Below are 55280 nucleotides of genomic sequence, written 5' to 3'. Positions count from 1 at the left end.
AGACCCGGGGCCCGCAGCCCCCGCCGCCGTACCCGCCCGCACGCCGCCTATGCGGGGGCGCGACCACTGGTCGCGCCGCCTCTTCTTCACTTGCTTTTGGCTGTGCATCCCGAAGCTGTACAGAGCTGTACACCCCAAATGCGCGGTCCGGTATCCGAAGTCTTTGCTCCAGCACCTGGGGACCGGCTCGTGGGGGAGCGGACCTTCGGGTCGGGCGCAGGGGTCGCTGAGAACACCTGTGCCCACTGGATATGGAGATTGCGGTAACGGTCGGGAGGGCCCGCCTGGTCGGCTCGCCGGAGCCGTCCGGCTAACTGCTTCTTAGGCGGGAGCCAGTCATCTTCACGGAGTTCTTCTTCGTCTCCGTCGTACCGATCGTCGGCGTAAGCGGCGTAAGGGTCCGGTTCCTTTTCAGGAGGCTCAATGTCCACCTCGTCCTGACGACCGCCCCCGAGTTCGCGCTCCAGCGCTCGGATGTCGGTGTTAGGCGTGTGGTACTTGAGCTTGCGGGCCACTTTGGTCTGCTTCGCCTTAGCTCGGCCTCGCCCCATGTTGGCTCGACCCCCTCGCACAGAAATCATCGGGGCAGCCAATAAGGTGCCCCGGAATGCTTGCAATCTCTTCGTGGCTCCTACGGTACAACCTTGGAGCGCAGGACTGCATCCCGGCCCATGAGTTGGGTGCCACAGATTACCGGCGATGACCACCAGACCGGGACGAACAACCGCCCGAATCGTGAGACTCGTTTTCGCTTTGCGAAGGCGTTCGGCGACACCCCGTGACTGCTGATCCCCCGGTGCGCACTGCCGCGCACCGGGGAATCACCGGCTCGTCGGGACCGGCCCGGCGAGGAGGCTCCCGCTAGCGGAAGAGCCGCACGCGCTGGAGGCGGCCGACGGCGGCCATGCGCTCCTCTGCGAGGGCGTCCGCGGCGGCGACCGGGGTGGTGCCCTCGCCCTTGGCCCGCTCCAGGATGCGCGAGGTGGTCCCGAAGATCCCGGCGGTGCGCCGCTCGGCCCGCTTGAAGTCGAACGCGCCGTCGTACTCGTCGGCGACCTGGATGACCCCGCCGGAGTTGACCACGTAGTCGGGGCAGTAGAGGATGCCGGCCTGGTCGAGCTCGGCCGCGATGCCGGCCTCGGCCAGCTGGTTGTTCGCCGCGCCGCACACGATCTCGGCGTCCAGGGTCTTCAGCGACTGCTCGTTGAGGACCCCGCCGAGGGCGCACGGGGCGTACACGTGGATGCCGGAGGCGATCAGCTCGTCGGCGTCCGCGACGATCCGCACCTGCGGGTGGTGGCTCTTCGTCCAGTCGATCGCGGCCTGGTTCACGTCGCAGGCGACGACCTCGGCCCCGGCCTCGAGCAGGTGCGGGATGAGGTGGCGCCCGACCTTGCCGAGCCCGGCCACGCCCACGGTGCGACCGGCCAGGTCCACCGCGCCCCACCGGTGCTGGGCCGCGGCCCGCATCCCCTGGAACACGCCGAACGCGGTGAGGATCGAGGAGTCCCCGGCCCCGCCGGCCTCCGGGCTGCGCCCGCTCACGTGGCGCGTCTCGCGGGCGATGTGGTCCATGTCCTCAACGTAGGTGCCGACGTCGCAGGCGGTCACGTAGCGGCCGTGCAGCGACTCCACGAAGCGGCCGTAGGCGCGCAGCAGCGCCTCGCTCTTGTCGGCGACCGGGTCGCCCCAGATGACGGCCTTGCCGCCGCCGTGGTCGAGCCCCGCGATCGCGTTCTTGTAGGCCATGCCCTCTGAGAGGTGCAGCACGTCCTGGAGGGCCTCCTCCTCGGAGGCGTAGGGGTAGAAGCGGGTGCCGCCGAGGGCCGGGCCGAGGGCGGTGGAGTAGATCGCGATGATCGCGCGCAGACCCGAATCGGGGTCGTGGCAGAACACGACCTGCTCGTGGCCGCTGCCGTCGAAGATGCTCATGGCTTGCTCTCCAGTTCGTTCTCGCGGGGGTGTCCCTGCGCCGCCGTCGCTGCGGGCACCACCCAGGGGGGCGGCCGGGTCTCGGCCGACACTCTTGTCGTAGCGCGGGTATGCCTACGCCCCCAGCATATGACTATGGAAGTATTCGCTTCGTGTACGCACCGAACGCGTCCTATCTGCGCGTCTATGAGCCGGCGGGGGCGTTCGTCGACGCCGACTACTGGCGTGCGTACGCCGCGTCCGGGCGCGCGGTCGACCCCCTCGAGGGGCCGCGGCTGCGCCGCGAGGCGCTGTACGAGCGCATCGGGTGGCCCTGGCGCGGCGTGCCCTCGTTCCCGCGCGACGCGTACGTCATCGACCGCGGCCGCGACGGCGATCCCCTCATCTGCCCCTGGAACCTCCGCTACCGGATCGCCGCCTCCGCCCTGGAGGTGCGGCGGCTGACCCCCGAGGCCGTCGCCGACGCCCTGTTCCCGCCCGAGTTCCTCTCCTCCGCGGCCGAAGTCGTGGAACTGGACGACGGCGCCGACCGCCACGACGCGCCCGCGGACTCACACGAGCACGTCGCGTCCTGGTCCGTGCCGCTGCGCTGGTTCGCGGCCGTGCGGGCCGAGGACCGCGAGCTGGTGATCCAGCGCGGCGTCGCCCAACTGCGCTACCGCACCCCGATCGCCAAGGCCCGCACGGGGCTCGTGGTCGCCCGAAACCTGGTGCGGGCCGAGTTCGGCGAAGGCGCCGAACTGGCCGAGGCCCTCGCCGAGACCGGCGACTGGCTCGACGGCTTCCACCGCGACTCGGTCGTGGAGCTCGACTACGGCGGGCTCGCCGCCCGCATGGACCCCGAGGAGCTGCGGGCCGAGGACTCGGTGGACCTCACCTGGCAGGCCCTGGACCATCTCGGTGCTTCTGAGCCGGAAGAGGCGCAGGACTGCTATGCCCGCCTTGTTGACCGATGGCGTGATCGTCGTCTCGCGGAGCGTTTGAACTTACCTCGGACACTGCGGCACGGCGAGCCCGCTGCCAGGGCATTCGCATGTGGAGTGATCACTCGGATGAGGGCACCGAGCGGAAAGTCCAAGCAAAATCGGCCGTTCGGCCTATGTCGGACATCTACGACAGGCCGGACGATTGCAGAAGGAACGAATCAAGGCTCGGCGCCGGTGATTCGCAGCCCGTCTGTGGAGGAGAAGAACGATGACGACAGAGCTGAACCTTCCGGTGGAATCCGAGGCCCTGCTTACCCCGTCCGAAGTCGCCGCGATGTTCCGCGTCGACCCCAAGACGGTCACCCGTTGGGCGAAGGCCGGCAAGATCTCGGCGATCCGGACCCTCGGTGGCCACCGCCGCTACCGCGAGTCCGAGATCCGCGCCCTGATCAACGGTGACATCCCCACTCAGCGCGTCGCCGCTGAGTAAAAGAGCAGCGGAGGTGCCACCGACCAGGCACCACCACTGGCAAGCAGCAAGTAGCGCCGTGACCACACGGCGAAGGAACCAAGGCCGGACCACCCTTCCGGCCACCCACGGCGAAGCCGGTGAGCCGCCCCTGCGGCGCAGCATGCGAACCGTGAACGCAATGCCCCATCGAAGCCGCGGACGTCGGCGCCGCGGATTCTGACGATCGAGGTCGCGGGCCCTCCCTCAGGGCCCGCCTCCTCACCGCGAACCGGCCGCGCCTGCGCGCACGGATCGCCCCGCAGCCGTAAAGCACTGCGCCCCAAGCGACCAGCCTTGCTGCGCACACGCACCGAAACCCCGCCCCGCGCAGCCGGACCCGGCCCCGCCCTCGCGCCCCGGTGGCCGCAAACCCCCCGATCCCCTCCCGCACGCGGGCATTCCCGATGCGCCGCCGGAGAGCACGTGCCACGCTTGAAGCGTGACTCGCACGAAGAGCCTCGCCATCGCCACCGCCGTCGCCGCGGTGGTCCTCACGTTCGCGCTCGGGGTGCCCCTTTTGAACAAGGCCGTCTCCCCCACGGTCGACGTGGGCGGCGAGACGTTCACCCTCGCCGGCGTCACCCTCACCGCCCCCGACGAGGTCCGGATGCGCCCCGGCTACTACCAGCCCGGCTCCGGCCGCGTCGAATTCCTTGTGGGCGAAGCGGAAGTGGACATCGCCGTCGCCGGACCCTACGACTTCGACGCCGAGTACCTGGCCGACGAGATGACGCGCCTCCTCGAGGTCCAGCCCGGCGTCCAGCTCACCGAACCGCGCGACTGCGCCGCCGACGGCGTCGAGGGCGCCGGGCGCAGCTTCGTGACCGAGACCGGCGCGGGCTTCGCGTGCGCCTTCGTCCACGACACGATCCGCGCTGAGGTCACGGCCACGGGGTCCTCGCTAGACTCAGCCACTGTGGACAGAATCGACGCGCTCATCGGCCAGCTGTCCTTCGGGACCGCCTGACATGCGGATCGACCCCGCCTCCCCCGTGCAGTGGACGGCCCTGCTGCTCATCGGCGCCTCGGGCATCCTGCTCCTGTACAACACCCTCCCGGTCGCCCTCGCCTACCCGCGCGCCGGCACGACCGCCCTGGTCCTGTTCTCGCTCTTCGCGATCCCGTTCTGGTGGCTGCGCGGACGCGTCGCCGACCGGCTCGCCCTCCCGGCCGCCGCGCTCGCGATCGGCCTCGTCTGGGGCGCGACCGTGGCGGTCATGACGTCCCTGTTCGGCTCGCGCGCGCTGCACGGGCTCCTCGCCACCGCGAACGGCCCGGCGTGGGCCGAGCGGTGGTCGCCGGTGCTGGCCGCGCCGGTGGTGGAGGAGGTCGTGAAGGCCGCGGGCGTGGTCCTGGTGGTCGCGATCGCGTGGGGGCGGGTGCACGGCGTGCTCGACGGGATCGTGCTGGGCGCGTTCTGCGGGGTGGGGTTCCAGATCGTGGAGGGGTACGCGTTCGCGATGTCGAGCACGGTCCTGAACCGGGCCGGGGACGTGGTCGAGCCGGTGGTCGCGGTGTTCATCGTGCGCGGGGTGCTCGCGGGGCTGTGGAGCCATGCGGTGTTCACGGCGATCGTGGGCGCGGGGGTGGCGTATGCGGCGACGCGGCGGACGATGCGGTCGGTATGGGTGGCGGCAGGGGCGCTGGCGGGGGTGATCGTGCTGCACGCGCTGTGGAACTCGCCGCTGCTGCGGGACGGGCTCGGGCTGGGCGCGCTCGGCGTGCTGGCCGGGGTGATGCTCAAGGGCCTGCCGGCGGTGCTCATCGTGTGGTGGCTGGTCCGCTGGGCGAAGCGCGCGGAGGCGCCGGTGGCGAGGGAGCCGGAGGCGGCTTGAGGTGTTTGCGCAGGTCGTAGCGGTCATACGGGTGGCCCCGGGTACCCGCCCAGTCCCACCTTCACCACTACCAGTGAAAAGGACACCCTCCCATAGGGGTCCGACATTTTTTGAGATGCGAGGAAGTCTCGGGGTTCTGGAGGTAACGATGCCGCCCCGGTCTGAGCGCGCGGTACCGGAACGGCATTGCCGGTCTCGGCGAAGCTTGCGAGCCGTCAATGTGCTCGGCAACGTAACAATGCCGCCCCGGTCTGAGCGCGCGGTACCGGAACGGCGTTGCCGGTCTCGGCGAAGCTTGCGAGCCGTCAATGTACTCGGCAACGTAACAATGCCGCCCCGGTCTGAGCGCGCGGTACCGGAACGGCATTGCCGTTGCTCGGTCGCGTCCGTCGCTCAAGGCGTCCGCTCCCACATGGCCCGCATTTCGTGCGTCCGGTCCGCGGTCGACGCGACGGTTCTTGGCGCGAGCCGCGTCGTCGTGTTCCTGGCCGGCCGCTCGGGGACGGGCCTACGGTAGGCGATTCGGCCCTGGCACCGGCGGTGAGTGGACCTGGTGGTCCTTCCGGCGCCTCACTTGGTGACGAGTGAGGTTCGACCCAGGGCCGCCGATATGAGAATCGGCGCCGACCGAGCATCGTGAAGTTCTCTCAGTTCCGACGCTACCAGTACCCGGGGCCTTTGTCACCGACTCGGGAGTTCGAATCGTCCCGATTCGTCGGTGCCGATCAGGCCCTCGGTGATGAGCTGCGCGACGGCCTCGTCGAGCATCCTCCGATCCGGCCACACGGCGTCGATCCGCGCCCGCTCCACCGGCCCCTCGGCCTCCCTGAGCAGGGCCATCACCTCACCGCGCACATGCCGGTTGGTGCCCTTGTACTTCTGGCGCTTGCGGCTCGGCCCCGCCGGGACCTCCTGGCCGGAGAACCCGCACACGTCGCTCACCGGGCACGCGCCGCACTCGGGCGCGCGCGCCTTGCACACCAGCGCGCCCAGCTCCATGAGCGCCACCGAGACCCGGGCCGCGGTCGGCGCGTCATCGGGCAGCAGCGCCTCGGCGGCCGTCAGGTCCGCGCGGGTGGTGGCGGTGCCGGCGTCGCTCTGCCCGCCGAGGCGGGCGACGACGCGGCGCACGTTGGTGTCCACGACCGCGTGCCGGCGGCCGTAGTGGAAGACCGCGACCGCGGCGGCGGTGTAGACGCCGATGCCGGGCAGCTTCACGAGCTCGACCGGGTCGGCGGGCACGACGCCGCCGTGCTCGGTGGCGACGATCCGCGCGCACTCCTGCAGGCGCAGGGCCCGGCGCGGGTAGCCCATGCGGCCCCATTCGCGCAGGACGTCCGCAGTCGGGGCGGCGGCGAGGTCGGCCGGAGTCGGCCAGCGGGCCATCCAGGACTCCCACACGGGGGCGGCGCGGGCGACCTGCGTCTGCTGGCTCATGACCTCGGAGACGAGCACGCCCCACGCGGTGGTCCCCGGTCGGCGCCAGGGCAGTTCGGTGCGGTTGTGGGCGTCGAACCAGGGGAGGAGCCGGCCGCTCACGGTGTCGGGGGCGGGCAGGGTCGGCAGGGTGTCGGCGGCTCGCATGCCTCCCATTGTGGGCGCGGGGTCCGACATGCGCTCGGGAGGGTCGTCCGCAGCGGGGCCGCGGCGTTTCGGCTCGGCCGGACTCGCGTGTATTTCCGCTCGCATGCCGCTTCGCTGCGTTAGCGTCCCGGCGTGCAGGGTTTCAAGGGCAAGTTCGTGAAGGGCTCGCAGCCGGAGTCGGTCTACTGGAAGCGGCGGGCGATCGTGGCCGGGGCGGTGCTCGCGCTGGTGGTCCTGGTCGTGCTCGGGCTCAGTGCGCTCGGCGGCGGTGAAGAGGGGCCTGAGGCGAAGGGCGACTCGGCCCAGAACGAGTGGCAGCCGCCGTCCGTTTCGTCGACCGTGAACCGGCCGTACGTGCGGGAGACGCCGACCGCGGCCGAGCCGAGCGACTCGCCGTCCCCGACCGAGCCGGCGGTGGTGGCGTGCTCGCCCGACGACCTCATGCTGCAGGTGGTGGCCGCGTTCGACGAGGTGCGGTCGGGTTCGGAGGTGCCGGTGAGCGTCCTGGTCGCCAGCGGCGCGGACACGGCGTGCACGGCGAACCTGCGGGAGGTCGCCGTCGAGTTGACCGCCGGTGCGGACATCGTCTATTCGACCGCGCACTGTGAGACCCCGCAGGGCGAGGAGGTCCAGTTGAGCGACGGCGCGGGCCAGACCGTGGAGTTCACGGTGGACGGTCTGGCGTCGGAGGAGGCGTGCTCGGGCGCCCGCCGGGAGCTGCCCGCGGGCGAGTACGAGCTGCGGGCGCGGCTGGGCGAGGCGGTCTCGGCGCCGACGAACCTGCGCCTGACCTAGCGGCCGGCCCGCTGCGCCGGGCGGTCCTAGAGGTACCGGTCGAGGATCGAGACCTCGGCGAGGCGGGTCAGCGACTCGCGGATGCTCTGCGCCCGTCCGGGGCCGATGCCGTCGACGTCCTGCAGTTCCTCGACGGTGACGCCCAGGAGTTCGGGGAGCGCCCCGAAGTGGCCGACGACCCGTTCGATCACGGCTTCGGGCAGGCGCGGGACCTTGGCGAGCATGCGGTAGCCGCGGGGGCTCACGCGCCGGTCGAGCACGTCGGGCGAGTTCGGGTAGCCGAGTGAGCGGGCGACCGCGATGAGGTCGAGCAGTTCGGGGGAGCCCATGCGGTCGACGTTGCGCAGGGCCTTGCGGTGGTCGGCGCCGTCGGGGAGGTAGTCGCGGACGATGAGTTCGCGGTCGGTGTCGACGCCGGCCATGAGCTCGTCGAGCTGGAGGGCGAGGAGCCGCCCGTCGGTGCCGAGTTCGATGACGTGGCCTTCGACCTCGTCGGCGATGTGGCGGGCCATTTCGAGGCGCTGGAGGACGGTGACGGCGTCGCGCACCGTCACGAGGTCTTCGATCTCGAGGCTGGAGAGGCTGCCGGCGACCTCGTCGAGGCGCAGCTTGTACCGCTCGAGGGTGGCGAGGGCCTGGTTGGCGCGGGAGAGGATCTGCGTGGACGGTTCGAGCAGGTGGTGGATCGCGCCCATGTACAGGCCGATGGTGTGCATCGACTGGCTGACGGAGATGACGGGGAAGCCGGTCTGGATGGCGACGCGTTCGGCGGTGCGGTGCCGGGTGCCCGACTCGTTCGAGTGGATCGAGGGGTCGGGCATGAGGTGGACGCCGGCGCGCACGATGCGCGAGCCGTCGGTGGTGATGACGATCGCGCCGTCCATCTTGCACAGTTCGCGCAGGCGGGTGGCGGAGAACTCGATGTCGAGCTCGAAGCCGCCGGTGCAGATCTCCTCGACCTGGCTGTCGCAGCCGACGACGATGAGGGCGCCGGTGCGGCCCCTCAGGATGCGCTCCAGGCCGTCGCGCAGCGCGGTGCCGGGCGCCATGGTGGCCAGGGTCGCGCGCAGGCCCTCGTCCGGGATCGACGCCACGGGTACCCCCAAATGCTGGACGGTCCGCCGGCGAGAGTGGCCGGGCGGTTGAGGCGACCTTCGGTCCAGGGGCGTGGGACGTCAGGTCGCCTCCAGTGTACGGATCACCAGCACGGGTCAGGGAGCGGCATTTGGGGCGAGCCGCGCATCCCGGGCCCGGCCCCCGGATGGCCAGGGCCGCGACGTGCGGGCGCGCAGCATTTCGCTCAGGGCGAACAAACCGGCGCGTCGCGCCTCAGAGCCGGTCGACGACCTGCACGTGCCCCGGCGCGAACGAGGCCAGCCGCGCCAGCAGCTGCTGCGGTTCGAGGGCGAAGTCCTTGCAGCGCACCGCGAGATCGAACCCCGCGACCAGTCCCTCGGTGGCCCGGTTCGCCTCGCGCAGCACTGAGCGCCCGAGGAACCCGGGCCGGTCGGAGCCGCCGCGCCCGAGGTAGTTGTCGGCCGCGAACAAGAGGTACGAGGTGCCGCGCCGCTTCGACCCGACGTGGATCGCGGCCAGCTCCTCGATGTTGCTCCACGGGATGAGCAGGCTCTTGCCGAACCCGGCCCGCACCCGCAGCCCGAAGTGGTTGACCATGAGTTTCGGCGGCCGCACCAGCGGCACGAGGAAGCTGGTCGCCCCGAGCACGGCCATCACGGTGAAGAACCCGGGCAGTCCCGCCACCGGGTTCGGCTCACCGGAGTCGAGCGTGGCCGGCTCGGTGCGCACGAGCAGGTACAGGCCGGTGATGAACGCGGCGCACGCGAGCGAGTAGAGCACCAGCGTGGAGATCCGGCGGGTCGGCGAACTGCGCTCGATGGCCACCCATTCCGAGCTCCTGCGCACGGCTCACCTCCTCGGCGGCAACTCTAGCGAGACGAGGCGACACACGCCACGGACGTGAGACCGTCCACCGCGGTGGACGACGGCTCCTAGGCTGGCCCACCATGTACCCCGCACCGGCTTCGACGCCGTCACCGGACGCGACGCCCGTCCCCATCGGCCGCCGCATCGCCTGCAGATGGGCGTGCTTCGGCGCCGCCTCCGCCGCGCTCGCCGTGCTCGGCGCGGTCCTCACGGTGCTCGCGGCCGTGGACATGGCCCGGCCGGGCAGGGGCCCGTTCATGTCGTTCGGGAGGAGCGCCTTCCTGCTGCTCTTCTGCGGCACGCTCGCCTTCGTCTGCCTGCGCATGGCCGAACGCCACCGCCACCTCGCGATCAGCACGGACTTCGCGGGCCTGTGGATCACCGAACGCGACGCCGGCGCCGTCATCGCCTGGAACGACGTGGCCGCGATCGGCCTCCACGAGTACGCCCTCACCGGCTCCTCGTCGCGCTTCTTCAAGTCGTGGTCCATCGAACTGCGACTCCACGAACCGCTCGAGCCGGGCGACCCGCTCCTCGACAGCTTCGTCCTGCCCGCCGACCCTCCGCGGTACATGATCCGGCTCCCGCACGGCACCCGCATCGACGCGATGGCCGCCGTCCGGGCGCGCGTGCCCGAACTCTGGCAGGAAGCGCCCGACGCCGACTGAACGTGCTCAGCCGGCGCGCAGCCACACCGCCGCGTCGGCCGGGAGCCGCTTTCCTTGCGTCCCTTCGAGTGGCGCGCTGGCGAGGAGCGGTTCGCCCGCCGGGACGTCGATCTCGTGGTCCGTCAGGTTCACCACGCACGTGAAGCCGGGGTCGCGCTCGAACGCGAGTACGCCCGGTTCGCTCTCCAGCCAGCGCATCTCGCCGTCGCCCAGCGCCGGGTCGCTGCTGCGAAGGCGCAGCGCGAGGCGGTAGAGCGACAGCATCGAGTCGGGGTCGCCGAGCTGCCGGGCGGCCGTCATGTCGCGCCACTCCAGCGGCTGCGGGAGCCATGCGCCGCCCGTGCCGAACTCGAACGGCGGGGTGTCCCCGCCCCAGGGCAGTGGCACGCGGCAGCCGTCGCGGCCGAGGTCGCGTCCGCCGGTGCGGGCGAACACGGGGTCTTCGCGCAGTTCGTCGGGGATGTCGAACACTTCGGGCAGGCCGAGTTCGTCGCCTTGGTAGACGTAGACGCCGCCGGGCAGTGCCATGGTCAGCAGTGCCGCGGCCCGGGCCCGGCGGGTGCCTGCGGCGAGGTCGGTGGGGACGCCGTGCTCGCGTTTGAGGAACATGCTCTTGGTGCGGCCGTAGCGGGTGACGTGCCGGGTGACGTCGTGGTTCGCGAGCACCCAGGTGGGCGGGGCGCCGACAGTGGCGTGGGTCGCGATGGTCTGGTCGATGACCGCTCGCAGGGCCCCGGCGTCCCACGCGCACTTGAGGAACTCGAAGTTGAAGGCGGTGTGCAGTTCGTCGGGGCGGAGGTATTGCGCGAACCGTTCGGGGTCGCGGACCCAGATCTCGCCCACGAAGACCCGGTCGGGCCCGTACTCGCCGAGCACGCGCCGCCAGTCCCGGTAGATGTCGTGCACTTCCGGCCGGTCCTTGTCGGGTTCCTCGTATGGGCCGCTGACCCCTGCGCCGCCCATCCCTGCACCACCGGCACCGGTGTCGGTGGACGTCGGCGCGCTTTCGAGTCGGCCGCGCTTGTCCGGCAGTCCGGCCTGCTTGACGAGCCGCGCGGCGACGTCGATGCGGAAGCCGTCCACGCCCCGGTCGAGCCAGAACCGCAGGATCGACGGGAACTCGGCCCGCACTTCGGGGTGCTCCCAGTTGAGGTCGGGCTGGGACGAGTCGAAGAGGTGGAGGTACCACTGGCCGTCCTCCACTTGCGACCATGCGGGGCCGCCGAAGCGGGACTGCCAGTTGTTCGTCTCGTCGCGGAAGTGGAACCGCTCGCGCGCAGGCGAACCGGGGCCGTCGCGCAGCGCCTGCCGAAACCAGGGGTGGAGGTCGGAGGTGTGGTTCGGGACGATGTCGACGATGATCCGCAGCCCGAACCGGTGCGCCGCTTCGATGAGCCGCTCGGCGTCCGCGAGGGTGCCGAAGGACGGGTCGATGTCCCGGTAGTCGGCCACGTCGTAGCCGCCGTCGTTCATCGGGGAGACGTACCACGGGTTGATCCACAGTGCGTCCACGCCGAGCTCGCTCAGGTATCCGAGCCGCGATTCGAGGCCGGCGATGTCGCCGATCCCGTCCCCGTCGCCGTCCGCGAAACTGCGCAGGTACACCTGGTAGATCGCCGCGCCCCGCCACCAGCTCATGTTGCCTCCCAATGGATCGTACGCCGTTCGAGCCGTCTTTTCCCCGCGCCGGAGGTGCGTCCTGGCGGGCAGCCGCTGCGCCGGGAAGCATCCGGCGGCGACGGACACGGTGCCGGCGATCGACCCGGCCATGAGCACGGTGCCGGGCGCGTCTTGCGAGGGCGCCGCAGTGTCGCAGGCGGGTCCTAGGCTGTCGCAGTGATCGTCTGGCTCGCCTCGTTCCCCCGCTCCGGCAACACCTTCTTCCGCATCGCGCTCCACCGCCTCTACCGCGTACCGACCTATGTGGTCTACGACGTCGACGGCGTCGCCGCCCGGATCGGCCCCGAGCTGATGGACGCCCGCGCCCGGCCCAGCACCTTCGACGAGATGCGGGCCTCCGACGACGTGCACTTCGTCAAGACCCACCGCCGCCGCGACGACCCGGTGATCGCCGCCGAGGACCGGGCCGTCCACCTGGTGCGGGACGGCCGCGACGCCGTGGTCTCCTGGGCCCGCCTGAACACCGCCCACCTCGCGGGCGCAACGGATCACAAGGAGCGGTTCGCCGCGGAAGCCCGCTCGATCATCACCCGCCGGACCGGCGGCACGGGCGGTTGGGGCCAGAACGTGCTGTCCTGGCACCGCTCGGCGAGCCCGGACCCGATCCGGGTCCGCTTCGAGGACCTCATCGCCGACCCGCGAGCCGCGGTCGTGGCCGCCGTCGCCCAGGCCGCCCCGGGCCTGGCGCCCGACGAGCACGCCTCGATCCCCACCTTCGGCGAACTCCACGACAGCGAGCCCGGCTTCTTCCGCTCCGGCACGACCGGAACCCACCGGAGCGAGCTGCCGCCAGACCTGCACGACCTGTTCTGGGAGACACCGGACAACGCGACCGCCATGCGGCTCACCGGCTACCGGTGAGGGCCGGCGTTCACCACCCTGCGGCTTCGCGGGCGGTCGTCTCGAGCCGCCCGCGGTACGCGGCCCACCAGGCCTCGCCCTCCTCGGGCACGAACTTGAAGTCGTGGCGCAGCCCGGTCGACCCGTCGATGAGCTCGCGCACGATGTCGGCGTGGCCGGCGTGGCGGTTGGTCTCGCCGATCATGAGCACGATCATCTGATGGAGGGTGACCTCGGCCTGCTCGGCGGGCCACCACGGGACGCGGCCCGGGGCCTCGAGCCCGAGCGCGTCGATCGTCGCGTCCGAATGCGCCCAGACGCGCCGGTAGAACGCGGTGATCTCCTCACTGGTCTCTTCGGCGCGCGCCCACAGGTCGCCGTTCGGTTCGTCCACGTCGTGCTCGAACCACCACGGGGGATCGTCCACCGGCCGGCCGAAGGCCTCGCCGAGGTAGCCCGATTCGATGCCCGCGACATGCTTGACCAGGCCGAGCAGGTTGGTGCCGGTCGGAGTCATCGGGCGGCGCAGCTGGTACTCCCCCAGGCCCTCGAGCTTCCAGAGCAGGCCCTCGCGGCAGTCCCGGAGGGCGCGGTGCAGTCGTGCTTTCGCGTCGGTCATGCCCCCGATCGTGGCACGCGGGTGCGACGCCGCCCTTGCGAACGGGACCGCGCGTCCTAAGCTCGGCCCATGTTCAACACCGCTGACCGAGAACGACTCCGCGACACCCTCATCGCCGCCGCCGAGCACGACGGCGGGGTCGTCGGCGCCGCGCTCGTCGGCTCCGCCGCCACCGGCCGCGAGGACGCCTGGTCCGACATCGACCTCATGCTCCAGATCGAAGGCGACCCCGACGCGGTCGCCGAACGCTGGACCGCCCGGTTCTACGCGGAGCACGGGGCGGTGCACCACCTCGACGTCATCGCCGACGGCGTCCTCTACCGGGTGTTCCTGCTCGACTCCTCGCTGCAGGTCGACGTCTCCTTCTGGCCCCGCGACCGCTTCCGCGCCACCGAGCCGGGCTTCAAGCTCCTGTTCGGCACCCCCAACCCGCCCACGGAGCCCAGGGCGCCCGACCGGACGCACATGACCGGCATGGGCTGGCTCTACGCCCTGCACGCCCGCTCGGCGATCAAGCGCGACCGCCACTGGCAGGCCGCCATGATGCTTGACCACCTGCGCGACACCGTCCTCGCCCTCGCCTGCGCGCGCTTCGGCCTCAACCCCCACCACGGGCGCGAAGCCCACAAGCTCCCGCCCGAGATCCTCGCCGCCCTCGCCGCGGCCCGGGCCGCCTCCGTGGACCGCGAGGAGCTCACGCGGTCGAACACGGCCCTGCTGGAGTGCTTCGCCGCCGAGGTCGCCGCACACGACCCGGCACTGGCCCGAAGGCTCCAGCCCGCCCTCGGCAACCTCAGGCTCTGACCCGCGGCGGCGGTGTCAGCGGCGGTGTCAGGCCGGTGTCAGCGGCGTGCAAGACCGGACGCCCATAGTTGGCGCATCAACGAGGAACACCTCACCGAAGCGCTTGAAGGAGCACCGAAATGACCACCAGCCTCTCCACCCAGGACCAGGTCACCATCCGCACCGCCGCCTACGGCACCGTCTCCCTGCTGTCGGCCGCCGGCATCGCCGGGTCCGCGCACAAGATCGGCACCGACGCCTCCCTGGCCCTGGTCGCCGCCACCGGCACCGTCGGCCACATCGTCGCGGACGCCAAGGGCGTCAAGCTCAAGGGCAAGTCCACCGCCGACCTGGCCGACCAGGTGTTCCCTGCGATCACCGAGTCGGTGCGGGTCCTGGAAGCCCACGACCCGGCCGAGGCCGAGAACTTCCGGACCACCATCGCGATCGTCATCGACGCCGCCAACCGCGCCCACAAGGGCGAGCCGAGCCCCGTCATGGCCGGGATGGTCCGCAAGATCGAGCAGGCCCTCAACGCCTAGCCCCGCCCGACGCCGCCGCGCCACCAGATCCGCCCGGACCTGGTGGCGCGGCGGCGTTCCCGGCCAAGGGGCACGGCGAAGGGCGCCGGCCAGAGGCCGACGCCCTTCGCTTCGCTTGCGCGCCTTAGATCATCGGGTGGCGGATGATGTTCTCTTCGCGGCCCGGCCCGACGCCGACGACGCTCACCTGGGCGCCGCACAGCTCTTCGAGCCGCTCGATGTAGCTCTGGGCGTTCGCCGGGAGCTCGTCGAACTTGCGGCAGTGGGAGATGTCCTCGAACCAGCCGTCGTGGTACTCGTAGATCGGCTTCGCGTGGTGCACATCGGTCTGCGTCATCGGCATCTCCTCGACGCGCTCGCCGTCCACCTCGTACGCGACGCAGATCGGGACGCGCTGCAGTTCCGAGAGCACGTCGAGCTTCGTCACGAACAGGTCCGTGATGCCGTTGACCCGCACCGCGTACCGGCCGAGGACCGCGTCGAACCAGCCGCAGCGGCGGCGGCGGCCCGTGGTGACGCCGTACTCGCCGCCCTTCTTGAGCAGGAACTCGCCGAACTCGTCGAACAGCTCCGTCGGGAACGGGCCCGAGCCCACGCGGGTCGTGTACGCCTTGATGATGCCGATCGCGGTCGTGATCTTGTTCGGCGCGATGCCGGTGCCGACGCAGGCGCCGCCGGTCGTCGGGTTCGAGGAGGTCACGAACGGGTAGGTGCCGTGGTCCACGTCGAGCATGGTCGCCTGCGCGCCTTCGAGGAGCACGTTCTTGCCCGCGTCCAGGGCCTGGTTGAGCAGCAGGCGCGTGTCCGCGATGTACGGCTTGAGCCGCTCGGCGTAGCCGAGGTACTCCTCGACCACGGCCTGCGGGTCGATCGCCTTGCGGTTGTAGACCTTCACGAGGATCTGGTTCTTCTCGCGGAGGATCTGCTCGAGCTTGATCGAGAGGATCTTCGGGTCGAGGAGGTCCTGCACGCGGATGCCCTGGCGCGCGACCTTGTCGGCGTACGCCGGGCCGATGCCGCGGCCGGTGGTGCCGATGCGCGCCCCGCCGAGGTACCGCTCGACCACGCGGTCGAGGGCCCGGTGGTGCGGCATGATGAGGTGCGCGTCCGATGAGAGCTTCAGGTTGGAGACGTCGACGCCGCCCCCGATGAGCTCGTCGAGCTCGGAGATGAGGAACTTCGGGTCGACCACCACGCCGTTGCCGATGACCGGGACGACGCCCGGGGTCAGGATGCCCACGGGCACCAGGTGGATGGCGTACTTCGTGCCGTCAGGGGTCACGACGGTGTGCCCGGCGTTGTTGCCGCCCTGGTAGCGCACGACGTAGTCCATCTCGGCGCCGAGCAGGTCGGTGACCTTGCCCTTGCCCTCGTCGCCCCACTGCGTTCCGACGACCGCGATCGCTGGCATCTGCCCATCCTCCCGGGAAGTTGATCACCCGATTACTTGGTAAGCCTACTTGCATGCATTTATGCGGGGTCTCACCAGGCCTAAGCACTATGAATCGGGTCCCCGTCACACCGTAAGGTGGCGGTTGTGAACGTCGTCGTGTTGACACTCGTGGAAGCCAATTGCGCGAACCCCGGACCGCGCACTCAGGCGCTGCATCTGGTGGACGAGCTCAAGGCGCGGGGCGCCGTCGTGCGCACCGCCGAGGCCGCCAAACCCGAGGAAGTCGACGTCGCATTCGCCGACCCGGACGAGCGGTTCGTGCTCGCCGCGGAGACGGACGAGCAGGTCAACGCGGTCATGGCGCGCCTTGTGCGCCAAGCCGTCCCGGCCCCGAGCCGGCGTCCCGAGGGGCTGCCGGACGGCCGCACGATCCCCGACCTCCCCGCGATCGCGATCCTTCCGCTGGCGACGGCGCCCGGGATCGTGGCGCGGCTCGGCCTGCCCGCGACGCCCGCGGACGTCGCCGCGGCGGTCGCCGAGGGAGTGGTGAAACGCACTGATCTGCTTCGCCACGACGGCGGCGGCGTCGCCGTCGACGGCGTGCGGCTGGGCGGCGGGGACCGGCCCTGGCGCGGGGTCGTGAACCTGGACGACGTGGTGCTGGCCGACGGCTCCGAGCAGATCCTGGCGTGCGTGGTCGCGAACGCGGACGGGTACGCGGCGACCGACGACATGGTGCTGGCCGAACCGGACCCGGCCGACGGGAAGATCGACGTCGCGGTCGCGGTGCCCGTGACGGTGGGGCGGTTCCGCAAGCGCCTGCGCATCGAGGTGCGCCGGGCGCGGGGGCGGGCTGTGGCGGTGCACCCGGAGGACTCCGTGACGTTCATTCAGGACGGCCTCGTGGGCGAGCTCGGCCGCAAGCGCACGTGGTGGATCGAGCCGGGCGCGGCGGGCTGGTACGCCGCGGAGGCGTAAGGGGTCCGAGGCGCCGGCGGTCTCGGGCACTGGCGGATTGAAACGTTTCGAGACCTTTGCCACCGCCCTGTCCCACTTAGTAAAACGGGGCGAAAAAGCTGGTCAGTGGGGTTGATGCGTCCTGCGGCTTCCCGTAGCCTGGAGTGCGCACCCGTACCTCCCCCAGTGAAGGAGCACCCCTGCATGGCGATCGTCTACGGCGGTGACTACAACCCCGAACAGTGGCCCCGCGAGACCTGGGCCGAGGACATGCGCCTCATGCGCGAGGCGGGCGTCAACCGCGTCAGTGTCGGCATCTTCTCCTGGGCCCTCTTCGAACCCGAAGAAGGCCGCTACGAGTTCGCGTGGTTCGACGAGGTGCTCGACCTCCTCGCCGCCAACGGCATCGAAGCCTGCCTCGCCACCCCCACCGCGTCCCCGCCGCCGTGGTTCGCCGCGACCTACCCCGAGGCGGTCATGGTCGACGCGGAGGGCCGCCAGCTCACGCACGGCTCCCGCCAGGGCTTCGACCCGTCCTCTGACGTCTACCTCGCCAAGGCCCTCGCCATCACCGAGAAGATCGCCGAGCGGTACGCGAACCACCCCGCGCTCGCCCTGTGGCATGTCCACAACGAGTACGGCTGCCACAACGCCCGCTCGTACACGAAGGCCGCGACCGCGAAGTTCCGCGTGTGGCTGCGCGAGCGCTACGGCGACCTCGACGGCCTGAACGCCGCGTGGGGCACCGCGTTCTGGTCGCAGGCCTACTCGTCTTGGGACCAGGTCTACGCGCCGCTCCCGACGCCGACGATCGCGAACCCGGGCCAGGTGCTGGACTGGAAGCGCTACTCGTCCTGGCGGCTCAAGCAGAACTACCTCGCCGAGGCCGCGGTCATCGGCAAGTACTCCGACAAGCCGATGACCACGAACTTCATGGCCGGCGGGCACCCCGACATCGACCTGTGGGAGTTCAGCGACGTCGTCGACGTCGTCACCACCGACCACTACCTCGTCGGCGAGAACGCCCACGTCAAGCTCGGCTTCGGCGCCGACTACGCGCGCTCGCTCGGCAACGGCAGGCCGTGGATCCTCATGGAGCACTCGACCTCCGCCGTCAACTGGCAGGGCCGCAACCGCGCCAAGGCGCCCCGCGAGATGCTCCGCAACTCCTTCCAGCACTTCGCGCGCGGCGCGGACGGCATCATGTTCTTCCAGTGGCGCGCCTCCAAGCAGGGCGCCGAGAAGTGGCACTCGGGCATGGTCCCGCACGCGGGCACCGACTCCAAGATCTGGCGCGAGGTCTGCGAACTGGGCGCGCGCCTGGGCGACCTCGCCGAGGTCGAGGGCTCGACCGTGAGCGCGGACACCGCGATCCTGTGGGACTTCCCGAACTCGTGGGCGCAGGAGCACGAGGCGCGCCCGACGAACGAGCTGACCGCCCAGGGCGTCTTCGACGTCTACTACGCGGCCCTGTGGCGGGCGGGCATCACCGCCGACGTCGCCGAGCCCGAAGGGGACCTGTCGAAGTACCGGTTCGTGGTCGTCCCCGCGGTCTACCTGCTCTCGCGCAAGGGCGCGGAGAACCTGCGGCAGTTCGTGAACGGCGGCGGCACCGTGCTCGTGACCCCGTACTCGGGGATCGCGGACGAGACCGACACGGTCTACCTCGGCGGCTACCCGGGCGCGATCCGCGACGTGCTCGGCGTGCGCAGCGAGGAGTTCTACCCGCTGATCGGCGGGAAGGTCGAGCTCGCCTCGGGCGGGCACGGCACGATCTGGAGCGAGGCGGCGGCATCGACGGGGGCCGAGGTCCGCGACACGTACGCGGACGGGTCCCCGGCGTGGCTGGTCAACCGCTTCGGCGAGGGCACCGCGCACTACCTGACGACGTTCCCGGACGACGCCACGCTCGACCGCATCGTCGCCGCCGCGGCCCAGGACGCGGGCGTGGAGCCGCCGGCCGAGGCCCCGGTCGGCGTCGAGGTCGTGCGCCGCGCCCACGACGACGGCCGCAGCTGGCTCTTCTGCATCAACCACACGGACGCCGACGCGCAGGTCAAGGCGGCCGACGCGGTGGTCGACGTCCCCGCGGGCGAGGTCGTGGTGCACCGAGAGCACGCGTGACTTCGGCGCACGCGAGCGCGCCCGGCCTGACCGGGCGAAACGCCGCGGCGGGAAGCCCTCGGCCGGTCTCGGTGCCGGAGGCTTCCCGCCGCTTTCGTTGTCACGGGCGACCCCGCGAAGCCGCGCAGCCGGCTCTGGTCGGCCGGGCATGTCGGACCTGTTGCGTAGTGTTGAAACGGGGGGTCCCAGGGTGTCCGATTCGCCCGGACCCTCCGTTCACATTCGTTCGCGAGACCCCAAGGGGCCGAACGGCACTCGCCCCCGAACGGCGCCGCCCCCGCCCTCCTCGTAGACGGCTGTGGCCGTGCTCGCCACCTGATCGAAATCCGATCGTTATCTAGGTGAGGCATGCTGGTCAGCGCCCGCGCCGTCACCGCGGCTGGGCGGTGTTCAGCGGAACGGCTCAGACGGAGGTGGGGTGCAATGGCAGCGGAGTACTCGAGTTTCGTGGCCATCGGCGACAGTTTCACCGAAGGCGTCGGCGACCCCGATCCGAACGGCGGCGACCGCGACCGCGGCTGGGCCGACCTGTTCGCCCACCGCGCCGCCGAGCAGTGGCCCGGCCTCGCCTACGCCAACCTCGCGATCCGCGGGCGGCTCTTCGACCGCATCGTCGACGAGCAGGTCGTCCCCGCGATCAAGCAGAGCCCCGACCTCGTCTCGTTCGCCGCCGGCGGCAACGACGCCCTCCGCCCCGGCTTCAACCCCGTGCAGCTCTCCACCCGCGCGCACGAAGTGGTCCGCCTCCTCAAGGCCTCCGGCGCCGAGGTCGTGCTCTTCACCTGCGCCGACATCACCCCGCACATCCCCGGCATCGCGGTCCTGCGCAAGCGCTTCGTCGCCACCAACGACGCCTACAAGCGCGTCGCCAAGCGCCACAACGCGGTGCTCGTCGACCTCTGGAACGACAAGGCGTTCGAGGACCCGCGCCTGTGGGCGGCGGACCGGCTCCACCTCAACACGTACGGGCACCAGCGCGTCGCCTACGACGTGTGCGAGGCCCTCGGCGTCGACCCCGACCCGTCATGGTCCGAGCCGCTCCCGCACCTGCCCCGGCCGCGCCGGGAGATGAACGGCGTCCAGTGGGCGGGCAAGCACTTCGCCCCCTGGGTGAAGCGCCGGCTCACCGGCAAGTCGAGCGGCGACGCCGTCGACCCCAAGCGCCCTGAACTCACCAAGGTGAAATGATGCGACGCCCGAACCGAACCGAGGAACGCTGATGGGCCTGCTCTTCAAACTCCTGGCGGTCATGGTCATCATCATGACCTGCGCCTTCTTCTTCGGGATCCTGTTCCGGAAGGGCCGCGGCAAGTAGCCGTCCCCGATCGTTCCTCGCGTTCTTCCTCGGCCGCTTCGGGGGTGGGCGTGGCGCTCCGGTCCGCGACAGGGCATCATGGAGAACTGTGGGACTCCTCCAGCGTCTGTTGGGGCGCCGGGACACACCAGATTCAGTGCCAGATCCCGCCGCCCAACCTGAACCTGCCTCCGAGCCCGAGGCCGCGCCCGAACCGGTCGCCTCCTCTGGCGCGCTAGACGATGCCGCCCCCGAGAGCAGCCCGGACCCTTTGCCGGACGCTGCGGAGGAGGACAGCATTCCTACCCAGGCGCCGGTCACCGGCCTGCGGCTCGTACCCGCGCTCGAGCCCGAGTACGAGCCCGAACCCGAGCCCGCGGGCCCGGTCCTCACGGCCGTGCCGGACCTCGAGCCCGACGAGGAACTGAAGCTCGTCCAGGACTTCGAACCTGATGAGGAACCCGAGCCCGTCGAGGAGTTCGAGCCGGACACCGCGCCGGAGCTCGAACCGGACGAGGCACCCGCGGACGCCACAGCGTCCGAACCGGAACCAGAGGCGGCGATCTTCGTGCCCGAGCGGCCCCGCCGCGAACTGCTCACATTGGACAAGCCGGTCCCGCCGCGCGGGCCGACCACCGGCCGCGACGAGATGATGCCGCGCATCGAGGACGACGAGTCCCTCGACATCGTCGGCTCCCCCCGCGGGGAGCTGCGCGCCGCCGGGCTCGCCGTGCCGAAGATGCACCAGCTGGTGCGGCGCGGCGACACGGCCATGTGGGCCTTCGTCGTCCGGCCCTCCGAAGCCCTGGGCTGGTGGCTCGACATCCGCCAGTCCGCCGAGCAGACGGGCTGGATGCCGGTCCTCCTCGGCGCGGCCGAGGAGTGGCGCGACAACGGCGAGGCGATCATCCACGAGGGCGACGACGAACTCACCCGCGCCGACGAGATCGACCCCGCCGAACTCCTGCACGACAAGGCCGCCGAGGCCGGCGAGCCCGCCCGCGGCGTCCCGATCCTGCCGCGCCGCGGCGACACCGACTTCGCCACTCCGCATGAGGCCCATGGTCTTCTCGGCCTGGTCAGGACCGACGCGGGCTGGAAGATCCCGGCGATGTTCCCGTGGAAGGGCTCCACGAACTGGGAGCTGTACGGCGCCGAGCACGCCGCGGTGCTGCACAGCTGGCACCGCCGCTTCGAGGCGGAGCTGGTCGCCATGACCTACGACGTGATCGAGTTGTACGTGCCGCATCCGCCGCGTGCCGAAGAGGCCCTTGCGGTCGCGGGCGAGGTCTACGCGTACTGCCCCGACCTGCTCGACAGCGGCGTGCCGACCCTCGAAGACCTCGCCGAGCACATGATCAGGTCGAAGGCCTGGTACTTCCACTGGTCGTAGCCGAGGTGGCGCACACGCGGGTGTGCGCCGCCTCAGCGCCGTGAGCTTTCCCGGTCGCCGCCCAGCGATGCGGACTTGCCGGGCCGGAGCGGCAGCGTGACCTCCAAGACCCACCGGTCCTCGGCATCCCGGCCCGCTTCGACCGTGCCGCCGAGGAGGCGCACGCGCTCGGCCATGCCTTCGAGCCCGCGGCCGTAGCCGGATCCGCCGCCGCCCGTCACCGGATTGGCGACGCGCAGGCCCAGCCGGTCCTCGCCGACGTCCACCGCCACCTCGACGGCGGCACCCGGTGCGTGCCGGAGGGCGTTCGTGATGCCTTCCTGCGCAATGCGGTACGCCTCGCGCGAGACCGCCGGGGCGACCGACTCGGGCTCGCCATCGACCTGCACCGCGATCGCCGCACCCGCCGCCGCGGCCCGTTCGCACAGCGGCGCCAGGTCGGCGAGTGTGGGCGCGGCGGTCACCGGCGCGGGCTCCTCCCGGAGCGCGCCGAGCGCGCGGTCGAGGTCGTCCAGGGCGGACCGCGACGACTCCTCGATCGCGGTGAGCGCGAGCCGGGCCGATGCGGGGTCGGATTCGAGCACCTGCCGGGCGACGGCCGCCTGGATGGTCGAGGTAGTGAGGGTGTGCCCGATGGCGTCGTGCAGCTCCCGCGCGAGCCGGTTGCGCGACGCGACCCGGCGGGCCTCCTCCTCGGCCGCGGCGAGGCGTTCGGCGAGTCCGGGCCCCAGGAGGCGCGCGGCGAGTCGGCGCATGAACGCCGCATACGCTGCGGCGCAATAGATCAGCGCGATGAGCAGCCCGGCCGCGACCGCAGCGGTCCAGGCCCCGGCCGCACCGGGACGGACTTCGACGGGGACCAGGATGGTGACCGTCTCGCCGCCGTCGAGCCAGACCGCCGGGAGGGCCATACCGACGAAGGCGATGGCGGTGGCGAGCATGAGGACCGCGCCCGAGAAGGCCCACAACAGGAACCAGGCGGCGGTCGACAACCGCCGCGGAGCAAGGGGTTCGGGCAGGCCGGCGCGCAGCAGGCGGTTCGCGGTGCGCACCGCGGCGCGACGCGAGGCCTTGGGCAGTCCGGCGGCTGCGACGGCGGCGCACCCGACCACTGCGAGCACCGGACCGGGGACCGGGCCGGGCCACGCCAACGCGAGCACGGCCGCAACAGGGACGCCGACGAGGGACGCCGCCGCCGCGGCGAGGAACGCGTGCGTCCACCCCAGCGGGGCGGCCGGGCCGCGGAAAGGGCGCAAGAGCTGTCGCATGCAGCGAGTCTGGCATTCGACGCGCGCAGGTGACTCCCTCCAGTGGGGGAGACGGGGCCGCGCCGCACGGGTGGCGTGGTCCAGGGTCGGCTCGGGAGGCGCGGGGCGCGGGCGGCTTCTCTTGAGATGGCTCGGTTTTCGGAGGGCGTGGGGTGCGGGCGGCGAGCTCCGCGGCCTGCGGCTACGACCCCATCGGCGCGCGGGCTCGTCGGTGCCGGCGGCGTCGAGCGACGGGGTGAGGTTGGCGGACACCGATTCCACATCGGAGGACTCGCCGATCATCTCTGGGGATGGCCCGGTTTTCGGAGGGTGCGGGGCGCGGCCGGCTCCGCTCGGGATCGCCCGGCTTTCGGAGACGCGGGCGGCCCTTCCCGGGGCCCCGGTCCTCGGAGGCGCGCCCCACCCCGGCTCCGAAGTCGCGTCGCACCACGGCTCCCTCCTACGAGGGAGACCGGATTCCCCACTGCTCGGGAGGCAACGCCGCACCCCGGCGGCGAGCGTTGGGGGACATCGTTTCGAGAGAGGACCTCCCCGTGGAGTCGAGAACCAAGGGCGTCATCGCCTTCATCGCCCTATCGTTCGGCCTTGCCTGGGCCGGCATGTTCGCCGCGGTGCTGCTGTTCGACCTGTCGCTGGTCAACCCGCTCGTGCAGCTCGCAGGCATCGCGTTCACTCCGGCGATCGCCGCGTTCATCTGCCGCAAATGGGTCACCCGAGAGGGCTTCGCCGACGCAGGGATGCGGCCGCGCCTGCGCGAGCAGTGGCGGCTGTATCTGGCCGCCTGGCTCGGCCCACTCGGTTTCGCCGCCGCCGCACTGGCCGTCGCGGTCGCACTGGGCCTGTGGGACTTCGACCCTGCCGCGTTCGAGCTGCTGCCCGGCCTGCCCGCGTGGGCGTCGATCGCGATCCTCCTGGTCGTCGTCATCGTGCTGACGCCGATCTACTGGGGCGAGGAGTTCGGCTGGACGAGCTACCTGCGGCTGCGGCTCGTCCCCGAACGACCGCTCCTGTCCACGCTGCTCACCGGCCTGATCTGGGCCGTCTGGCACTACCCGCTCGCGTTCCTCGGCTACATCGAGTTCGAGAACGTGACACTCGGCCTCGCGATCTGGACCGTCTCGTTCCTCTTCCAGGAGGTCATCCTCAGCTGGCTGCGCATCGCCAGCGGCTCGGTCTGGACCGCCAGCCTCGCCCACGCGGGCAACAACATGGTGCTCGCCCTGCTCGTCGGCATCGCGGTCGGCGAGGACCGGGTGAACACCGGCGCGCTCCTCGGCCTCGTGCCGATGGTCGCGGTCGCCGCCTGGCTCCTGCTCAGCGGGCGCCTCACCGCGGACCGGCCCGCCGACGTCCCGCTGGAGCGCGAACCGGTCGCCGCCGTGCGCTGATCTCGCTCTCGCGAGGGAGGCGGGCCCGGGGGCGGGGTGGCATCATCGACCGGTGACCACCCCGCCCGTGACCGTGCTCATCGCCGACGACGACCCTCTCGTCCGCACCGGCCTCCGCACCCTCCTCGCCGCCCAGCCCGGCATCGAGCCGGTCGCCGAGGCCTCCGGCGGCGCCCAAGTGCTCCCGCTGGTGCGGCAGTTCCGGCCCGACGTGGTGCTCATGGACGTGCGCATGCCCGACCTCGACGGGATCGCCGCGACCAGGCTCTTGCGCGAATCGCTCGCCGACCCGCCGCACGTCCTGGTCATCACCACCTTCGAGAACGACGACTACGTCTACGAGGCATTGCGAAGCGGGGCAGGCGGTTTCGTGCTCAAGCGGGCGGACATCGGCCAGATCGCGCTGGCGGTCCGGGTGGTCGCGAGCGGCGCGCTCCTGTTCCCGGAGGCGATCCGGGCGCTGGCGGCCGCGCACGCCCCGCCGCCGGGGAACGCGCACGGCCCGGTCGCGCTGACCCCGCGCGAGGCGGAGGTGCTGCGGCTGGTCGCCGAGGGACTGTCGAACCAGGCGATCGCCTCGCGCCTGTTCCTGGGCCTGGAGACGGTGAAGACCCATGTGGGTAGCGTGCTCACGAAGCTGGGGGCGCGCAACCGCACTGAGGCGGTCATCATGGCGTACGAGTCGGGTTTCGTGCGCCCCGGCGAACGACGGTTACCCGGGCGAACGACGGTTACCGTTCGATCCGCGTTGTCACAGTGGCACAACAGAACACGCTGCTCCGTTCTTGCCCCCACTGTCTACTCTCCTTACAGCTTCACGTTCCGTGGGGCTATGCCTACCCTTCGCAAGACAGGAAAACAGAATGGTGAAGAGAATTCTGGCGCTGCTCGCCACCGGAATGGCGGCGGCGACGCTCGTGCTGGTCACTGCCGCCCCGGCCCAGGCAGAGGACTTCAGCGAGTACAACCTCGCGGTCGCCGCGAGGCCGGGCACGGCCACGCGGGTGTGCGACGACTTCGGCGGCCAGGTCATCGGCTGCATGCAGCACTACGGTGACGTCATCTGGGTGGCCGACACCGCGGCGGACGGCCATTCGGTCGGCGTCGTCTGGCACGACCTCGACAGCGGCCGGTCCGGGATCTGCATGGACCGGCGCGGCAAGGCCGCCGGCTGGACTAAGTGCGACAAGGACTTCGTCGAGGGCCACGAGGTCCGCTGGGGAGTCTTCTCGGAGCAGTACCTCACCCAGGAGGTGCTCTACGAGGTGGTCAACAGCAACTACACGGTGATGTAGTTCTGCGGGCCCGCGCCGTCGGTCGACGGCGGTGCGGGTCCGCCGTTCTCCGGCCCCTGGCGGCGGGGTCTACTCCTCCTTGAGGCTCGCCTCCATGCGCGGCGCGAGGCCGTCGAGGAAGCGGTCGACGCCGTACCGCATCGCGTCGTGGCCGGTGAGGTCCCAGGCCTGGTCGTCGGTGAACCGCAGGATGTGCTTGTACCGCCCTGAGGTGATCGCGCGCTCGAGATAAGTGGCCTGGTGGGCCCACCATTCGGCTTCGCCGGTCTCGGGTCCTTCGTCGTCGCTGTCGCGGAGCAGGTACTGGCGCGCCGTGCCCGTCACGATGTTCATCAGGGCCGTGATGATCAGGTTGATCTCGCGGTCGGGCAGGTCGTGCCCTTCGAAGGCGCCGAGCACGAAGTCGTAGCCGTGGAGCGAGTCCGGGCCGAGCACCGGCCGCTTCTGGTTGATCTCCAGCAGCCACGGGTGCTGGACGTAGACCTGCCATGTGCCTTCGGCGAAGAGGTTCAGGGCCTCGCGCCAGTGGATCTGGGCGAGTTCGGGCGCGTCGTCGCCGATCCTCGAGAGCCGGTCGACCATGAGGTCGATGAGTTCGCGCTTGCCGGGGACGTACCGGTAGATCGTCATGGCGCCCACGTCGAGCTCCGCGGCGACGCTGCGCATCCCGAAGCAGCTGCCTTCGCGGTCGGCGACCGCGATGGCGGCCTCGATGATCCGGTCGACGGTGAGCTTCGGCTTCGGCCCGGGCTTGCTGTGCTGCGGGCCGAATTCGCGCCAGAGCAGCTCCAGGCTTCGTTGGGGGTCGCCCGCCCCCGTCTGTGGTGTCGCCATAGGGGCCTCATGATATCGCGCTTGCTAATCGGGTACGTTGTATGCTATTACTGGGTACAGCGTACCCGATTGAAGGGGAACTATCAATGCCTACCACCACCGTCGAGGCGACCAACCTCGGCAAACGATTCAAGGACACCGCCGCGCTCGAAGGCTTCGACCTCACCGCCGAAGCCGGAACCGTCCTGGGTCTGCTCGGCCCCAATGGCGCGGGCAAGACCACCACCGTCCGCATCCTCAGCACCCTGCTGCGCTTCGACACCGGCAGCGCCACCGTCGCCGGCTTCGACGTCTCGCGCGAGGCCCGCCAGGTGCGCCGCCGCATCGGCCTCACCGGCCAGCAGACCGCCGTCGACGAACTCCTCACCGCCCGCCAGAACCTCGTCCTCTTCGGCAAGCTCTTCCGGCTCAACAAGACCCGCGCCGGCGAGCGCGCCGACCAGCTCCTCGCCCAGTTCGGCCTCGCCGACGCCGCGGACCGCCAGGCCAAGGGCTTCTCCGGCGGCATGAAGCGCCGCCTCGACCTCGCCGCGAGCATGATCCTCGCCCCGCAGGTGCTCTTCCTCGACGAGCCCACCACGGGCCTGGACCCGGCCGGGCGCCGCGAGGTCTGGGACGCCGTCGAGGGCCTGGCCGCGGACGGCACCACCGTCGTCCTCACCACCCACTACCTCGACGAGGCCGACCGCCTCTGCGACCGCATCGCCGTCATCGACCACGGCCGCAACCTCATCGACGACACCCCCGCCGGGCTCAAGCGCCGCATGGGCGCCGACCGGCTCGAGATCATCGCCGCCGACCCGGCCGACCTCCCCGCGCTCCGGGAGATCATCGCCTCGGTCGCGGACGGCGAGACCGTCGTCGACGAGGGCGCCTCCAGCGTCGCCGCGCCCGTCAAGGACCCCGTCCCCGCCCTTACCGCCGCCGCCACGGCGGTGCAGGACAAGCGCCTCACCGTCGCCGACATCGGTCTGCGCCGCCCCACCCTCGACGAGGCCTTCCTCGAACTGATCGCCAAGGAGGACCAGTGACCACACTCGCCCCGCTCCCCGACGAGACCCTCGCCGGGCGGCTCAAATGGACGCTCCACGACTACCGCGCCATCGTCGGCCAGGAGTTCACGCACCTGGTGCGCCAGCCGGTGAACTTCGCCTGGCAGCTCGGCTTCCCGATCGTGATGGTGCTGCTGTTCGTCTACGTCTTCGGCTCCGCCATGGACGTCACGGGTGAGGGCGCCGGCGTCGACTACGTCGCGTACGCCATGCCCGGCATGTTCGCCATGACCATGGCCTTCGGCTTCACCAACACGGCCTGGGCCGTGGCCGAGGCCAAGCAGAAGGGGTTCATCGACCGGGTGCGCTCGATGCCGATGGCCTCCTCCGCGGTGGTCGTCGGGCGCAACATCGCGGACACGATCCACGCCGCCGTCGACCTCCTCGTGCTCTTCATAATCGCCCTGGTCATCGGCTGGCGCTCGAACGGCACCTTCTGGGAGACCGTGGGCGCCTTCGCGATCCTGCTCTGGCTGCGCTTCGCCCTCATCTGGGTCGGCGTTTGGCTCGGGCTCCTGGTCAAGAGCGTCGAGCAGGCCGGGAACCTCTTCGCGATCGCGTTCCCGTTCGGCATGATCTCCTCGGTGTTCACCCCGCCCGAGCTCATGCCCGGCTGGCTGGGCGCCATCGCCGCGTGGAACCCGGTGTCCGCCACGGCGACCGCGATCCGCGAGCTCTTCGGCAACCCGAGCGCGGTCGGCGACTCCTGGCCCGAGCAGCACGCGCTGACGGCCGCGATCATCTGGCCGGTGATCATCACGGCGATCTTCCTGCCGCTCGCGGTCCGGAAGTTCCAGAACCTCGGCCGCTAGGCCGGATCGAGGCCGCAGACCTGAGGGAAACAGGAAGGGGCCCGCGCCGCACCCGGCGTGGGCCCCGCTCCCATTCTCAGGCTTCGGCGCGGGCGACCTCTCATTCGGACGGTCCGGTGCATTCTCCGCGAAACAGCGAACATCGATAGTGTCCCCTGTCTCAATTTCATATCGAAGTGGCGTGACGTGGGGGAGCGATTCCACCGCTCTGCCCATTATCTGCCTTTTGCTTGGGCGCCTTGTTCGGTCATGCCGGATTTCGGTGTTCTGTATCCCCTGGCTACCTGCGATAGCTTGAAAGCAGCGCAAGGCCGCGCCCCCGGTGCGGCGACCCCGCACGTGCTCGCGACCTCGCGCACCGGCATCCGGAGCGTTCTCGCTGGGAAGGCTCCTCACGGTCTGTGGTCGGAACCCGACACACGCGGATCGGTCCAGAAATGACCGCGCATCCTTGGCGTCGCTGATCGGACGCGAATGCCGTCCCTCCCGGTGTTCAATACCCGCTCCAGTCTTCGACGAGGCGCGTCATCCCTCGAATCGAAAGCAGCACAGAAAAATGACCAAGAGGCGACACCTACCCGCACTCTTCGCCACGGCAGCCCTGGCCACCGCCGCGGGCTGCACCGACGACGAGAGCCCGGCGGACGACGGGGACGGCGAGTTCCCGCGCAGCAAGACCCTCTACTCGACCGGCACGGCCTGGGGCCCACCCGGCGACTTCAACCCCATCTCGGCCGGCGGCGTCACCGGCCTCAACGGCCTCGGCTACGAGTACCTCTTCGTGTTCGACACCGTCGAGCAGCGGCTCAGCCCCTGGCTCGCCGAATCCGGCGAATGGACCTCCGAGCGCGAGTTCGAGCTGCGCCTGCGCAGCGGTGTCAAATGGAGCGACGGCAAGCCGCTCACGGCCGACGACGTGGCGTTCACCTTCGAGCTCGGCAAGATCGAGGGCGTGCCGTACGGCGGCGTCTGGGACTGGCTGGACGAGGCCCAGGTCGTCGACGAGCACACCGTGAAGTTCCGCTTCTCCGATGCGCGCCAGCAGGAGTGGGACAACTTCCTGTACACCCACGTGATCGTCCCCAAGCACGTCTTCGAGGCGTACACCGCCGAGGAACTGCTGACCGGCCCGCTCGACCCGAACCCGGTGGTCACCGGGCCGTACGGGGTGCACAGCTTCGACGACACGCGGATCGTCTGGGTCAAGCGCGAGAGCTGGTGGGCCGCCGAGGCGCTCGGCCTCGAAGTCAAGCCGCAGTACATTGTGGATCTTGTGACGCTCGGCAACGAGGACATCCTCAACATGCTCATCGAAGGCCGCCTCGACCTCGCCAACAACTTCATGGCGGGCATCGCGGACTTTCTCCAGGGCGATCCCGAGCTCACCACCTACTACGACAAGCCGCCGTTCATGTCGCCGGTCAACACCGCCATGCTCGTGCCGAACACCACCCGCAAGCCGCTGGACGACCCGAAGTTCCGCCGGGCCATGGCCCACGCGATCAGTCCGGGCGAGATCGTGGACGCCGTCTACGGCGGCATGGTGAGCGAAGCGCACCCCACTGGGCTCCTCCCGATCTGGGAGCGCTACTACGATCAGGCGGCGGTGAGCGAGCACGGTTTCGTGTTCGAGCCCTCCAGCGCGGTTGAGATGCTGGAGGCGGCCGGGTACAAGGACGAGGACGGCGACGGCTTCGTGGAGACCCTCGACGGCGAGAAGATCGAGCTGCAGCTGGTCGTCCCGGCAGGCTGGACCGACTGGGAGGACGCGGCCGTCTCCCTCGCTCGCGACCTCAGCGATGTGGGCATCAGGGTTCAGGCCGTCTTCATCGACGCCGCCGAGGTCGACGCCACCCGCGAAAGCGGTGACTTCGACCTGCAGATCAACAACCGCAGCGGGCTCACCAACTCGCCGTGGAGCCACTTCCGGCACCTGTTCGAGCTGCCGATCCGCGACACCCAAGCCCTCTCGAACTTCTCTCGCTGGGAGGACGAGACCGCTTGGGAGCTCACGCAGGAGCTCGCGACCCTCGCCGCCGACGATCCGCACTACGCCGAGTTGATCGCCGAACTCCAGGCGATCGTGATGCGTGATCTTCCGGCGATTCCGATCTGGTACAACGGCGCCTGGTCGCAGGCGTGCAACGCGGTATGGACGGGCTGGCCGACGGGGAACGAGGGCGAGGCCGGGGTCTACGCGAGCTTCTGGAACGAGATGTGGGGCCTCGGCGGGGTTCGCATGCTCACCGAGATCCGGAGAGTGGAGTAGCGGCTGGAGGTCGAAGGGCGCGGCGACGCGGCGACGACACTGCGGCGGGGCGCGGCCATCGGCTGCGGCCCGCCGACCCCCGCCGCGCGCCGCGGCCCGGGTTCAGGGTGCGGCGGACGCGTAGCGCGGATCCCACGGTCAGCGGGCCGTCACGACGAGGGTGCGGCGGACGCCGGGTCCGAACGCATGGGCCAGCGGGCCGTCACGACGTCCGAGCCGCTGCGTGCCGTCGCTGCTGTCGATGAAAGGGCTCAGGTGTCCGCTGCTCAGTTGGATTCGTCCGGGTTGATGACACCGATGCCGAGGGCGAACCAAGGGTCCTCGCCGTCGTCTTCATCGTCGTCCTCGTACAGGTCGTCGGGCTCGGGCGAGTCGAGACCTGCGGACCAGGCGAGTAGCGGCGGACCCTCATCCCCTGGCGGGATGACGAATGCGGCACGACCAGGTGTCCCCCGCCTCACTGCGGGCCCAGGGCTACATTCCGCGGCGGTACAGGAACATCCGCGACAAGTGACGGATCACCGGCGGCGGGGCTCCGGCTCCGCTGCCGGTCACGTGCCGCAGGCGCGGCGGGTGCCGGGCCCGTACGCCGACCGCACACGGGCGAAGGGGCCCGCACCGCTACCCGAATGAGCGGTGCGGGCCCTGTTTTCCTCCCGGCTCCGGAGGAAAGCCTTGCTACCAGCCGACCCAGGCGGTGCGCTCGTAGGCGCCGCCGAGCTGGTTGGCCTGGAGGCCGGCGTTGGAGAGGGTCCAGAGCTGATCGCCGATCACGATGGTGCGCATGATCTGCGTGTTGTACGGGTCGACATCGCCCTCGCTGTGGTCGATCCAGGTCTCCTCGGTGAGGGAATCCGCGCCGATCCCGAGCACCAGCACCCCGGCTTGGTACTCCATGTCCCAGTCCTGCACCGGAATCACCGCGATCGAGGCCTCCTCCCAGTACAGGAATGCGTGGGGGTCGTACAGCACGGTCGAGTCCGCGCCCTCGCGGAGGTACTGGTCCAGCACGGCGGCTTCGTCTGCGGCCGTGTCGAACAGGCTCACCTGGAGGCCCATGGTCTGGCCCTCGGGCGTGGCCTCCTGGCCGACGCCGAGCAGGCGGTCCGGGCCGACCGGGTGCAGGTAGCCGGAGTAACCGGTGATCTTGAGTTCGCCGGTGACGACCGGGTTCGACGGGTCGGAGAGGTCGAGCGTGTACAGCGGGTCGGTCTGGCGGAAGGTCACCACGTAACCGGTGTCGCCGAGGAAGCGGACCGCGTAGATCTGCTCGTCCACACCGAGATCGGTCACCGAACCGGTCTCCTCGAGCGCGTCGTCGCCGACCGCGAAGACCGTCACCGTCGACTTCGACGTCTCGCCCTCCTCGGCTTCGGCCTGGCCGCCCCAGACGCAGTCCATCCACGGGCCGCAGCCGCTGCCGGTCGGCATCTCGGTCGTCGCCACCCGCAGGTGGCCGTCGTACTCGCTCAGCGAGTACTGGTTGAGCAGCGTTCCCGGCACGGCCGCCTCGCCGGCCAGGCGGGCCTGGCCGTCCGCGAACGTGAACCGGTAGATCTCGCTCTCGGCCTTCGCCTCCTCATCGCCCCACGCATAGTCGTAGTGGGCCAGGTAGAGGCTTTCGTCGGTGCCGTGCACCATCGAGCCGTCGACCATCACCGTGTGGGGCGCGGCCTCGGTCCAGGCGCCGTCGGCGGGCAGCGCGAGCACGCTCACCGAGGAGCCGGTGAACCGGTCGGGGTGCGCGATCTCCGCGCAGTCGACCTCGTGCGCCGTGCCGTTGACCTCATAGGACGGCAGCCAGTCCGTGAGCTCGGTGTCGCGCACGGCTTCGGCGACGGCCTCGTCCGAGGAGTCGGAGCCGTACAGCTCCTCCCATACGGGCTGGATCTGCGGTTCGGTGCCGATCGCCAGGCGCACTTCGCCGTCCACCAGGCGGGCGTCCACCATGGAGCCTTCCATGGTGAAGGTGTCGAGTACGTCCAGCGAGGTCGGGTCCAGACGCTCCAGCCGGAACTCGCTCAAGTACGCGCCGTCCACCTCGGTGCTCAACGCGGACATCAGGAGCAGCTCGTCGTCGCCGAGGAACAGCTGGTGGCCCCAGGCTTCGCTCTCGGTCGGGCGCTCGGCCACGACCTCGCCCGAGCGGGTGTCGGTCACGCGCACTGCGTCGTAGTCGGTGACGGAGTAGATGAACGTGCCGTCGGTCTTCACGATGTCCGGTTCGTCAACGCCCGCAACGGCATTGTTGGTGCCGGAGTGGGAGTCGTCCCTCGCGCCCTGGGTGGGCGACTCGGCGGTCGTGCCCGCCGCGGAGTCGCCGGCGGCGAACTCCTCTTCGAGGGGGATCGACTCGTTGAAATCGAAGTTCTCGAACGCGGTGATCGCCGCGTCCTGGATGCCTTCGAGCGCGTCGTCGCACGAGTCGAACGCAGTGAGCTGGGCGGAGACGGGAACCCAAGGGATCGATTCGACCGAGAGCTCGCCGTCGGGGGACTGAGAGGTGCACGCGCTCGCGGCGGCGACGACCGCCGCCGAGGCGCATGCGATGAGGAGTCTGGGCTTCATGCTCTTCGGACGCCGCGCCCCGCGAAACGGTTCCCGCCGGAAACGACGAGGGCCCGCAGGGGACTCGAACACCTCGAGCTCACCAGAACGACCACGGGTCCGCAGGGGTCTCGAACACCCCGGGCCCACCAGAACGGCCACGGGTCCGCAGGGTCTCGAACACGCCGGGCCCACCGGAAACGACGACGGGCCCGCGGGTGCTCTGCGCACCCCGGGCCCGTCCGGAACCGATCAGGTCACCCCTTGGTGCCGCCCGCGGTCAGACCGCTGATCAGATGCCGCTCGGCGAACGCGTAGAAGATCAGCGCCGGCAGCATCGCCAGCATGACGAACGCCAGCACCTTCGCAGTGTCCGAAGCGAACTGCCCGCTGAACTGGGTCACACCCAGCGGCAGCGTCCACCACGTCGACTTCTGGAGCACCACCAGCGGCAGCAGGAACGAGTTCCAGGAACCGACCAGCGCGAGCACCGACACCGTCGCCAGCACCGGCCGCGACATCGGCAGCAGAATCCGGGTGAAGAACAGCCAAGGACCCGCGCCGTCGATCGTCGCCGCCTCCTCGACCTCGGCCGGAATCTGCCGGAAGAACGTGCGCAGAATGATGATCGTCAGCGGCAGACCGAACGCCGCCTGCGGCAGGATCACTCCGAACGGGCTGTTGAGCAGCTCGAACGTCCGCAAGATGATGAACAGCGGCAGCACCGCCACCGCGAACGGGAACATCATGCCCGCCGCGAACAGCGTGAACAGGCCCTCCCGGCCCCGGAACGCGAAGCGCGCGAACACGAACGCGATCATCGCCGAGCAGATGACCACGATGAACGTCGTCACCAGCGCGATGAACACCGAGCTGAAGAGCTGCTGCCAGAACGTGCCCGAAGCGAGCACGTCCGTGTAGTTCGCGGTGTTCCACGGAGCCGGCAGGCCCAGCGCGTTCTCGCGCAGCTGCTGGTTGTCCTTGAAACCGCCCAAGAGCGCGAACAGGATCGGCGTCGCCACGAACGCCGTCGTCACGAACGCCGCGATGTAGAAACCGGTGTGGCGCAGGATCCGCGCGCTGCGCATGGTGACCGTCATGAGCGTGTCCCCCCGGAGGTGGTGATCGACCCCTGGAGGTCGCGGTTCAGGACGAAACGCTGGTACAGCAGCGCGAACACGAGGCTGATCAGGAACATCGCGATCGACAGCGCCGAGGCGTACCCGATCTGGTTGCGCTGGAAGCCCTGCTCGTACATGGTGATCGCGAGCGTCTCGGAGGCGTGGAACGGCCCGCCGCCCGTGAGCACGTACACCAGGTCGAACAACTGCACCGCGCCGATGACGGAGAGGAACACGATCATCCGCGCGGTCGGGCCCATGAGCGGCAGCGTGATGTTCCGGAACGCCTGGCCCCTGGTGGCGCCGTCGATGGCCGCGGCCTCGTACAGCTCGTCAGGGATGTTCTGGCGCCCGGCCAGGAACAGGATCATGTGGAAGCCGAAGAACTTCCAGGTGAGGATGCCGAACACCACGAACATGATGATGTCGCGGTCCGACAGCCAGCCGATCTGGGCGTCGATGCCGAGGCTCCCCAGCAGCGAGTCCGCGAAACCGCGCCGCGGCGAGAACACCAGCCGGAACAGCACGGCCGTGACCGCCTCGGTGAGGACGTACGGCACGAAGAACAGCAGCCGGAACGCCGTGCGCCCTGGGAACCGCTGGTGCAGCAGCATCGCCAGGCCGAACGAGATCGGAAGCTGGACCACCAGGGACAGCACCACGATCAGGCCCAGGCGCCACAGGTCGCCCAGGAAGACCTCGTCCTTGAGCAGGGCCTGGAAGTTCTCCAGCCCCACGAACTCGGTCGGGACGCCGCCGAGGCCGTTCCAGCGGAAGAACGAGACGTACGCGGCGAACAGCACCGGCAGGATCACGAACAGCAGGAACAGCATCAGGCCGGGCACGATGAACGACGAGAGCGTCCCCGCTACCGGGGAGTCCCGAAGGGGCTCCTTGAGTGTCACCCCTCGGCCGCCCAGGCCTCGTTGACCATCGCCACGAAGTCCTCGGGCGTCAGCTGGCCCAGGAGCAGGCCCTCAGTGGCGTCGTTGATGACGCCGCCGATGGCCGGCGGGTACGCCTGGTCGAGGTACAGCTGCGTGCCGGTGGCGCTGGCGAGCGCGTCCACGACCTTCTGGGTGTCCTCGTTCATCTCCGGTGCGACCGACGCGGGGTCGGCGGCGACCGGGGTCAGGTTGCCCTCGGTGATGGCGCGGGAGTAGTTCTCGGGCTCCATGAAGTTGCACAGGAAGTCCAGGGCCGCGTCGGGCGCGTCAGCGGCGACCGCGTAGCCGTTGCCGCCGCCGAGGAACTCGGTGGCGGTGCCGACGCCGCCCTCGACCGTCGGGAACGGGAAGAACCCGAGGTTCTCGGGGCCTTCGGTGCCGGAGTTGTCGCGCTGGGCCTGCGGGGCCCACTGGCCCATGAGCTCCATGGCGGCGAGGCCCTCGCCCATGATGGCGGACTGGCCGTCGGCCTCGCCGTAGACGGCGGATTCGAAGCCGGGCTGGAAGGGCTCGAGGGCGGCGAGGTCGGCGACCATCTGGCCGGCCTGGACGAAGCCCTCGTCGGAGAAGTCCCCGGCTTCGGCTGCGGCGGCGAGGCCGTCGAGGCCGACGTTGCGCATCGCCAGGTAGGTCCAGTAGTAGTGGCCGGGCCACTTGTCGGCGCCGGCGAGGGCGATCGGCGTGATGTCGGCGGCCTTCAGGGCCTCGACGGCGGCCAGGAACTCGTCCCACGTGGCCGGGGGCGCACTGATGCCGGCCTGCTCGAAGAGGTCCATGTTGTACCAGAATCCGACGACCCCGGCGTCGAACGGCATGCCGTAGAGCTTGCCGTCGATCGTGTAGGGCTCCAAGGCGATCGGGTTGATCTGGTCGATGCAGTCGAGCTTGCCGGTGAGGTCCTGCACGAGGCCGGCCTCGACCTGTTCGGCGAGGACGCCGCCGCCCCAGGTGTGGAAGATGTCCGGCACGTCGCCGGACTGCGCGGCAGTGCCCATGCGGTCTTTGAACGCCTGGTTCTCGATGGGCTGGACGTCGATGGTGAGGTCGTTCGCGGCCTCGAAGTCGTCGGCGAACTCCTGCCAGGTCGACATGAGCGGGTCCTGGTTCTGGATGTGCCACCAGGTGAGATCGGCGTCGCTCTCGCCGCTGTCGCCGCACGCGGCGGCACTCAGCGCGAGCACTGCGGCCGTACCGGCCGCCATCAGCGCTCGTGGCCTGAGTAGGGGATTTCGCATCGTTGCTCGTCCTCTCGATGGAACTGAAGGGTGCCCGAAACTTTCGGAGAAAGTATCGGAAATTATCGATGCGGCCATACTACCCGCGAGCATTGCGAATGTGAAGAGGGTCTCTGTTATCGTGCGCCGTGCTGCATCAGACAGCATCGATGCAGGTCAATGGGAGGTTTTGTCGGGAAGGAAGGCGAAACGCCGAACGGCCGCCCCGGTGAACCGGGACGGCCGTCGAAAATCGGAGCGGGTGACGAGAATCGAACTCGCCTCTCAACCTTGGGAAGGTCGCATTCTACCAATGAACTACACCCGCGAACTCTGGCGAACAGAGCCGATCGAAGTATACAAGGCCGCCGCAGAAGGGCCCGAAGACCCCGCGGCGGCGCCGCCCGCGCGGCGCGGAGGCCGAGGTGGCGGGGCGGCGAAGCGAAGGGCCGGGCGGCCGCGACTCGCGTGGGCCGCCCGGCCCCTGTTGCGTGATCGGACCGCCTGCCGTGCGGCCCGAAGGTGATCAGGCCGCCTGCCGTGCGGCCCTAAGGTGATCGGGCCGCCTGCCATGCGGCCCTGAGGGTGTGCGGCGGGTGCTACTCCCAGCCCGCCAGGACCGCTTCGATGGTCTCGTCGAACTCCGCGACCTCGCCGTACACGCCCGGGTTGCCCGCCTCGGCGCAGCCGTAGCCCCAGCTGACGATGCCCACGAGGACCTGGTCCTCACCGGCCGGGCTCATGATCGGACCGCCCGAGTCGCCCTGGCACGAGTCCACGCCGCCGTTCTCGAGGTCGCCGGCGCACAGCATCGAGGCCGCGTCGACCTCGTCCGGGTAGGCCGCCTCGCAGTCGGCGTCGCTCACGAACGGCACCTCGACCCACTGCGCGGTGGTCGGGAAGCCCTCGCCGGTGTCGCCCCAGCCCGCGGTCTCGAGGGCGTCGAACTCCTCGACCTCGGTGCCCAGCGCGATCGGCTCGACGTCGACCGGCTCGGCGAGCTTGAGCAGCGCCCAGTCGTTCGCCATCGCGATGGGGTCGTTGTAGTCCTCGGCGACGTGAAGGTCCGCGACCGCGGTCTCCACGACGTCCTCGGACTCGAGGTCGATCGCGCCGGAGAAGACGACGAGGTCCGCGGCGGCGGACTCCTCGACGCAGTGCGCGGCGGTGAGGACCACGTCTTCGGCGATCACCGTGCCGCCGCAGAACTGGCGCTCGTAGGCCGTGCCCTCGCCGGGGGAGCCGAGGCCGACCAGCCAGGGGTACTGGCCCTCGGCGACGTCGCCGCCGCCGATGATCTGGGCTTCGAAGTCGCCCTTGGTGTCGACGGGCTCCGCGTTGGCCGCGATGCCCGTCCACGCGATGGCGGCGGCGCCGAGACCTGCGGCGACGCCCGCGCCGAGACGGATCAGATGCTTCCTCTTTCTGTCCACTGTGAATCCTTTCGGGGTGGATGTGAGGGTTGGGCCGTTTGGCCGTCCTAGACCGAAAGACGCAGTGAGAGAGTTTCACGGTTGCTTGCGGCTTAAAGAAGTTATTTCAGTGAATAGTGGCATTCGTTCACGGCAACGGAAACGGCCGGACAGGCGAACGCCTGTCCGGCCGTGAGCCGAGGAACCGGTCTACTCCCGCTCGGAGCGGAGCTCCTTGCCGAGGTGGATCGAGCCGTCCGTGCACGCGTAGAACCCGAACGGGGTCACCGGCGCGTACCCGAGCACGCCGTACATCGCGACGGCCTCGGGCTGGCGCGGCCCGGTCTCGAGGATGACCCGCTTGCGGCCCGCCGCCGCGGCGGACGCCTCGACCGCGGCCACGATGAGGCTCGCGAGCCCCTGGCGCCGGGCGCTCTCGCGCACGTAGACCCGCTTCATCTCCGCATCCTCCTCATGGGAGCGCCAGCCGCCGCAGCCGGCGGGCTCGCCGGACTCGTCGAAGGCCACGATGAAGTCGCCGTTCGGCGGATGGAAGTCGTCCTCGCCCAGCTGCGTCTCGTCGCCGCCGCCGTAGCGGCGCACGTACTCCTGCTGGATCTCGGCGCACAGCAACTGCGCCACCGGGCTGTCGAACCGGGTCCTCGAAAGCGTGAATTGCACGCGTTCAACTTTGACATGGCGCACTTGCCGGTGCCAGAGCCGTGCATCACGCGAAGTCCCGCCCAAAGCGGGCGGAAACCGGCCGATCGGCCGAGGTGCGAACCGGCCGTTCGGCGGCTGCGGCCGACCGAACGCACAGACTTCGCGCTCACCGCTCCGGCAGCGTCCTCCAAGGCCGGTATCGCGCTCGCGACCATTACGATCTTCACATCGGCGATGTGAAAATCGGGTCCGGCGTCCCGGGCGCCCCGTCGCCTTCGAACGCACGCGTGCGCGCGATCCCTCCGGCCCCGGCCGGGCGCGCCCGGGGTTCGGGCCCGCCCGCGCCCGCATCAGTGCGGGAGCTTCTGCGAACGCGCGGGCGACCCGGCCGCGATCCGGTAGGAAGGAGGCATTCACCCATATGCGCACTATGCAGCGACGGAGGCCCCAGATGGCCCGCGCTGACCGCTGGAACGGCTGGTCGGCGCCCTCGGTGCGAACGGCGTTCACCGCCGCGTTCGCGGTCGTGGTGGTCCTGGTCGGGCTGCGCCTGACCGTGCGCGACGAGTCCCACGCGGTCTCGTGGCTGGCACTGCCTCCGCTGGCGGCCTCGGCGTTCCTGCCGTGGCGCTGGGTGGCCGGGGTCGGGCTCGCGAGCATGGCGGCGGCCTTCGCCTACCTCTGGATCCTGTACGACTTCGCGATGGACGGCGTGGCCTCGCACGGCGTGGACTTCCTGGTCGTGGCCGTGGCCGTGGTGATCTCGGCGGCGGTCGCGATCGTGCGCGAACGCGACGACGAGCGGATGAAGCGGCTGACGCAGCTCGCCTCGGTCGTGCAGCAGGCGATCCTGCGGCCGATCGGGGAGCGCTTGGGGCCCTTCGACATCGCGGCCCGGTACGTCTCGGCGCGCTCGGGCGCGGAGATCGGCGGGGACCTCTACGAGGCCCTGAACACCGACTACGGGGTGCGGATCATCATCGGGGACGTGCGCGGGAAGGGCCTGGACGCGGTGCGGCTCTCCTCCACGGTGCTCGGCTCGTACCGGCACGTGGCGTTCGAACGCTCCGACCAGCGGTGCATGGTCAACGACCTGGACCACGCGGTGGCGCGCAACGCCGGCGACGAGGACTTCGTGACCGCGATCCTGCTGCAGGAGCGCGGCGGGACCCTGGAGATCATGAACTGCGGGCACCCGCCGCCGATGCTGGTGCGCGACGGGGTGGCCACCTACCTGGAGCCCGAATCGATGGCGCCGCCGCTGGGATTGAGCCCTTCGGCGCGGGAGCTGACGGTGCGGCTGCAGCCGGGGGACCGGATCTTCCTGTACACGGACGGCCTGGCGGAGGCGCGCAAGGACGGGGAGTTCTTCCCGATCAAGGAGCGGGCCTGGAGCCTCATCGGGCACGGCAACGTGGGCGACGGCCTGGCGTCCCTGGAGTCGGCGCTGCGCCGCTGGGTGGGCGGCCCGCTGACCGACGACATCGCGCTGCTGCTGCTGGACTACCGGCCCGACACGGGCTGAGCGCGCCCTAGTCGGGCTTGGCGAGGCGGCACCGGCGCAGGTGCCGCATCCGCGAGATCGCCTTGCGGCGCTTGGTGAACCGGACCGGGAGGCGGGGATGGGAGTTCACTGCGCCCCTTCCTCGGCCATCGCGGGGACGGGCACGGCGACGCGGAAGACCCGGTGCAGGACGGGGCGGACGCGGCGGTGGCGTCCGATATAGGAGGGTCGCGCGCGGGTGGCGATGCGATCGGCGACGGCTCGGATCATGGGGTGCTCCCGGTGGTTCGCACAGGCGGTCGGTCATACGGTTCAACGAGGCACGGGTGCGCAGGTTACGGCAGCGGACCCCAAGTCTCGGAACGCTCACCCGATCGATGGAGTCAGCGGTGTCGGAGCAGTCGGAAATCGGACTCGATTTTTCCTGGAAAGACACTTTCCCCGGACATCGCGGCGCGGCATACTTGAGCTTGCTACTGACGGGTAATATGATGAGGGTTACCACCGAGTAATGGAGGACCCGCAATGACGCACTTCCGCCACAACCTTCGAGACCTGGAGTTCAACCTCTTCGAGGTCTTCGGAGCGGACAAGATTCTCGACGACCCCGCCTTCGCCGACCTCGACGTGGCGACCGCCCGCGAGATCCTGACCGAACTGGCGCGCCTGTCCCAGGACGAGCTCGCCGGCGGCTGGGTAGAGGGCGACCGCAACCCGCCCGTGTTCGACCCCTCGAACCACTCGGTGACGCTCCCCGAGTCGTTCAAGAAGTCCTACAAGGCGTTCATCGACGCCGAGTACTGGCGCCTCGACCTCCCCGAGGTCCTCGGCGGCACCATGGCCCCCCGCACGCTCTGGTGGTCGCTGGCCGAACTCGTGCTCGGCGCCAACCCGGCGCTGTGGATGTACGCCGCGGGCTCCTCCTTCGCGCACACCGCGTACATCGAGGGCACCCCCGAGCAGCAGGAATGGGCCAAGTTCTTCGTCGAGAAGGGCTGGGGCGCCACGATGGTCCTCACCGAGCCCGACGCGGGCTCCGACGTGGGCGCCGGTACCACCAAGGCCTACAAGCAGCCCGACGGCTCCTGGCACATCGAGGGCGTCAAGCGCTTCATCACCTCGGGCGACCAGGACATGACCGAGAACATCATCCACTACGTCCTCGCCCGCCCCGTGGGCGAAGAGGGCGTCGGCGGACCCGGCACCAAGGGCCTCAGCCTGTTCATGGTGCCCAAGTACCTGTTCGACTCGGCCACCGGCGAGCTCGGCGAGCGCAACGGCGTCAACGTCACCAACCTCGAGCACAAGATGGGCCTCAAGGTCTCGGCCACCGCCGAACTCACCTTCGGCGAGAAGGCCCCCGCGAAGGGCTGGCTCCTCGGCGAGAAGCACGAGGGCATCCGCCAGATGTTCCTCATCATCGAGTACGCGCGGATGATGGTGGGCACCAAGGCTATCGCCACGCTCTCCACCGGCTACCTCAACGCGCTCGACTACGCGAAGAGCCGCATCCAGGGCCCGGACATGCTCAAGATGTCGGACAAGGCCTCGCCCCGCGTGCCGATCATCAAGCACCCGGACGTGCGCCGCTCGCTGCTCATGCAGAAGAGCTACGCCGAGGGCCTGCGCGCGCTCGTCGCGTACACCGCCTCCTGGCAGGACAAGTCCCGCCTGGCCGAGCTCGGCGGCGACGAGGAGGCGGCCGAGACCGCGAAGAAGGTCAACGACCTCCTCCTCCCGGTCGTCAAGGGCTGCGGCTCCGAGCGGGCGTACCAGCTGCTCAGTGACGAAGCGCTGCAGACGTTCGGCGGCTCCGGCTACCTCCAGGACTACCCGCTCGAGCAGTACGTGCGCGACGCCAAGATCGACACGCTGTACGAGGGCACCACCGCGATCCAGAGCCTCGACTTCCTGTTCCGCAAGATCATCAAGGACAACGGCGAGTCGCTCATGGTCGTCGCGGGCGAGATCATGGAATCCACGCAGGACGGCCACGCGGAGCTCGAGGACGTGCGCGGCCGGGTGCTGCGCGCGCTCGGCGACGTGCAGGGCATCCTCGAGGCGCTCCAGCCGGCGCTGATGGCCGCGATGGGCGACGAGCCCCGCGAGCTGTACAAGACCGGGCTGCACTCGCGCCGCCTGCTCCTGGCCGTGGGCGACCTCCTGGTCGGCTGGCTCCTGCTGCGGCAGGCCGAGATCGCCCAGAACAAGCTGGACGAGGGCGCCGACGACGACTTCTACCGCGGCAAGGTCGCGGCGGCCAAGTTCTTCTCCAAGGAGGTCCTCCCGCGCCTCACCGCCGACCGCAAGGTCGTCGAGGCCGCGGACCTGACCCCCATGGACCTGCCGGACGAGGCCTTCTAGACGGGCCCCGCTCAACGGTCACAGCTCGACGTCCGCCCGCGCTTTTCGGCGCGGGCGGACGTCGTTCCGAGCCGGCTCTCTCGTACCGCTCGGACGCCGGTGGGCGACCCGCGCCGCACGCACACCGCCGGCGCTCGGCCGGTGCCGCACCCGCAATGCCGCCACTTTCGGGTGACATTCCGGCTCGGAGGCCCGATCGCGCGGATGTTCTGTCAGACCCGGATGCGACGCTGGCCGCAGTCCCCTCTTGGGTGGGCGGGGGATAGGGACGGTCCGTAACGGTCCGGGCCACAAGCTGGCGCACACCACCCCTCACCAGGCAAGACGCGTCTACATCGTCGGGTCGAAGGTCCCGATGTCGAAGAAGACCGCCGCCTCGTCGTCGCCGCTCGTCATCTCCGCGAGCGCCGCGTCCAGGCCGTACAGGGTCCCGCGCAGGTACTGCAGGTTCCGCCACATCGCCGCGTGGAACTCCAGGTACTGCCCGGTCGCGTTCGCCGCCGCGCCCGGCGCGGTGCCGAACGCCGGCGCCCGGCTCAGCGTCCCGGTCGCCATCACCGGCAGCAGCTCGCTCTCCAGCTCGTCGATCAGCTCCACCAGGAACTGCCGGTACTCGCCGATCGCCTCAGGGTCGAACACCCGATCCGCCATGGCCCTGCCTCCGCTCGCCTAGTTGTAGGGGTCTTCTCGCGGCGGGACCCAGCCCCACGCGTTGTCGGTCTCGCGCCGCGCCAGGTGCTGCGGCGTCTCCTTCTCGTCGTCGGTCTTCTTGTCCCCGTCCGAACGCTCCGAAGGCTTCCCGCCCTTGCCCGGCGCGCCGCCCGTGTGCTGCGTCTGGAACAGGCCGGGGCCTCTTCCGCCGCCCGACGAACTCGTCGTCGTGGCGGCGGTCGTCGGCTGGGCCAGCGCCGGGCCGAACAGGCCCTGCGGCACACCGCCCGTCGCGCCCGGCAGCACGGCACCGCCCACGCGGCCGCCGCTGCCGAACGAGCCGCCGCCGGTGCCCCCGGGCCCGCCTCCGAAACCGCTGCCGCCGCTCGCGAGGCCGCCGGAGACCTCCTCGTCCTCGTCCGCGTCCGCTTCCTCGGTCTCCCAAGGCGTCTCCTCCGCCTTCACCGACCCGTCCCCGCCCGGGGGGACCGGGCTCGGGTCCTGCGTCGCCTGCGGCGGGACCGGCGCGGCGGGCTGCTCCGCCTCCGGCACCGCCAGATCCATATAGGACTCCTCGGCGCTGACCGGGTACGGGCGGTCCGCTCCGGTGGTCCGCACCGCCTCCAGCTCCGCGCTCTGCCCGTCACGCTTCTGCGCGATCGCCTCGTCGATCGCCGCCTGCCGCTCCACGTACGCCGCCAGCTCGGCCGCCACCCGCTCCGAGAAGACCTCCTTCGCCTCCTCGCCCACGACCGCCCGCACATCGGCCACCAGCGCCCCCAGGCCCGAGAGCTGCTGCCCCACACGCTCTTCGATGAACTCCCGCACCTCGGTCGCCAGCCCCGGGTCGGCCCCCGCCAGCTCCAGGGCCTTCTCGGCCTCCTCGCAGGTCATGGTGATGCAGTCCCCGTGCCAGAAGGCCGGGCGCACATGCAGCGCCACCAGGGCCGACCACTCGCCCTCGGTCCCGACCATCGGTGCGGGATAAGGGATCTCGCCCGAGTCGCCGCCCTGCAGCGTGTACATCGCCGCCTCCCGGGAGGCCAGCTCGGTGACGGTGGCCTCGATGTCGTCGAGCGCGCCCTCCACCAGGGTCCGCGCCTCGCCGGCCTGCGCCGCGAACGCATCGAAGTCCTCCCCTGCCCAGCCCTCGGCGAGCACTGCGAGCTTCGACTTGAACCGCTCCGGCCACGTCCCCAGCCGCGACCCGATCTCATCCGTCCACCCGGTCCGCAAGCGCTGCAACGAGAACGCGTCCGCGTCCTCCGGCCGCACCGCCGTCACCGCCGCCCGGAAGTCCTCCTCCGTCGGGTACGCCATGCCCTCGCACCGCGGCTTGAACCGGTCCCGCTGCCCCTCCACCGGCACCGCCGACACCAACTGCACCCACGCCTCCTCGGCCGGGTGCGCCCCAGGGTGCGGGCACTGCGCCGCGGAGCAGCCGGCGCGGTCCCCCGAAGCGAGCGCCGAAGCATCGCCGAAGCTGAGCGTGAACTCGAACGTCGGCAGTTCCGGCGAACCGGCGGCAGCGGCCCAGTCCCCACCGTCGTCGAAAAGCGCATCGGTCATCGGCGGCGCACCTCCTCACGTGACGGCCCGGAACCCGGGCCTCGTTTGCGTGTGCGGCCAATGGAAAGCGCCGCCGTCACGAAACCGTCATGGGTTGATCAAGTGCGCGCCGGGACCGACCCGTGACAGGGCGCGCGACAGTACTTCGGACGCCGCCGGGCGTCCGCCCGCGAGGGCGTCGACACCTCGGAGAAGGAGGAGCCCATGACCGTGCACATGGACGTTGACGATGTGCGAACGGGCGGCACCGGCCTGCGCGACCTGGCCCCCGACAGCCAGGCCGCGTCCAGGCGGGTGGAGCGCCCGGCGGCGACCGCGGCCGAGGGCAACGCCGGCTTCGCCACCGGCGAGGCGGGCCGCCGCTGGCAGACCGCGCTCGCCGCCGTCTCCACCGGCATCGAGCGCCGCCTCGCCTGGCAGGGCGACCAGGTCGTTGGCAGCGCCGACGACCTCGACGCCGCCGACAAGGAGATGAGCTCCCGGTTCGGCGGCATCCAGAGCCAGATCACGACCACGCCGAAGCCTTAGGAGGACCCCATGCCCAGTTACCAGGACGCGCTCTCGGCCCAGCCCTCGGAGTTCCTCGCCTACGCCTCCGAGATGACGGCGGCCGCAACGGACCTCGCGACCCAGCAGACCGACTACGGCACCAAGGTCGCCGAGATCAACAGCCACTGGAGGGACACCGCGAACGACGCCTTCAACGGCGAGGTCGGGGCCGTCAACGCCCACATCACGCAGGTCATCGGCGAGGTCGCCGCCACTGCGGGCGGCCTCGCGGGGACGGCCGCGCAGATGCTCGTCGAGTGCACCGGCCTCAAGGCCGCCGACGCCGCGCTCAAGGCGATCGGCTTCGACATCCAGCCCGCCCCGATGGTGACGCTCGGCCCGGCGCAGCGCACCGCGATCGCCATGGCCGGCCCGTTCGGCGGCATCCTCGAGGCGGCCCTCCAGGCGCAGGCGATGGCCGGGACGCTCGGCCTCCAGACCCTCACCTCGCTCATCAACGCCGCGGACGCTGCCGCCGGCGCGGCCCTCACGCAGGCGGCCGAGCTCCTGAAGCCGTTGGAGGACAAGTCGAACCCGGCCAAGGACATGGAGTCCCACCAGGCCGCGGAGGACCACTCGGGCGCCGGCGCTGAGGAATCGAGCGAGGAGGAGTCCGAAGAGGAGGAGAAGAAGGAGGAAGAGGAGCAGCAGGAAGAGGAGGCGGAGCAGGAGGAGCAGCAAGCGGAACAGCAGCAGAACCAGACGCCGCAGGACGCCCAGCAGTCCACCATGCCCGAGACTCCTTCCGGCATGGAGGATCTGGCCCAGCCTGAGATGCCCGACCTCGACAATCCTTGGGACGCTGCCGAACTCGATGAGCCCGAGCTCCCCTCGGGCGGTCTCGCCTCAGGTGGCGGCGGCCTCGGCGGCGGCATGGGCGGCGGGGCCGGCGGCCTGGGTTCGGGCGGACTCAGCGGTGCCGCGACCCCTGCCGGTGGCGGTATGGGCGCCGGGGCGATGGTCGGCGCTTCGGCCGGAGGCGCCCCGACCGGTGCCGGTGCCAAGCCCGGTGCGGGCGGCATGATGGGCGGCGGCGGACGCGGCGGCGGGGCGAACCAGGACAACGAGGTCGAGCGCGAATCGCTCCTGACCGAGGACCCGGAAGAGGACGTCTGGGGCATCGGCAGTGAGGACGACCAGTACGCCTAGGCAGGCGAGTGTCAACCGTAGTTGACGATTCGGAGATCGTCAACTACGGTTGACGTATGGCAGACGACAAGTTCACCGCACTCGCGGAAGGCGAACCCGACCCGCTGCGGGGCCTGCAGGCCGTGCGGCTCATGCGCACCGAGGCCGAGCGCCTCGAATCGGTCATGGTCCGCCGCGCCCGCCACAACGGCGCGAGCTGGGCCCAGATCGCCACCGTCCTCGGCGTCTCGAAGCAGGCGGTCCACAAGAAGCACGGCGGCAAGGGCCGCTGACCGGCCCGCCCGCACTGGCGGCCGTGGCCGCCAGTGCGGGCGCGGCCACGGCCTCAGCGCTCGCTCACTCCACGCCGGGGCAGCTCAGGCCGTCCTCCGGGACCTTCAGGTCGATGAAGTAGGCGTCGATCGCCTCGTCCAGGCACGGCGTCTTCAGCCCGTACGCGGTGTGGCCGTAGCCCTCGTACGTCACCAGGGCGCTGCCGGTCTGCTCGGCGACGCTCTCCGACCACGGGTAGACGGTCGCATAGTCGTGCACCGTGCCCACCAGCACGATTGTCGGTGCGCCCTCGATGTCAAGCGGCCCTTGGGGGTTGGTCGGCTCGATGCCCGAGCCGGAGCAGAACAGCGGCAGGCCCGCGTACGGGCTCCACTCGGTGACCGGGTACTCCTCGGCGAGGCGGCTCATCATCGCGTCCCACTCGGCGAACTCGTCGATGCGGAAGTCCCAGTCCTGGCAGAACATCGGCATCTCCGGGAACTGCCGCACGGCCTCAGCTGCCGCCTCCTCGGCCGGAGCGACGAGCGCTGCGGGTGCGGCGGTCTCGTCGCGCATCGCGCGCAGCCCCTCGGCCAGCGCGGGCCAGGCCTCGGGCTGGTTGGCGGCGAACGCGAAACGGGTCAGGCCGAAGAAGTCGAGCGGCGCGCCGGTGCCCGGGTCGGTCAGCTCGCCCGCCCGCGCCCGGTCCTGCAGCTCCTCGTAGACCCCGACCGTGCCCGCGCCGTGCAGTGTGCAGTCCACTGTGGTGTCGCACCACTGCGCGAACTCGCCGAAGTTCTGCTCGAACGCGGCGGTGCCGGCGCTGATGAACTCCCACATCGAGCGCTGCGAGTGGTCCTGGTTCCCGTCCAGCACCATCGTGCGGATGCGCCCGGGGTACCGCTCGGCGTACTGCTGGCCCATCAAGGTGCCGTACGAGAACCCGAGGTAGTTCAGGTCGCCTTCGCCGATCGCGCGCCTGATCCGCTCGATGTCCTCGACGACGTGCAGGTTGTCGGCGTGGTCGAAGAGGGGGCCGGTGAGTTCCCGGCAGGAGTCGGCGGTCGCCCCGCTGAGCTCCAGCTGTGCCGCGAACGCGGCCTCGGTGGTGGGGATCGGGTTGGACTGGAGCGCGTCGGCGAGGCCGGCGTCGCAGTTGATCGGGGTGCTGCCTCCGACGCCGCGGGGGTCGAACCCGATGAGGTCGAACCGCTCGGCCGCGTCCGCGGCGAGCGCGTACTCGCCGTTGATCACGTCCTGGACGCCGGAGCCGCCCGGCCCGCCGGGGTCCATGAGGATCGACCCGATGCGCTCGTCGGGGTTCGAGGCGGGGCGGCGCGCGAGCGCGATCTCGATCCGCTTCCCGCGCGGCTTCGCGTAGTCGAGCGGCACTTCGATGGTGGCGCAGTCGAACTCGGGGGCCTCGGCGCACGGCCGCCAATCGATGCCCCGATGGTCGGCGCCGTCGGTCCCGGCGATCGCCGCACCGGGCACGAGCGCGAGGACCGAGGCCGCCGCGACGCCCGCGGCTATGAGGTGTCTGCTGGTGGTTCGCATGACTCGGACGCTATGCCGGATCAGTGCCCGCGGCATTGCAGCCAGCCTTACCAAACCTCCTGGGGCACACGGTAAAAGCCCAGTACAGTCCAGGGGGGCTCAGGAAGGCGGCCCAGACTGTCCTGCGGCCTCGGCGCGCAGCCGCAGGCCGGGCCGGTGGCTCGACCGCTCAGTCGGCGCATCCGCGCCGTCCATGCACCAAGGCCGATGCCGCCGTAGCATCCCCATGGTGGACATCGAATTCCGTGCCGCCCGCGCCGACGAGGCGCCGCTGATCACCGGCCTGGCGCTGCGGTCGAAGGCGCACTGGGGGTACGACCGGCACTTCATGGACGCGATCCGCGACGAGTTGACGTACTCGCCTGAGGTGTGCGCCTCCGGCACGCTCGTCGTCGCCGAGCGGGCGGGTCGGCTCCTCGGCTTCTACCGCCTGATCGAAGGCGTCCCGGAGAGCCGCCTCGAGTCCCTGTTCGTGGACCCGCTCGCGATCGGCACCGGCGTGGGCCGGGCCCTGCTCGACCGCGCGCTGCTCGCGGCCGAGGCGCTGGGCGCCCGGTCGGTCGCCCTTGACGCGGACCCGTACGCCGAGCCGTTCTACGCCAGGTTCGGCGCGATCCGCATCGGCCAGATCCCCAGCGAGTCCATCCCCGGAAGAATGCTGCCGCACATGCGGTTCGACCTCCCCGGCCGCTAAGCGCGCCAACCGGTCCGGGTCGCGAGCAGCGGCCCGGCGACCCGGAGGGTCTCGGTCCCCATGATGTGGATCCGGGCCTTCGCCGCGATGGGCCCGCCCGCCGCGACGGCCGCCCCGGCGGCGGTCAGGTCCGCGAACACCGTGCCCTCCGTTATCAGCGCCAAGGCGTCGAGCGGCAACCAGACCAGGGCCGCGATGTCCGGGTCGTCGGGTTCGAACGCGACCGGCTCCTCGGCGAACTCCGCGAGGAACATGCAGAAGTAGGTGAACGGCCCCGCCGGGAGGTCCGGCCGGTACGGCGCGAACGGGTAGTCGTTCTTGTAGCGCTGCACGATGAACGGGGCCGGCGCGTCGTCGGTGCGCGACTCGCGCAGCTCGTCGCTTTCGAGGTCGTGCAGGTAGGTCAGGTCCGAGGGCAGCAGCCGCACCGGCACGCCGAGTTCTTCCCCGGCCTCGCGGAGCGCGCAGCCCCAGACGTCCTCGCCGGGCTCCATGCCGCCGCCGACACCGCCGACGAACCAGTCGGCGCCGCTCGCGTCCGCCGCGTCGATCCCGTTGGCGTTCAAGGTCACGAGCACCTTGCCGTCCCGCACCAGGAATACTCCGGCGCAGAACGGCCGCCCGGCGGTGAGCCGCCGAACCGCTGCGGCCGACGCGTCGGCCTCCCGCCAGAGCCGGGCCTCGGCCGAATCGGTGTACTCGCGCGTCATCGCATTGCCTCCCTTGCCGAACCCCGACCGTACTCGACCCCGGCGGGTCAGGCCCGCCCCGCGGCGGCGGCGCCGATCGAGCGCGTCCAGTCGAGGATGCGCGCCGCCACCGCCTTCGGGTCCGCGTCGTCGGTGCGCACGACCGTGTCGAACAGCGGCCGGTAGGCGCGGGCGTCGCGCAGGGCCGACTCGACCTGCGCCGCATGCCATCCCCTGGCGCGCAGGCGGTCCGCGCGGATCTCGTCGTCGCAGTCGAGCAGCAGGTAGCCCGTGGCGCTGCGCAGCTCGCTCGGGATGCTGGGGCTGAGGAAGACCACCGGGTGGCCCGACCGCCGCGTCATGTCGATGATCCGCCGCCACATCCGCCCGTACGCGGGCCAGACCGGCGCGGCCTCCGGGACCGCGATCGGCACGCCGAGCAGCGCGCTGTCCTCGAGGAGCTCGTCGATGTCCATGACCACCAGGCCGTTCCCGGCCGCGAGCAACCCTGCCTGCACGCTGGTCTTCCCGGCCCCGGGAGCGCCGCTGACGGCGTAGAGCGGTGCGAGTTCGGTGTCCATCGGCCCAGTCTCGCGGCCCCGCCGCGCGATCGCACCTGGTTTGCGTCGCTGTGCGATCAGTCGGCGAGGCGCGCCATCCACGGGCGCTCGCCGTAGGCGAGCGCCATCGCCTCGCGGAGCCATCGGCGCTGCGGCGCCTCCAGTTTCGGCAGCATCGCGGCGAAGTCCAGCTCGTCCTTGGGCCGTGCGCCATTGGCCTTGTACATCAGCTGGATCTCGGGGGCCAGGTACGGGATGCCGTCAGCGTTGACGAAGCCGATGTCCTTGAGGGGCCGCCTGATCCGGGGGTGATGGCGTGACACCCAGTCCTCGCCGTCGGACTCGTCGAGCATGAACTGGAGGCGCCAGGGCGCGTCCGCGCTCGGACGGCACCAGACGTCGTGGACACGGGCCGGCAGGATCTCGCCGACCGCCCAGGGCCGCAGCACACCCGGAGGATCGGCGGCCCACCACTCCCAGCCGGGGAGCGCCTGCTGCGCCGCGAGCTGGTCGCGGCGCAGGAGCAGGATGTCGATGTCGGCGTGCTCGCGGAACGGCTCGCCGACCGCGAACTCGATCGCGTACCCGCCCGCGATCCACCACGGCGCATCGACCGCCGCCATCAGTTCGCGGACCTCGTTCGGGGAAGCGGGCTCCCAGCGGCCCAGATCTTGCGCAGTCATCCGCGCATTCTCCAGCCCGGAGGCCGTGGGCGCGACCGGATTGCGAAGCGGCTCAGCCGGTGGCGGGCCGGGCGATGCCCTCCGGGAAACCGGCCGCGCCGAGGGGGAGTAGACCCGCTCGGAGCCGCGGGCGAAGAGCTGCCCGGGGCGTGGCCGAGACCGCGCCGGGTCCCCGAAGGGGGCGGCCGACCTCCGGGGATCATGGACGCCATGACCGAAGCGCCGATCGAACTCTGCTGCCTCCTCCGGGCCCTCCCCGGCGCCGAGGAGGCCATGACCGCCTACGAGGACAAGGTGACCGCGCTCGTCCCCGAGCACGGAGGCGAGCTCGTGTCGCGCGCGCTCGGCGACGGCGCGGACGGCAACCCCCACGAGGTCCACGTCTACCGCTTCCCGAACCAGGCCGCCCTCGACGCCTACATGGCCGACCCGCGCCGCCTCGCCCTCGCCGAGGAGCGCTCCGCCACGGTCGCGAGCACGGTCCTGTTCCCCGTCCGCATCGCCTGAGGCGCCCTACGCGAGGAGCTCTCCCAGGCGCTCCACCGCCTTCGCCTGCGCCGCTTGGACGGTGGCCGTCGCCTGGACCGACAGCTCCTCGCACTCGGTGTCGAGCGTGGCGTTGGGCACCAGGAACTTGAACCCCGTCAACCGCCCCTCCACGTTGACCTCCGCCGAGCAGAGGTCGTCGTCCGTGGTGTGGGAGAAGCGCTCATGCGCGCTGCGGGCGATGCGGTCGCGCAGCTCGTCGCCGGCCCGGTCGGGCACGCGGGCCGCGACGAGGTCGGCATGGGCCCGCTCGAGGAGCAGCACGTACTCCGAGCGGGCCGCCTCCGCAGCCGTCCACGCCGCCTGGATCGCGTCGGCCACCGCCGGATTGCTCAACCGGTCGATCGTCGGACTCAACGCCAGCGACTGCAAGCGCCCCAGGTAGTCCAGGCGCAGCCACGCCACCCGGTCGGCGTCGGTGCCGTCGAAGCCGCGCCGCATCAGCTCCTCGGTGAGCGACTCGGCCCGCTCGGCGAGGTCCGCCGCCTGCTCGTACCGGTCCCGGCTCGGAGCCGCGTCCAAGGCGCGGTCGACGCCCTCGCGCACCGCCCCGGCGGGGAGCCGGGCGGCGGCGTGGCGTCCGGCGGCGAGACGGTCCTCGTAGTCCTCGGGGATCTCGATCCGGTTCATCGGTTTTCCTCCTCAAGCGCTGGTCAACGGCATCGTCCCCACGGCGCTCACGGATCGGTCACCGATCGGTCATGCCCCCGCCGCCGGGACTTCGAGGAATGCGTCACTTATGCCGTTGTGGGACACTGGGGGACCCTGTCCCGGTCTGAGTGAAGGCGGAACCACATGCCCCACCTCGACGTGCGCCTGCTCGGGCCCCTTGAAATCCGAGTGGACGGCACGCCCGTCGCGATCCCCCGCGGCAACACCGCGACGGTGTTCGCGATCCTCCTCGACGAGGCGAACAGCGTGGTCCCGCTCGAGAACATCGTGCGCGCGGTCTACGGCGTCGACATCCCGCAGGACCCCGAGACGCAGGTGCAGAACACCATCGGCGTGCTGCGCCGCAAGCTCGGGGCCGCCCGCGACCGCGTCGAGACCGTCGGCCGCGCCTACCGGCTCACCATCGGCGCCGACGAACTGGACGCATTGCGCTGCAAGGGCAACGAGGACCGCGCCCGCGCCCTGCGCATGGAAGGCCGACTCGATGACGCCGTCGCCGCGCTCCGCGAAGCGCTCGGCGAATGGCGCGGCCCCGCCCTCGCCAACCTCTCCGGGGTCACCGTCGACGCGATGCGCCGCCGCTACGACGAGCACCGCCTGGCCCTCCTCGACCGCCGCGTCGACCTCGACCTCGAGCTCGGCCGCGCCGCCGAGGTCGTCGACGAACTACGCCAGATCGTCGCCGTCCACGGCACCCGACAGCGCTTCACCGCACTCCTCATGCGCGCCCTCCACCTCTCCGGACGCACCGCCGAAGCACTCGAAGCGTATGCGGCGCTGAAGGAACGCCTCGCCGACGAGCTCGGCGCCGACCCCGACCCCGCGCTGCGCGACCTCAACGCCGCGATCCTCCGCGAAGGTCCGCCCGCCACCGGCCTGGGCGCGCCGCTGCTCGCCCCCGAACCGCCGTTCCCGCGCCGCATCCCCGCGATGCTCCCGCGCGCCAACACCCGCTTCACCGGCCGCACCGACCAGATGCGGGTCCTCGACGGACTGCTCGACGCCGCAGCGGGCACGGCCGGACTCGCCGTCGTCGCCGGCATGGGCGGCGTCGGCAAGACCGCCCTCGCCGTCTCCTGGGCGCACCGGGTCGCCCACCGATTCCCGGACGGGCAGCTGTACTTCAACCTGCGCGGCTTCGACCCGCTCGCGCCCGGGGCCGACCCGAGCACCGTCCTCGGCGAGGCGCTCGTCGCACTCGGCGTCGACGCCCACCAGCTCCCGGCCGGGATCGACGAGCGCATCGGCCTGTACCGCACGGTGCTCGCCGGGCGCAGCGTCCTCGTCGTACTCGACAACGCCAGAGACGCCGCCCAAGTGCGCCCGCTCCTACCGGTCGCGCCCGGCTCGTTCACCCTCGTCACCAGCCGCGACCGCCTCACCGGGCTCGACGCCACCGAAGGCGCCGACATCGTGCCGCTCGAACTGCTCTCCGACGCCGAAGGCTGGGCACTCCTGGTGCGCCGCATCGGCATGGACCGCGCCCTGGAGGAGGAGCGCGCGGTGCTGCGCATCGCCGCGTCATGCGGCCGCCTGCCCCTGGCGCTCACCTTGATCGGCGCGTGGGCCGCCGCCCACCCGCAGTTCTCCCTGGCATCGCTCGCGGACCGGCTCGAGACGACCACGAACGTGTTCAGGGTCCTCGCCTCCTCCGACCCCGCCTCCGACCCGCGATCGGTCTTCGCCTGCTCGTACCAGGCGCTCGGCTCCCGCGCGGCGCGCGCCTTCCGCCTCTTCGGCCTCCATCCCGGCCCGGACCTGACCGTCCCGGCGATGGCCAGCATGATGCAGGTCCCGGTGGGCGACGCGGAGGAGGCGCTCGCCGAACTCGTCGACGTGCACCTCGCCGACCAGCCCGGCGTGGGGCGGTACACCATGCACGACCTCCTGCGTTCCTATGCGGCCGAACGCTTCCGCGACGAGGTCGCCGAACCCGACCGCCGTGCGGCCGAAGCGCGCCTGGTCGACTACTTCGTGCACTCCGCGAACGCGGCCGACCGGCTCATCGGAGTGCGCGGCGCGGGCGTCGACATCGGCGAGCCCGGCGACGGCCTGGTGCCCGAGCCCATCGCCACGGCGCAGGAGGCCCTGGCCTGGTTCTCGAGCGAATACGAGGTCATGTGCGGCCTGTTCCGTCGCGATCCCGCACCCGGCGGCGACACCAGCCTCTGGCGTCTGTCCTGGTGCATGGCCTCGTACATGATCGAGGTCAGCCACGGCGACGACCTGTACGAGACCCAGACGGTCGCGCTCGCGGCGGCCGAGCGCTGCGGCGACGGCTTCGGCCAAGTGGTCTCCCTCGGGTACCTCGCCGCCGCCCGGATGCTGCAGGGCGACCGGGAGGCGGCCGAGGAGCTGCTCGAACGGGCCATGGCCATGGCGGACCGGCTGCAGCAGCCGTGGGCGAAGGGCTTCATCTGCTACGCGTGGTGCTTGCAGGCCAACCGCATCGGCGACGACGCCGATGCGGTGGCGTTCGGCCGAAAGGCGCTCGCCCATTTCGAGGCGGCCGGCGACCTGCACTGGACGTTCGTCGCGACCTGGATCGTCGCCTGGCACAGCGTGCCGCTGGGCGAGATCGAGGAGGCCCGCGTGCTCTTCCAAGACCTGCTCGCCGCCGCCGAGGCGCACGGCGTGCCCTTGGGCATGGCGGCCGCCCGCCTAGGTTTCGGTCGCATCGCTCATTGTGAAGGCCGTTTCGAGGAGGCGTTCAGTGAGTACGCGCTCGCTGAGAAGTTCTATGTCGAGCTGGCGATTCCGCAGAGTGCGGCCTTTGCGCGGGAGTTCACCGGCGACGTGCACGACACCCGCGGCGACACCGCCGCGGCCCTCGCCGAATGGCGCGAGGCCGAACGCGTCTACGCCGAGTACCGCACGAGCTTCGAACTCGGCCGGGTCCGGGCGAAGATCGCCGGAAGGGCCGCCTGAGGCCGAAGCGCCGCGAACCTCAGGACGACCCAGGCCGCACCGGCGGGCGAGGCATGGAAGAGGAAGCGCCGCAACCGAGGCACGGCCTGGACGAAGGGCCGCAACCGAGGCACGGCCTGGACGAAGGGCCGCAACCGAAGCACGGCCTGGACGAAGGGCCGCAACCGAAAACACGCCTCGGACCAGGTTCCGGACCGCAGGTAAGACCGGACGACGAAGGGCCGCACCCGTAGGCGCGGCCCTCGAAGAATTCACCGCTCAGGCGGTGTCG

At 70.8% G+C, this 55280-nt stretch carries 50 protein-coding genes, 1 tRNA gene and 3 pseudogenes (1 of these 54 only partly in view); 27 read left to right on the top strand and 27 right to left on the bottom strand.

Features of this window, described 5'->3' with window-relative positions; all coding sequences use genetic code 11:
- Window positions 1-335: 335 nt before the first annotated feature.
- Window positions 336-551, bottom strand: a pseudogene (locus QWI33_RS29375) (DUF3073 domain-containing protein); the annotation flags it as partial.
- Window positions 552-861: 310 nt separating this feature from the next.
- Window positions 862-1932 carry a Glu/Leu/Phe/Val dehydrogenase dimerization domain-containing protein gene (locus tag QWI33_RS13955; RefSeq protein ID WP_289957750.1) on the bottom strand — a complete coding sequence of 357 codons (1071 nt, stop codon included), beginning with the start codon at window positions 1930-1932 and terminating at the stop codon, window positions 862-864.
- 110 nt (window positions 1933-2042) lie between these two features.
- On the opposite strand from QWI33_RS13955, the pseudogene QWI33_RS29610 reads away from it, so the two are divergent.
- The 4 genes and pseudogenes from QWI33_RS29610 to QWI33_RS13935 form a co-directional block, all read left to right on the top strand.
- A pseudogene (locus tag QWI33_RS29610) lies at window positions 2043-2891 on the top strand (DUF8083 family protein); the annotation flags it as partial.
- Window positions 2892-3126: 235 nt separating this feature from the next.
- Window positions 3127-3348, top strand: a complete 222-nt coding sequence (locus QWI33_RS13945; RefSeq protein ID WP_289957748.1) for a BldC family transcriptional regulator — start codon at window positions 3127-3129, stop codon at window positions 3346-3348.
- 460 nt (window positions 3349-3808) lie between these two features.
- Window positions 3809-4336 carry a hypothetical protein gene (locus QWI33_RS13940; RefSeq protein ID WP_289957747.1) on the top strand — a complete coding sequence of 176 codons (528 nt, stop codon included), beginning with the start codon at window positions 3809-3811 and terminating at the stop codon, window positions 4334-4336.
- Window position 4337: 1 nt separating this feature from the next.
- The gene (locus QWI33_RS13935) at window positions 4338-5204 is read left to right on the top strand and encodes a PrsW family intramembrane metalloprotease (protein ID WP_289957746.1); all 867 of its coding nucleotides are present in this window, start codon (window positions 4338-4340) and stop codon (window positions 5202-5204) included.
- 681 nt (window positions 5205-5885) lie between these two features.
- Here the strand turns inward: QWI33_RS13935 and QWI33_RS13930 are convergent.
- On the bottom strand, window positions 5886-6788 hold the full coding sequence (locus QWI33_RS13930) for an HhH-GPD family protein (RefSeq protein ID WP_289957745.1): 903 nt from the start codon (window positions 6786-6788) through the stop codon (window positions 5886-5888).
- Window positions 6789-6920: 132 nt separating this feature from the next.
- On the opposite strand from QWI33_RS13930, the gene QWI33_RS13925 reads away from it, so the two are divergent.
- Window positions 6921-7583 carry a hypothetical protein gene (locus QWI33_RS13925; protein ID WP_289957744.1) on the top strand — a complete coding sequence of 221 codons (663 nt, stop codon included), beginning with the start codon at window positions 6921-6923 and terminating at the stop codon, window positions 7581-7583.
- 26 nt (window positions 7584-7609) lie between these two features.
- Here the strand turns inward: QWI33_RS13925 and disA are convergent, their stop codons facing one another.
- Together disA and QWI33_RS13915 are read right to left on the bottom strand one after the other, a co-directional pair.
- The gene (gene disA / locus QWI33_RS13920) at window positions 7610-8746 is read right to left on the bottom strand and encodes a DNA integrity scanning diadenylate cyclase DisA (RefSeq protein WP_435367583.1); all 1137 of its coding nucleotides are present in this window, start codon (window positions 8744-8746) and stop codon (window positions 7610-7612) included.
- A gap of 166 nt (window positions 8747-8912) precedes the next feature.
- Window positions 8913-9506, bottom strand: coding sequence for a hypothetical protein (locus tag QWI33_RS13915; protein WP_289957742.1), 594 nt, complete (start codon window positions 9504-9506; stop codon window positions 8913-8915).
- Window positions 9507-9607: 101 nt separating this feature from the next.
- On the opposite strand from QWI33_RS13915, the gene QWI33_RS13910 reads away from it, so the two are divergent.
- Complete coding sequence (locus QWI33_RS13910) at window positions 9608-10195, top strand: hypothetical protein (protein WP_289957741.1); 588 nt, start codon at window positions 9608-9610, stop codon at window positions 10193-10195.
- 6 nt (window positions 10196-10201) lie between these two features.
- Here QWI33_RS13910 and QWI33_RS13905 read toward each other — a convergent pair whose 3' ends face one another.
- Window positions 10202-11833 carry a glycoside hydrolase family 13 protein gene (locus QWI33_RS13905; RefSeq protein WP_289957740.1) on the bottom strand — a complete coding sequence of 544 codons (1632 nt, stop codon included), beginning with the start codon at window positions 11831-11833 and terminating at the stop codon, window positions 10202-10204.
- 198 nt (window positions 11834-12031) lie between these two features.
- On the opposite strand from QWI33_RS13905, the gene QWI33_RS13900 reads away from it, so the two are divergent.
- Complete coding sequence (locus QWI33_RS13900) at window positions 12032-12736, top strand: sulfotransferase domain-containing protein (protein ID WP_289957739.1); 705 nt, start codon at window positions 12032-12034, stop codon at window positions 12734-12736.
- 10 nt (window positions 12737-12746) lie between these two features.
- On the opposite strand, the gene QWI33_RS13895 is transcribed toward QWI33_RS13900, so the two are convergent.
- Window positions 12747-13334 (bottom strand): DinB family protein, encoded by a 588-nt coding sequence (locus tag QWI33_RS13895; protein ID WP_289957738.1) that lies wholly within the window; start codon window positions 13332-13334, stop codon window positions 12747-12749.
- Window positions 13335-13403: 69 nt separating this feature from the next.
- Here QWI33_RS13895 and QWI33_RS13890 point away from each other — a divergent pair, with 69 nt between their 5' ends.
- Both QWI33_RS13890 and QWI33_RS13885 read left to right on the top strand, forming a co-directional pair.
- The gene (locus tag QWI33_RS13890) at window positions 13404-14138 is read left to right on the top strand and encodes a nucleotidyltransferase domain-containing protein (RefSeq protein WP_289957737.1); all 735 of its coding nucleotides are present in this window, start codon (window positions 13404-13406) and stop codon (window positions 14136-14138) included.
- A 119-nt stretch (window positions 14139-14257) separates the two neighbouring features.
- Window positions 14258-14659, top strand: a complete 402-nt coding sequence (locus tag QWI33_RS13885) for a hypothetical protein (RefSeq protein WP_289957736.1) — start codon at window positions 14258-14260, stop codon at window positions 14657-14659.
- 124 nt (window positions 14660-14783) lie between these two features.
- Here QWI33_RS13885 and QWI33_RS13880 read toward each other — a convergent pair whose 3' ends face one another.
- Window positions 14784-16070, bottom strand: a complete 1287-nt coding sequence (locus QWI33_RS13880; protein WP_289957735.1) for an adenylosuccinate synthase — start codon at window positions 16068-16070, stop codon at window positions 14784-14786.
- A 126-nt stretch (window positions 16071-16196) separates the two neighbouring features.
- Here QWI33_RS13880 and QWI33_RS13875 point away from each other — a divergent pair, with 126 nt between their 5' ends.
- The 4 genes from QWI33_RS13875 (at window position 16197) to QWI33_RS13860 (ending at window position 21820) form a co-directional block, all read left to right on the top strand.
- Window positions 16197-17030 (top strand): hypothetical protein, encoded by an 834-nt coding sequence (locus tag QWI33_RS13875; RefSeq protein ID WP_289957734.1) that lies wholly within the window; start codon window positions 16197-16199, stop codon window positions 17028-17030.
- A 183-nt stretch (window positions 17031-17213) separates the two neighbouring features.
- Entirely contained in the window at window positions 17214-19133 is a 1920-nt protein-coding gene (locus QWI33_RS13870) for a beta-galactosidase (RefSeq protein WP_289957733.1), read from the top strand.
- 423 nt (window positions 19134-19556) lie between these two features.
- Window positions 19557-20321, top strand: coding sequence for an SGNH/GDSL hydrolase family protein (locus QWI33_RS13865; protein ID WP_289957732.1), 765 nt, complete (start codon window positions 19557-19559; stop codon window positions 20319-20321).
- A gap of 263 nt (window positions 20322-20584) precedes the next feature.
- On the top strand, window positions 20585-21820 hold the full coding sequence (locus tag QWI33_RS13860; protein ID WP_289957731.1) for a DUF4253 domain-containing protein: 1236 nt from the start codon (window positions 20585-20587) through the stop codon (window positions 21818-21820).
- Window positions 21821-21852: 32 nt separating this feature from the next.
- Here the strand turns inward: QWI33_RS13860 and QWI33_RS13855 are convergent, their stop codons facing one another.
- The gene (locus QWI33_RS13855; protein WP_289957730.1) at window positions 21853-23088 is read right to left on the bottom strand and encodes a sensor histidine kinase; all 1236 of its coding nucleotides are present in this window, start codon (window positions 23086-23088) and stop codon (window positions 21853-21855) included.
- Window positions 23089-23621: 533 nt separating this feature from the next.
- Between QWI33_RS13855 and QWI33_RS13850 the strand changes: the two genes are divergently transcribed.
- The 3 genes and pseudogenes from QWI33_RS13850 to QWI33_RS13840 all read left to right on the top strand — a co-directional run bounded on the left by QWI33_RS13850 (window position 23622) and on the right by QWI33_RS13840 (window position 25771).
- Window positions 23622-24476 (top strand): CPBP family intramembrane glutamic endopeptidase, encoded by an 855-nt coding sequence (locus QWI33_RS13850; protein ID WP_289957729.1) that lies wholly within the window; start codon window positions 23622-23624, stop codon window positions 24474-24476.
- A 52-nt stretch (window positions 24477-24528) separates the two neighbouring features.
- Window positions 24529-25179: pseudogene (locus QWI33_RS29370) on the top strand (response regulator transcription factor); the annotation flags it as partial.
- A gap of 337 nt (window positions 25180-25516) precedes the next feature.
- Window positions 25517-25771, top strand: a complete 255-nt coding sequence (locus QWI33_RS13840; RefSeq protein ID WP_289957727.1) for a hypothetical protein — start codon at window positions 25517-25519, stop codon at window positions 25769-25771.
- 69 nt (window positions 25772-25840) lie between these two features.
- Here QWI33_RS13840 and QWI33_RS13835 read toward each other — a convergent pair whose 3' ends face one another.
- Window positions 25841-26605: a TetR/AcrR family transcriptional regulator gene (locus QWI33_RS13835; protein WP_289957726.1), complete on the bottom strand. Its 765-nt coding sequence runs from the start codon at window positions 26603-26605 to the stop codon at window positions 25841-25843.
- 86 nt (window positions 26606-26691) lie between these two features.
- On the opposite strand from QWI33_RS13835, the gene QWI33_RS13830 reads away from it, so the two are divergent.
- The 3 genes from QWI33_RS13830 (at window position 26692) to QWI33_RS13820 (ending at window position 30738) form a co-directional block, all read left to right on the top strand.
- The gene (locus tag QWI33_RS13830) at window positions 26692-27636 is read left to right on the top strand and encodes an ATP-binding cassette domain-containing protein (RefSeq protein ID WP_289957725.1); all 945 of its coding nucleotides are present in this window, start codon (window positions 26692-26694) and stop codon (window positions 27634-27636) included.
- Entirely contained in the window at window positions 27633-28469 is an 837-nt protein-coding gene (locus QWI33_RS13825; protein WP_289957724.1) for an ABC transporter permease, read from the top strand. The genes QWI33_RS13830 and QWI33_RS13825 overlap by 4 nt, the downstream gene beginning before the upstream one ends.
- A 556-nt stretch (window positions 28470-29025) precedes the next feature.
- Window positions 29026-30738, top strand: coding sequence for an ABC transporter substrate-binding protein (locus QWI33_RS13820; RefSeq protein ID WP_289957723.1), 1713 nt, complete (start codon window positions 29026-29028; stop codon window positions 30736-30738).
- Between the two features lie 266 nt (window positions 30739-31004).
- On the opposite strand, the gene QWI33_RS13815 is transcribed toward QWI33_RS13820, so the two are convergent.
- The 8 genes from QWI33_RS13815 to QWI33_RS13780 all read right to left on the bottom strand — a co-directional run bounded on the left by QWI33_RS13815 (window position 31005) and on the right by QWI33_RS13780 (window position 38660).
- Window positions 31005-31199 (bottom strand): hypothetical protein, encoded by a 195-nt coding sequence (locus QWI33_RS13815; protein WP_289957722.1) that lies wholly within the window; start codon window positions 31197-31199, stop codon window positions 31005-31007.
- A gap of 217 nt (window positions 31200-31416) precedes the next feature.
- On the bottom strand, window positions 31417-33306 hold the full coding sequence (locus QWI33_RS13810) for a beta-propeller domain-containing protein (protein ID WP_289957721.1): 1890 nt from the start codon (window positions 33304-33306) through the stop codon (window positions 31417-31419).
- 236 nt (window positions 33307-33542) lie between these two features.
- A complete protein-coding gene (locus QWI33_RS13805; RefSeq protein WP_289957720.1) occupies window positions 33543-34385 on the bottom strand; it encodes a carbohydrate ABC transporter permease in 843 nt (280 codons plus the stop codon).
- The gene (locus QWI33_RS13800) at window positions 34382-35311 is read right to left on the bottom strand and encodes a carbohydrate ABC transporter permease (RefSeq protein ID WP_289957719.1); all 930 of its coding nucleotides are present in this window, start codon (window positions 35309-35311) and stop codon (window positions 34382-34384) included. Before QWI33_RS13800 ends, QWI33_RS13805 begins: the two co-directional genes overlap by 4 nt.
- Window positions 35308-36555, bottom strand: a complete 1248-nt coding sequence (locus tag QWI33_RS13795) for an extracellular solute-binding protein (RefSeq protein WP_289957718.1) — start codon at window positions 36553-36555, stop codon at window positions 35308-35310. The genes QWI33_RS13800 and QWI33_RS13795 overlap by 4 nt, the downstream gene beginning before the upstream one ends.
- Window positions 36556-36824: 269 nt before the next feature.
- Window positions 36825-36895, bottom strand: a tRNA-Gly gene (locus QWI33_RS13790).
- 271 nt (window positions 36896-37166) lie between these two features.
- Window positions 37167-38000 (bottom strand): S1 family serine peptidase, encoded by an 834-nt coding sequence (locus QWI33_RS13785; RefSeq protein ID WP_289957717.1) that lies wholly within the window; start codon window positions 37998-38000, stop codon window positions 37167-37169.
- A 189-nt stretch (window positions 38001-38189) separates the two neighbouring features.
- Window positions 38190-38660, bottom strand: coding sequence for a GNAT family N-acetyltransferase (locus QWI33_RS13780; protein ID WP_289957716.1), 471 nt, complete (start codon window positions 38658-38660; stop codon window positions 38190-38192).
- A 433-nt stretch (window positions 38661-39093) separates the two neighbouring features.
- Between QWI33_RS13780 and QWI33_RS13775 the strand changes: the two genes are divergently transcribed.
- Entirely contained in the window at window positions 39094-40167 is a 1074-nt protein-coding gene (locus tag QWI33_RS13775; protein ID WP_289957715.1) for a PP2C family protein-serine/threonine phosphatase, read from the top strand.
- 105 nt (window positions 40168-40272) lie between these two features.
- Here the strand turns inward: QWI33_RS13775 and QWI33_RS13770 are convergent, their stop codons facing one another.
- Window positions 40273-40416 (bottom strand): hypothetical protein, encoded by a 144-nt coding sequence (locus QWI33_RS13770; RefSeq protein ID WP_289957714.1) that lies wholly within the window; start codon window positions 40414-40416, stop codon window positions 40273-40275.
- Between the two features lie 255 nt (window positions 40417-40671).
- Between QWI33_RS13770 and QWI33_RS13765 the strand changes: the two genes are divergently transcribed.
- Entirely contained in the window at window positions 40672-42510 is a 1839-nt protein-coding gene (locus tag QWI33_RS13765; RefSeq protein ID WP_289957713.1) for an acyl-CoA dehydrogenase, read from the top strand.
- Between the two features lie 330 nt (window positions 42511-42840).
- On the opposite strand, the gene QWI33_RS13760 is transcribed toward QWI33_RS13765, so the two are convergent.
- Both QWI33_RS13760 and QWI33_RS13755 read right to left on the bottom strand, forming a co-directional pair.
- Window positions 42841-43161, bottom strand: a complete 321-nt coding sequence (locus tag QWI33_RS13760) for a hypothetical protein (protein ID WP_289957712.1) — start codon at window positions 43159-43161, stop codon at window positions 42841-42843.
- Window positions 43162-43179: 18 nt separating this feature from the next.
- Window positions 43180-44730 carry a hypothetical protein gene (locus QWI33_RS13755; protein ID WP_289957711.1) on the bottom strand — a complete coding sequence of 517 codons (1551 nt, stop codon included), beginning with the start codon at window positions 44728-44730 and terminating at the stop codon, window positions 43180-43182.
- A 204-nt stretch (window positions 44731-44934) separates the two neighbouring features.
- Here QWI33_RS13755 and QWI33_RS13750 point away from each other — a divergent pair, with 204 nt between their 5' ends.
- The 3 genes from QWI33_RS13750 to QWI33_RS13740 are packed head-to-tail and all read left to right on the top strand — an operon-like array spanning window position 44935 to window position 46700.
- Window positions 44935-45258: a hypothetical protein gene (locus QWI33_RS13750; RefSeq protein ID WP_289957710.1), complete on the top strand. Its 324-nt coding sequence runs from the start codon at window positions 44935-44937 to the stop codon at window positions 45256-45258.
- Between the two features lie 9 nt (window positions 45259-45267).
- Entirely contained in the window at window positions 45268-46428 is a 1161-nt protein-coding gene (locus QWI33_RS13745; protein ID WP_289957709.1) for a hypothetical protein, read from the top strand.
- 56 nt (window positions 46429-46484) lie between these two features.
- Complete coding sequence (locus QWI33_RS13740) at window positions 46485-46700, top strand: helix-turn-helix domain-containing protein (protein WP_289957708.1); 216 nt, start codon at window positions 46485-46487, stop codon at window positions 46698-46700.
- 64 nt (window positions 46701-46764) lie between these two features.
- Here QWI33_RS13740 and QWI33_RS13735 read toward each other — a convergent pair whose 3' ends face one another.
- Window positions 46765-48237, bottom strand: a complete 1473-nt coding sequence (locus QWI33_RS13735) for an alpha/beta hydrolase (protein WP_289957707.1) — start codon at window positions 48235-48237, stop codon at window positions 46765-46767.
- A 226-nt stretch (window positions 48238-48463) separates the two neighbouring features.
- On the opposite strand from QWI33_RS13735, the gene QWI33_RS13730 reads away from it, so the two are divergent.
- A complete protein-coding gene (locus QWI33_RS13730) occupies window positions 48464-48931 on the top strand; it encodes a GNAT family N-acetyltransferase (RefSeq protein ID WP_289957706.1) in 468 nt (155 codons plus the stop codon).
- On the opposite strand, the gene QWI33_RS13725 is transcribed toward QWI33_RS13730, so the two are convergent.
- The 3 genes from QWI33_RS13725 to QWI33_RS13715 are packed head-to-tail and all read right to left on the bottom strand — an operon-like array spanning window position 48928 to window position 50863.
- A complete protein-coding gene (locus tag QWI33_RS13725) occupies window positions 48928-49641 on the bottom strand; it encodes an NUDIX domain-containing protein (protein WP_289957705.1) in 714 nt (237 codons plus the stop codon). The genes QWI33_RS13730 and QWI33_RS13725 overlap by 4 nt on opposite strands.
- 47 nt (window positions 49642-49688) lie before the next feature.
- On the bottom strand, window positions 49689-50201 hold the full coding sequence (locus QWI33_RS13720) for a P-loop nucleotide/nucleoside kinase family protein (protein ID WP_289957704.1): 513 nt from the start codon (window positions 50199-50201) through the stop codon (window positions 49689-49691).
- 56 nt (window positions 50202-50257) lie between these two features.
- Window positions 50258-50863: a nucleotidyltransferase domain-containing protein gene (locus tag QWI33_RS13715; protein ID WP_289957703.1), complete on the bottom strand. Its 606-nt coding sequence runs from the start codon at window positions 50861-50863 to the stop codon at window positions 50258-50260.
- A 210-nt stretch (window positions 50864-51073) separates the two neighbouring features.
- On the opposite strand from QWI33_RS13715, the gene QWI33_RS13710 reads away from it, so the two are divergent.
- The gene (locus QWI33_RS13710) at window positions 51074-51370 is read left to right on the top strand and encodes a DUF1330 domain-containing protein (RefSeq protein ID WP_289957702.1); all 297 of its coding nucleotides are present in this window, start codon (window positions 51074-51076) and stop codon (window positions 51368-51370) included.
- 6 nt (window positions 51371-51376) lie between these two features.
- Here the strand turns inward: QWI33_RS13710 and QWI33_RS13705 are convergent, their stop codons facing one another.
- Window positions 51377-52039 carry a hypothetical protein gene (locus QWI33_RS13705; RefSeq protein ID WP_289957701.1) on the bottom strand — a complete coding sequence of 221 codons (663 nt, stop codon included), beginning with the start codon at window positions 52037-52039 and terminating at the stop codon, window positions 51377-51379.
- Between the two features lie 165 nt (window positions 52040-52204).
- On the opposite strand from QWI33_RS13705, the gene QWI33_RS13700 reads away from it, so the two are divergent.
- Window positions 52205-55009 (top strand): AfsR/SARP family transcriptional regulator, encoded by a 2805-nt coding sequence (locus QWI33_RS13700; RefSeq protein WP_289957700.1) that lies wholly within the window; start codon window positions 52205-52207, stop codon window positions 55007-55009.
- A gap of 258 nt (window positions 55010-55267) precedes the next feature.
- On the opposite strand, the gene QWI33_RS13695 is transcribed toward QWI33_RS13700, so the two are convergent.
- Window positions 55268-55280 carry the final stretch of a hypothetical protein gene (locus QWI33_RS13695; RefSeq protein WP_289957699.1) on the bottom strand. 1001 nt of this gene lie beyond the right edge of the window, so only the last 13 of its 1014 coding nucleotides appear in the window; the start codon falls outside the window, past its right edge; the stop codon is at window positions 55268-55270.

Source organism: Glycomyces tritici (assembly GCF_030403505.1).
Note: the sequence above shows the minus strand (reverse complement) of the source record. Positions and strands in the feature narration are given on the sequence as shown.

What these genes read in the sequence shown, in the direction of transcription:
- QWI33_RS13955 (WP_289957750.1), bottom strand. Translation starts at nt 1,932, where the DNA reads ATGAGCATCTTCGACGGCAGCGGCCACGAGCAGGTCGTGTTCTGCCAC.
- QWI33_RS13945 (WP_289957748.1), top strand. Translation starts at nt 3,127, where the DNA reads ATGACGACAGAGCTGAACCTTCCGGTGGAATCCGAGGCCCTGCTTACC.
- QWI33_RS13935 (WP_289957746.1), top strand. Translation starts at nt 4,338, where the DNA reads ATGCGGATCGACCCCGCCTCCCCCGTGCAGTGGACGGCCCTGCTGCTC.
- QWI33_RS13930 (WP_289957745.1), bottom strand. Translation starts at nt 6,788, where the DNA reads ATGCGAGCCGCCGACACCCTGCCGACCCTGCCCGCCCCCGACACCGTG.
- QWI33_RS13910 (WP_289957741.1), top strand. Translation starts at nt 9,608, where the DNA reads ATGTACCCCGCACCGGCTTCGACGCCGTCACCGGACGCGACGCCCGTC.
- QWI33_RS13905 (WP_289957740.1), bottom strand. Translation starts at nt 11,833, where the DNA reads ATGAGCTGGTGGCGGGGCGCGGCGATCTACCAGGTGTACCTGCGCAGT.
- QWI33_RS13895 (WP_289957738.1), bottom strand. Translation starts at nt 13,334, where the DNA reads ATGACCGACGCGAAAGCACGACTGCACCGCGCCCTCCGGGACTGCCGC.
- QWI33_RS13890 (WP_289957737.1), top strand. Translation starts at nt 13,404, where the DNA reads ATGTTCAACACCGCTGACCGAGAACGACTCCGCGACACCCTCATCGCC.
- QWI33_RS13885 (WP_289957736.1), top strand. Translation starts at nt 14,258, where the DNA reads ATGACCACCAGCCTCTCCACCCAGGACCAGGTCACCATCCGCACCGCC.
- QWI33_RS13880 (WP_289957735.1), bottom strand. Translation starts at nt 16,070, where the DNA reads ATGCCAGCGATCGCGGTCGTCGGAACGCAGTGGGGCGACGAGGGCAAG.
- QWI33_RS13870 (WP_289957733.1), top strand. Translation starts at nt 17,214, where the DNA reads ATGGCGATCGTCTACGGCGGTGACTACAACCCCGAACAGTGGCCCCGC.
- QWI33_RS13865 (WP_289957732.1), top strand. Translation starts at nt 19,557, where the DNA reads ATGGCAGCGGAGTACTCGAGTTTCGTGGCCATCGGCGACAGTTTCACC.
- QWI33_RS13855 (WP_289957730.1), bottom strand. Translation starts at nt 23,088, where the DNA reads ATGCGACAGCTCTTGCGCCCTTTCCGCGGCCCGGCCGCCCCGCTGGGG.
- QWI33_RS13840 (WP_289957727.1), top strand. Translation starts at nt 25,517, where the DNA reads ATGCAGCACTACGGTGACGTCATCTGGGTGGCCGACACCGCGGCGGAC.
- QWI33_RS13835 (WP_289957726.1), bottom strand. Translation starts at nt 26,605, where the DNA reads ATGGCGACACCACAGACGGGGGCGGGCGACCCCCAACGAAGCCTGGAG.
- QWI33_RS13830 (WP_289957725.1), top strand. Translation starts at nt 26,692, where the DNA reads ATGCCTACCACCACCGTCGAGGCGACCAACCTCGGCAAACGATTCAAG.
- QWI33_RS13820 (WP_289957723.1), top strand. Translation starts at nt 29,026, where the DNA reads ATGACCAAGAGGCGACACCTACCCGCACTCTTCGCCACGGCAGCCCTG.
- QWI33_RS13810 (WP_289957721.1), bottom strand. Translation starts at nt 33,306, where the DNA reads ATGAAGCCCAGACTCCTCATCGCATGCGCCTCGGCGGCGGTCGTCGCC.
- QWI33_RS13805 (WP_289957720.1), bottom strand. Translation starts at nt 34,385, where the DNA reads ATGACGGTCACCATGCGCAGCGCGCGGATCCTGCGCCACACCGGTTTC.
- QWI33_RS13795 (WP_289957718.1), bottom strand. Translation starts at nt 36,555, where the DNA reads ATGGCGGCCGGTACGGCCGCAGTGCTCGCGCTGAGTGCCGCCGCGTGC.
- QWI33_RS13775 (WP_289957715.1), top strand. Translation starts at nt 39,094, where the DNA reads ATGGCCCGCGCTGACCGCTGGAACGGCTGGTCGGCGCCCTCGGTGCGA.
- QWI33_RS13770 (WP_289957714.1), bottom strand. Translation starts at nt 40,416, where the DNA reads ATGATCCGAGCCGTCGCCGATCGCATCGCCACCCGCGCGCGACCCTCC.
- QWI33_RS13765 (WP_289957713.1), top strand. Translation starts at nt 40,672, where the DNA reads ATGACGCACTTCCGCCACAACCTTCGAGACCTGGAGTTCAACCTCTTC.
- QWI33_RS13760 (WP_289957712.1), bottom strand. Translation starts at nt 43,161, where the DNA reads ATGGCGGATCGGGTGTTCGACCCTGAGGCGATCGGCGAGTACCGGCAG.
- QWI33_RS13755 (WP_289957711.1), bottom strand. Translation starts at nt 44,730, where the DNA reads ATGACCGATGCGCTTTTCGACGACGGTGGGGACTGGGCCGCTGCCGCC.
- QWI33_RS13750 (WP_289957710.1), top strand. Translation starts at nt 44,935, where the DNA reads ATGACCGTGCACATGGACGTTGACGATGTGCGAACGGGCGGCACCGGC.
- QWI33_RS13745 (WP_289957709.1), top strand. Translation starts at nt 45,268, where the DNA reads ATGCCCAGTTACCAGGACGCGCTCTCGGCCCAGCCCTCGGAGTTCCTC.
- QWI33_RS13740 (WP_289957708.1), top strand. Translation starts at nt 46,485, where the DNA reads ATGGCAGACGACAAGTTCACCGCACTCGCGGAAGGCGAACCCGACCCG.
- QWI33_RS13735 (WP_289957707.1), bottom strand. Translation starts at nt 48,237, where the DNA reads ATGCGAACCACCAGCAGACACCTCATAGCCGCGGGCGTCGCGGCGGCC.
- QWI33_RS13730 (WP_289957706.1), top strand. Translation starts at nt 48,464, where the DNA reads ATGGTGGACATCGAATTCCGTGCCGCCCGCGCCGACGAGGCGCCGCTG.
- QWI33_RS13725 (WP_289957705.1), bottom strand. Translation starts at nt 49,641, where the DNA reads ATGACGCGCGAGTACACCGATTCGGCCGAGGCCCGGCTCTGGCGGGAG.
- QWI33_RS13720 (WP_289957704.1), bottom strand. Translation starts at nt 50,201, where the DNA reads ATGGACACCGAACTCGCACCGCTCTACGCCGTCAGCGGCGCTCCCGGG.
- QWI33_RS13715 (WP_289957703.1), bottom strand. Translation starts at nt 50,863, where the DNA reads ATGACTGCGCAAGATCTGGGCCGCTGGGAGCCCGCTTCCCCGAACGAG.
- QWI33_RS13710 (WP_289957702.1), top strand. Translation starts at nt 51,074, where the DNA reads ATGACCGAAGCGCCGATCGAACTCTGCTGCCTCCTCCGGGCCCTCCCC.
- QWI33_RS13705 (WP_289957701.1), bottom strand. Translation starts at nt 52,039, where the DNA reads ATGAACCGGATCGAGATCCCCGAGGACTACGAGGACCGTCTCGCCGCC.
- QWI33_RS13700 (WP_289957700.1), top strand. Translation starts at nt 52,205, where the DNA reads ATGCCCCACCTCGACGTGCGCCTGCTCGGGCCCCTTGAAATCCGAGTG.